This window comes from Marvinbryantia sp. (assembly GCF_047017445.1).
Lineage (GTDB): Bacteria > Bacillota > Clostridia > Lachnospirales > Lachnospiraceae > Marvinbryantia.
In genome coordinates, this window is the sequence record NZ_JBKXTT010000001.1 from 1 (window position 1) to 57671 (window position 57671).

The 57671-nt window shown below is 51.7% G+C and carries 53 protein-coding genes, 1 tRNA gene, 1 pseudogene and 1 riboswitch (1 of these 56 running past the window's edge); of the genes and pseudogenes, 9 read left to right on the forward strand and 46 right to left on the reverse strand.

The window, feature by feature from the left end; genetic code table 11:
- Positions 1-18: 18 nt before the first annotated feature.
- The 18 genes from ispD to secA form a co-directional block, all read right to left on the reverse strand.
- Entirely contained in the window at positions 19-717 is a 699-nt protein-coding gene (gene ispD, locus ACLU9Q_RS00005; protein WP_412624475.1) for a 2-C-methyl-D-erythritol 4-phosphate cytidylyltransferase, read from the reverse strand.
- Position 718: 1 nt separating this feature from the next.
- The gene (gene tsaD / locus ACLU9Q_RS00010) at positions 719-1747 is read right to left on the reverse strand and encodes a tRNA (adenosine(37)-N6)-threonylcarbamoyltransferase complex transferase subunit TsaD (RefSeq protein WP_412624476.1); all 1029 of its coding nucleotides are present in this window, start codon (positions 1745-1747) and stop codon (positions 719-721) included.
- 12 nt (positions 1748-1759) lie between these two features.
- Positions 1760-2671: a ribonuclease Z gene (locus ACLU9Q_RS00015; RefSeq protein ID WP_296838597.1), complete on the reverse strand. Its 912-nt coding sequence runs from the start codon at positions 2669-2671 to the stop codon at positions 1760-1762.
- Positions 2672-2674: 3 nt separating this feature from the next.
- The gene (locus tag ACLU9Q_RS00020) at positions 2675-2899 is read right to left on the reverse strand and encodes a hypothetical protein (protein WP_302592887.1); all 225 of its coding nucleotides are present in this window, start codon (positions 2897-2899) and stop codon (positions 2675-2677) included.
- A gap of 94 nt (positions 2900-2993) precedes the next feature.
- Positions 2994-3428 (reverse strand): ribosomal protein S18-alanine N-acetyltransferase, encoded by a 435-nt coding sequence (rimI, locus tag ACLU9Q_RS00025; protein ID WP_302592886.1) that lies wholly within the window; start codon positions 3426-3428, stop codon positions 2994-2996.
- Positions 3421-4137 (reverse strand): tRNA (adenosine(37)-N6)-threonylcarbamoyltransferase complex dimerization subunit type 1 TsaB, encoded by a 717-nt coding sequence (gene tsaB, locus ACLU9Q_RS00030; RefSeq protein WP_302592885.1) that lies wholly within the window; start codon positions 4135-4137, stop codon positions 3421-3423. Before tsaB ends, rimI begins: the two co-directional genes overlap by 8 nt.
- Complete coding sequence (gene tsaE, locus ACLU9Q_RS00035; protein WP_296838612.1) at positions 4118-4555, reverse strand: tRNA (adenosine(37)-N6)-threonylcarbamoyltransferase complex ATPase subunit type 1 TsaE; 438 nt, start codon at positions 4553-4555, stop codon at positions 4118-4120. Before tsaE ends, tsaB begins: the two co-directional genes overlap by 20 nt.
- A gap of 1 nt (position 4556) precedes the next feature.
- Positions 4557-5057, reverse strand: a complete 501-nt coding sequence (locus ACLU9Q_RS00040; RefSeq protein WP_302592884.1) for a YcxB family protein — start codon at positions 5055-5057, stop codon at positions 4557-4559.
- A 134-nt stretch (positions 5058-5191) separates the two neighbouring features.
- A complete protein-coding gene (locus ACLU9Q_RS00045) occupies positions 5192-5824 on the reverse strand; it encodes an ECF transporter S component (protein WP_302592883.1) in 633 nt (210 codons plus the stop codon).
- Positions 5825-5989: 165 nt separating this feature from the next.
- Positions 5990-6107: riboswitch (FMN riboswitch) on the reverse strand.
- A 117-nt stretch (positions 6108-6224) separates the two neighbouring features.
- The gene (locus ACLU9Q_RS00050; RefSeq protein ID WP_302592882.1) at positions 6225-8375 is read right to left on the reverse strand and encodes a Tex family protein; all 2151 of its coding nucleotides are present in this window, start codon (positions 8373-8375) and stop codon (positions 6225-6227) included.
- 25 nt (positions 8376-8400) lie between these two features.
- Positions 8401-9603 carry a cofactor-independent phosphoglycerate mutase gene (locus ACLU9Q_RS00055; RefSeq protein ID WP_302592881.1) on the reverse strand — a complete coding sequence of 401 codons (1203 nt, stop codon included), beginning with the start codon at positions 9601-9603 and terminating at the stop codon, positions 8401-8403.
- An 80-nt stretch (positions 9604-9683) separates the two neighbouring features.
- Positions 9684-10904 carry a homoserine dehydrogenase gene (locus tag ACLU9Q_RS00060; protein WP_412624479.1) on the reverse strand — a complete coding sequence of 407 codons (1221 nt, stop codon included), beginning with the start codon at positions 10902-10904 and terminating at the stop codon, positions 9684-9686.
- Between the two features lie 23 nt (positions 10905-10927).
- Positions 10928-11368: an ACT domain-containing protein gene (locus ACLU9Q_RS00065; RefSeq protein WP_296838649.1), complete on the reverse strand. Its 441-nt coding sequence runs from the start codon at positions 11366-11368 to the stop codon at positions 10928-10930.
- 33 nt (positions 11369-11401) lie between these two features.
- Positions 11402-12280 (reverse strand): TPM domain-containing protein, encoded by an 879-nt coding sequence (locus ACLU9Q_RS00070; RefSeq protein WP_412624481.1) that lies wholly within the window; start codon positions 12278-12280, stop codon positions 11402-11404.
- Positions 12274-13362 carry a TFIIB-type zinc ribbon-containing protein gene (locus ACLU9Q_RS00075; RefSeq protein ID WP_302592876.1) on the reverse strand — a complete coding sequence of 363 codons (1089 nt, stop codon included), beginning with the start codon at positions 13360-13362 and terminating at the stop codon, positions 12274-12276. The genes ACLU9Q_RS00070 and ACLU9Q_RS00075 overlap by 7 nt, the downstream gene beginning before the upstream one ends.
- 3 nt (positions 13363-13365) lie before the next feature.
- Positions 13366-14541 (reverse strand): SPFH domain-containing protein, encoded by a 1176-nt coding sequence (locus tag ACLU9Q_RS00080; RefSeq protein WP_302592875.1) that lies wholly within the window; start codon positions 14539-14541, stop codon positions 13366-13368.
- A 1-nt stretch (position 14542) separates the two neighbouring features.
- A protein-coding gene (prfB, locus tag ACLU9Q_RS00085; protein WP_296839118.1) for a peptide chain release factor 2 occupies positions 14543-15668 on the reverse strand; the annotation gives its coding sequence in 2 pieces (ribosomal slippage) (positions 14543-15592 and positions 15594-15668; 1125 coding nt in all).
- 129 nt (positions 15669-15797) lie between these two features.
- Positions 15798-18365 (reverse strand): preprotein translocase subunit SecA, encoded by a 2568-nt coding sequence (secA, locus tag ACLU9Q_RS00090; RefSeq protein WP_412624483.1) that lies wholly within the window; start codon positions 18363-18365, stop codon positions 15798-15800.
- A gap of 273 nt (positions 18366-18638) precedes the next feature.
- On the opposite strand from secA, the gene ACLU9Q_RS00095 reads away from it, so the two are divergent.
- Positions 18639-20021, forward strand: coding sequence for an ISNCY family transposase (locus tag ACLU9Q_RS00095; RefSeq protein WP_412624485.1), 1383 nt, complete (start codon positions 18639-18641; stop codon positions 20019-20021).
- A 51-nt stretch (positions 20022-20072) separates the two neighbouring features.
- Entirely contained in the window at positions 20073-20312 is a 240-nt protein-coding gene (locus tag ACLU9Q_RS00100; RefSeq protein WP_412624486.1) for a hypothetical protein, read from the forward strand.
- Positions 20313-20699: 387 nt separating this feature from the next.
- On the opposite strand, the gene hpf is transcribed toward ACLU9Q_RS00100, so the two are convergent.
- From hpf to ACLU9Q_RS00135, 7 genes and pseudogenes are all read right to left on the reverse strand, one after another.
- On the reverse strand, positions 20700-21230 hold the full coding sequence (gene hpf, locus ACLU9Q_RS00105) for a ribosome hibernation-promoting factor, HPF/YfiA family (protein WP_296908230.1): 531 nt from the start codon (positions 21228-21230) through the stop codon (positions 20700-20702).
- 178 nt (positions 21231-21408) lie between these two features.
- On the reverse strand, positions 21409-22191 hold the full coding sequence (hisA, locus tag ACLU9Q_RS00110) for a phosphoribosylformimino-5-aminoimidazole carboxamide ribotide isomerase (RefSeq protein WP_412624488.1): 783 nt from the start codon (positions 22189-22191) through the stop codon (positions 21409-21411).
- Between the two features lie 248 nt (positions 22192-22439).
- A complete protein-coding gene (locus ACLU9Q_RS00115; protein WP_412624489.1) occupies positions 22440-22976 on the reverse strand; it encodes a hypothetical protein in 537 nt (178 codons plus the stop codon).
- Positions 22977-23003: 27 nt separating this feature from the next.
- Positions 23004-23369, reverse strand: coding sequence for a nuclear transport factor 2 family protein (locus ACLU9Q_RS00120; protein WP_412624589.1), 366 nt, complete (start codon positions 23367-23369; stop codon positions 23004-23006).
- Positions 23370-23451: 82 nt separating this feature from the next.
- A pseudogene (locus tag ACLU9Q_RS00125) lies at positions 23452-23931 on the reverse strand (MGMT family protein).
- Positions 23932-24012: 81 nt separating this feature from the next.
- Positions 24013-24219, reverse strand: a complete 207-nt coding sequence (locus ACLU9Q_RS00130) for a helix-turn-helix transcriptional regulator (protein WP_302592510.1) — start codon at positions 24217-24219, stop codon at positions 24013-24015.
- 4 nt (positions 24220-24223) lie between these two features.
- The gene (locus ACLU9Q_RS00135; protein WP_412624490.1) at positions 24224-24529 is read right to left on the reverse strand and encodes a DUF6442 family protein; all 306 of its coding nucleotides are present in this window, start codon (positions 24527-24529) and stop codon (positions 24224-24226) included.
- Positions 24530-24720: 191 nt separating this feature from the next.
- On the opposite strand from ACLU9Q_RS00135, the gene ACLU9Q_RS00140 reads away from it, so the two are divergent.
- Positions 24721-24804, forward strand: a tRNA-Leu gene (locus ACLU9Q_RS00140).
- 110 nt (positions 24805-24914) lie between these two features.
- Here ACLU9Q_RS00140 and ACLU9Q_RS00145 read toward each other — a convergent pair.
- The 10 genes from ACLU9Q_RS00145 to ACLU9Q_RS00190 all read right to left on the reverse strand — a co-directional run bounded on the left by ACLU9Q_RS00145 (position 24915) and on the right by ACLU9Q_RS00190 (position 39543).
- Positions 24915-26006 (reverse strand): beta-galactosidase domain 4-containing protein, encoded by a 1092-nt coding sequence (locus tag ACLU9Q_RS00145; RefSeq protein WP_412624491.1) that lies wholly within the window; start codon positions 26004-26006, stop codon positions 24915-24917.
- Between the two features lie 130 nt (positions 26007-26136).
- Complete coding sequence (rplT, locus tag ACLU9Q_RS00150; RefSeq protein ID WP_296834062.1) at positions 26137-26493, reverse strand: 50S ribosomal protein L20; 357 nt, start codon at positions 26491-26493, stop codon at positions 26137-26139.
- A gap of 25 nt (positions 26494-26518) precedes the next feature.
- A complete protein-coding gene (gene rpmI, locus ACLU9Q_RS00155; protein ID WP_296834059.1) occupies positions 26519-26716 on the reverse strand; it encodes a 50S ribosomal protein L35 in 198 nt (65 codons plus the stop codon).
- A gap of 59 nt (positions 26717-26775) precedes the next feature.
- Positions 26776-27270 (reverse strand): translation initiation factor IF-3, encoded by a 495-nt coding sequence (gene infC / locus ACLU9Q_RS00160; protein WP_296834057.1) that lies wholly within the window; start codon positions 27268-27270, stop codon positions 26776-26778.
- A 274-nt stretch (positions 27271-27544) separates the two neighbouring features.
- Positions 27545-34270, reverse strand: a complete 6726-nt coding sequence (locus tag ACLU9Q_RS00165; protein ID WP_412624492.1) for an Ig-like domain-containing protein — start codon at positions 34268-34270, stop codon at positions 27545-27547.
- A gap of 32 nt (positions 34271-34302) precedes the next feature.
- The gene (locus tag ACLU9Q_RS00170; protein ID WP_412624493.1) at positions 34303-35232 is read right to left on the reverse strand and encodes a serine/threonine protein kinase; all 930 of its coding nucleotides are present in this window, start codon (positions 35230-35232) and stop codon (positions 34303-34305) included.
- Between the two features lie 155 nt (positions 35233-35387).
- On the reverse strand, positions 35388-37307 hold the full coding sequence (locus tag ACLU9Q_RS00175) for a protein kinase domain-containing protein (RefSeq protein ID WP_412624495.1): 1920 nt from the start codon (positions 37305-37307) through the stop codon (positions 35388-35390).
- A gap of 11 nt (positions 37308-37318) precedes the next feature.
- Positions 37319-37747 carry a hypothetical protein gene (locus ACLU9Q_RS00180; protein WP_296834043.1) on the reverse strand — a complete coding sequence of 143 codons (429 nt, stop codon included), beginning with the start codon at positions 37745-37747 and terminating at the stop codon, positions 37319-37321.
- Between the two features lie 224 nt (positions 37748-37971).
- Positions 37972-38289, reverse strand: coding sequence for a DUF1540 domain-containing protein (locus ACLU9Q_RS00185; protein WP_412624497.1), 318 nt, complete (start codon positions 38287-38289; stop codon positions 37972-37974).
- A gap of 84 nt (positions 38290-38373) precedes the next feature.
- Positions 38374-39543 (reverse strand): glycoside hydrolase family 5 protein, encoded by a 1170-nt coding sequence (locus ACLU9Q_RS00190; protein ID WP_412624499.1) that lies wholly within the window; start codon positions 39541-39543, stop codon positions 38374-38376.
- A gap of 153 nt (positions 39544-39696) precedes the next feature.
- Here ACLU9Q_RS00190 and ACLU9Q_RS00195 point away from each other — a divergent pair, with 153 nt between their 5' ends.
- Positions 39697-40905 (forward strand): helix-turn-helix domain-containing protein, encoded by a 1209-nt coding sequence (locus ACLU9Q_RS00195; protein WP_298515327.1) that lies wholly within the window; start codon positions 39697-39699, stop codon positions 40903-40905.
- A 2-nt stretch (positions 40906-40907) separates the two neighbouring features.
- Here ACLU9Q_RS00195 and thrS read toward each other — a convergent pair whose 3' ends face one another.
- From thrS to ACLU9Q_RS00220, 5 genes are all read right to left on the reverse strand, one after another.
- On the reverse strand, positions 40908-42833 hold the full coding sequence (gene thrS, locus ACLU9Q_RS00200; RefSeq protein WP_296834029.1) for a threonine--tRNA ligase: 1926 nt from the start codon (positions 42831-42833) through the stop codon (positions 40908-40910).
- Positions 42834-43476: 643 nt separating this feature from the next.
- Positions 43477-44124, reverse strand: a complete 648-nt coding sequence (locus ACLU9Q_RS00205) for a potassium channel family protein (protein ID WP_296834025.1) — start codon at positions 44122-44124, stop codon at positions 43477-43479.
- A 13-nt stretch (positions 44125-44137) separates the two neighbouring features.
- A complete protein-coding gene (locus ACLU9Q_RS00210) occupies positions 44138-45520 on the reverse strand; it encodes a TrkH family potassium uptake protein (protein ID WP_296834022.1) in 1383 nt (460 codons plus the stop codon).
- A gap of 187 nt (positions 45521-45707) precedes the next feature.
- A complete protein-coding gene (locus tag ACLU9Q_RS00215; protein ID WP_296834018.1) occupies positions 45708-46472 on the reverse strand; it encodes a YdcF family protein in 765 nt (254 codons plus the stop codon).
- Positions 46473-46474: 2 nt separating this feature from the next.
- Complete coding sequence (locus ACLU9Q_RS00220; protein ID WP_296834015.1) at positions 46475-46975, reverse strand: SEC-C metal-binding domain-containing protein; 501 nt, start codon at positions 46973-46975, stop codon at positions 46475-46477.
- A 470-nt stretch (positions 46976-47445) separates the two neighbouring features.
- Here ACLU9Q_RS00220 and ACLU9Q_RS00225 point away from each other — a divergent pair, with 470 nt between their 5' ends.
- Complete coding sequence (locus ACLU9Q_RS00225) at positions 47446-47685, forward strand: hypothetical protein (RefSeq protein WP_296834012.1); 240 nt, start codon at positions 47446-47448, stop codon at positions 47683-47685.
- Between the two features lie 186 nt (positions 47686-47871).
- Here the strand turns inward: ACLU9Q_RS00225 and ACLU9Q_RS00230 are convergent, their stop codons facing one another.
- Positions 47872-48663 carry a DUF134 domain-containing protein gene (locus tag ACLU9Q_RS00230; protein ID WP_296834009.1) on the reverse strand — a complete coding sequence of 264 codons (792 nt, stop codon included), beginning with the start codon at positions 48661-48663 and terminating at the stop codon, positions 47872-47874.
- A 185-nt stretch (positions 48664-48848) separates the two neighbouring features.
- On the opposite strand from ACLU9Q_RS00230, the gene ACLU9Q_RS00235 reads away from it, so the two are divergent.
- Positions 48849-49436, forward strand: a complete 588-nt coding sequence (locus ACLU9Q_RS00235) for a TetR/AcrR family transcriptional regulator (protein ID WP_296834006.1) — start codon at positions 48849-48851, stop codon at positions 49434-49436.
- Positions 49437-49574: 138 nt separating this feature from the next.
- Positions 49575-51536 carry an oleate hydratase gene (locus ACLU9Q_RS00240; RefSeq protein ID WP_296834003.1) on the forward strand — a complete coding sequence of 654 codons (1962 nt, stop codon included), beginning with the start codon at positions 49575-49577 and terminating at the stop codon, positions 51534-51536.
- A gap of 106 nt (positions 51537-51642) precedes the next feature.
- On the opposite strand, the gene pfkB is transcribed toward ACLU9Q_RS00240, so the two are convergent.
- Positions 51643-52629 carry a 1-phosphofructokinase gene (pfkB, locus tag ACLU9Q_RS00245; RefSeq protein ID WP_296834000.1) on the reverse strand — a complete coding sequence of 329 codons (987 nt, stop codon included), beginning with the start codon at positions 52627-52629 and terminating at the stop codon, positions 51643-51645.
- A gap of 309 nt (positions 52630-52938) precedes the next feature.
- Between pfkB and ACLU9Q_RS00250 the strand changes: the two genes are divergently transcribed.
- Positions 52939-54249 carry an IS4 family transposase gene (locus ACLU9Q_RS00250; protein WP_412624502.1) on the forward strand — a complete coding sequence of 437 codons (1311 nt, stop codon included), beginning with the start codon at positions 52939-52941 and terminating at the stop codon, positions 54247-54249.
- A 304-nt stretch (positions 54250-54553) separates the two neighbouring features.
- Positions 54554-55165, forward strand: coding sequence for an SGNH/GDSL hydrolase family protein (locus ACLU9Q_RS00255; protein ID WP_296834794.1), 612 nt, complete (start codon positions 54554-54556; stop codon positions 55163-55165).
- On the opposite strand, the gene ACLU9Q_RS00260 is transcribed toward ACLU9Q_RS00255, so the two are convergent.
- From ACLU9Q_RS00260 to ACLU9Q_RS00275, 4 genes are all read right to left on the reverse strand, one after another.
- Positions 55147-55947, reverse strand: coding sequence for a hypothetical protein (locus ACLU9Q_RS00260; protein ID WP_296834796.1), 801 nt, complete (start codon positions 55945-55947; stop codon positions 55147-55149). The genes ACLU9Q_RS00255 and ACLU9Q_RS00260 overlap by 19 nt on opposite strands.
- A gap of 29 nt (positions 55948-55976) precedes the next feature.
- Positions 55977-56948 carry a dipeptidase gene (locus tag ACLU9Q_RS00265; RefSeq protein ID WP_296834798.1) on the reverse strand — a complete coding sequence of 324 codons (972 nt, stop codon included), beginning with the start codon at positions 56946-56948 and terminating at the stop codon, positions 55977-55979.
- A 79-nt stretch (positions 56949-57027) separates the two neighbouring features.
- Positions 57028-57222 (reverse strand): DUF6472 family protein, encoded by a 195-nt coding sequence (locus tag ACLU9Q_RS00270; RefSeq protein WP_412624503.1) that lies wholly within the window; start codon positions 57220-57222, stop codon positions 57028-57030.
- A 62-nt stretch (positions 57223-57284) separates the two neighbouring features.
- Positions 57285-57671 carry the 3' portion of a YkgJ family cysteine cluster protein gene (locus ACLU9Q_RS00275; RefSeq protein ID WP_296834803.1) on the reverse strand. 279 nt of this gene lie beyond the right edge of the window, so 387 of the gene's 666 nt are visible here — the last part of the coding sequence; the start codon falls outside the window, past its right edge; its stop codon occupies positions 57285-57287.

Here is a 57671-nt window from a genome sequence, read left to right on the forward strand (position 1 = left end):
ACAATAATTTTCATTTTTTTAACAAAAATTTTCTGCAATCACCAGATCCTCCGGCGTGGTGATCTTGATGTTAGAATAAGCCCCTTCCACCAGCTTTACTTTCTGTTCCGTCATGCGTTCCACAACCATTGCGTCATCCGTGATCACCGTTTCAAGCCCATTTTGCAACGCTTCCATAAGATCATCGTATGCCTTGCGGATCAACGGGTAAGCAAATACCTGCGGCGTCTGCACCTGCCAGACGAGCGAGCGGTCCGGCGTCTGCACGCCAAAGCCCTCTTTATCGCTGATCTTGATCGTATCCTTTACCGGCATTCCCACCACGCACGCGTGATATTCGCGGACTGCCTCCCGCGCGCGCAGCAAAATCTCCTGCGTCAGAAACGGCCGCGCCCCGTCGTGAATATAGACGAACGTACAGTCCTCTATCGCATGAAGCCCATTATAAACCGAATGATAGCGTTCCTTCCCGCCTGCAACAATTCTGTTTACTTTCTGAAACCCGTATTTCTCCACAATCTGTTCCCGGCAAAAGGCAATATCCCTTTCCCCGCTAACCAGCACGATCTCGTCAATAAACGGGCACTGTTCAAACGCCTGAAGAGAATACCAGATCACAGGCTTTTCCTTTATCATAAGATACTGCTTCGCCGTTTCGCAGTTCATCCGCTTTCCACGCCCTGCTGAAAGCACGATCGCCACATTCTTTTCCGTCATCTTACCGCTCCCCAAGCTTCAAATTCGGAACCGCGTTCAAATCAAGGCCGCTGCGTGTTCCATTGATATACTCATAATAAGCCGCAGCTCCAATCATAGCTGCATTGTCGGTGCATAAGATCGGCGACGGATAGTAGAATTGGATATGATTCTTCTCACACGCCTGCTGCATCGCCCCGCGCAGAGCGGAATTTGACGCCACTCCGCCCGCGATCGCCAGCTTATCAAAGCCGTATTCTTTTACCGCCATCATCGCATGCTCCACCAGCACCTCTACCACCGCCTTCTGAAAAGAAGCGGCGACATCCGCCTGACAGATTTCCTCCCCGCGCATCCGGCAGCCGTTCAGATAATTCAGCACTGCTGATTTCAGCCCGCTGAAGCTGAAATCATACGGTGCCTCCGCCACATGCGCTTTTGGGAATGCGATCGCGTCTGCATTTCCTTCTTTTGCCAGCTTATCGATCTTCGGTCCGCCCGGATAACCAAGTCCGATCGCGCGCGCCACCTTGTCAAACGCCTCTCCGGCGGCGTCGTCGCGCGTTCTTCCAAGGATACGGTACTTCCCGTAATCCTCCACGATCACAAGATGCGTATGACCGCCGGATACCACAAGACAGGGAAACGGCGGCTCCAATTCCTTATTTTCAATAAAATTAGCGGAGATATGCCCTTCAATATGATGCACACCCACCAGCGGCAGATTTTTTGCATAGCTGATCGCCTTCGCCTCGGCAACTCCCACCAGAAGCGCACCGACAAGCCCCGGTCCGTAGGTCACGCCGATCGCATCGAGATCATCCAGCGTAACGTGCGCGCTCTGGAGTGCCTCCTCAATCACCTGATTAATCTTTTCAATATGTTTGCGGGAGGCAATCTCCGGCACAACGCCCCCGTAAAGCTTATGCAGCTCGATCTGCGACGATATGATATTCGACAGCACCTCCCTGCCGTTCTTCACTACCGCCGCCGCCGTCTCGTCGCAGGAGCTTTCTATCGCAAGTATGAGAATATCCTTTTCCTCTTTCATGAAACCAACCTCTTATTCTTCCTCAAACAACAGCTCAACTGTCTTTCCGTCTTTTCCCGGGTACGTCGCCGGAAATATCTTGCGCGCAGTGTCCAAAAATTCCTCCGGTCTCGCAAGCGACGGGCTGTAGTGTGTAAGCCACATTTCCTTCACCTGTGCTTCCTTTGCAAGATGAGCCGCCTCTTTGAATGTCATATGCTTATACTCGATGGCCTTCTGCTCCTTGCCAGGTTCCCCGTACATCCCCTCGCAGATAAACAGATCGGCACCTGCCGCATGCTCCACAATGGATTTCGTCGGTCTGGTATCCGTACAATATGCGACCTTTAAGCCTTTTCTGTTTTTTCCAAGCACCATATCCGGCGTGAAGGTCCTGCCGTCTTCCGTCAGTGTCTCCCCCTTCTGCAGCCGGTTCCAGAACTTCATCGGGATCTCCTGTGCCTTTGCGCGCTCTACGTCGAATTTACCGGCGCGATCGATCTCCAGGCAGTACCCATAACACAGCACATTATGGTTCACACGGTAAGCCGTTATCCGGCAGCCGTTTATCTCAAAAGCCTCCTCCGGATGCGTTATCTCCTTAAATATAATCGAAAACGGCAGCTCCGGCGCAATGACGCGCAGCGCGTTTACCACCCGCTCCAGCCCCTTCGGGCCAATGAGCGTGAGCGGTTCCGTGCGCTCCGCATTTCCCATGCTGAGCAGAAGTCCCGGCAGCCCGCTGATATGATCGCCGTGATAATGCGTAAAGCAAATGACGTCTATCGGCTTAAAGCTCCAGCCCTTTTCCTTAATCGCAATCTGTGTTCCCTCTCCGCAGTCGATCAACATACTGCTTCCGTTGTACCGCACCATCAGCGAAGTCAGCCAGCGGTATGGCAGCGGCATCATCCCGCCGCATCCAAGCAAGCACACATCCAACATCTTTTACAGCATCTCCTTTAGCTCCGTCTCCGTAACCGGAATCTGAAACCGGCGAAGGAGCGCGTCCCAGCACGCCTCGCACAGATCAAATTCCTGCACTGTTCCATCTTTTTTTGAAAAATATCCCCAGGCTTTCTTCACAGAAGCAAAGTCCTCCATGGGCATGTCCTGTTTCTGTTCTATTTTTTTGCCGCACATATTGCAGCGGATTTCCATTTCGCTTTTCATCTGATATCCTCCTCTGATCTCTGCCGTTCTTTTGCCAGCATCCTTCAAAAGAATTATACCGGACGAGCCGCTTCTTTCCCATAGTGAATTGCTGTCAGCGCTTCCACATAATAACGGCATCCTCCGCCGGTTTTTCATAAAAATTCCTGCGGATTCCGCAATTTACAAAGCCCAGCTTTTCATAGAGTGCGATCGCGCCTGCATTGCTGCGCCGCACCTCCAGCGTAAACGCTGTGACGCCGCGCGCCGCGCCCCTTTTTATAAGCTCCGCCAGCATTGTCTCCGCCACGCCCCGGCGCCGACAGCTCTCCTTCACCGCCACGTTGGTAATATCCGCCTCGTCAAACGACTGCAGAAATCCGCAGTAGCCGGCAATCTTCCCGTCAAGCCGCGCCGTCAGATACAGCGTATCCTTCGACTGCAGGGATGCAGCAAACCCGTTTTCAGACCAGGGCTGCGAAAAAATACTTTTTTCAATCGCGGCGACCTCCGCCAGATCCTCCATCTGCATTCCGGCAATCTCAATCATGCGCTTTCTCCGCCTTCTTTTCCGCGCGCTCCCGCTCCGCCTGCGAGAGCCGCAGGTAATCCGGCTGATGCTCCGCCGCCGTCTGCAGTTTTCCCTGACGCGCATAGATCATTCCAAGAGCCGCCACCGCTCCCGCGCGCTGTTTGTTTAAGTGCGCCGGCGCATAGCTGTGTTTTACCGTCACGCACTGCTCCAGAAGGTCGCGGTACACCGGAACGCCATCGCCAAGGAAGATCACCTCCCGTCCCATCCGGTTCAGCTTCTGCGCAAGCTCCTCCACTCCCACAGCCATCTGTCCCTCCAGTGTCTGCATTTCCTCGCCATAAAACGCATAAATACCAGTGTACACCTGGTTTCTGCGTGCATCCATCAGCGGGCAGATCCGTTTGTCGGTGCCCCAGAGATTGTACGCAAGCGCCTCCACAGTCGGCACGGCAATCAGCGGCGTCCCAAGTGCAAGTCCAAGCCCCTTTGCTGTCGCCGAGCCAATGCGAAGCCCTGTAAACGAACCCGGCCCCGCTGCAACCGCGATCGCATCGATCGTCTTTAAATCAAGCTCCGTCATGCGGACGATCTCGTCCAGCATCGGCAGCAGCGTCTGCGAATGTGTTTTTTTATAGTTTACGGTATATTCCGCCAGAAGCCTGTCGTCCTCCACCACGGCCACGGACGCTACCAGCCCCGAGCTGTCAATTCCCAGAATTCTCATATGTTACCTCAATCCTCCGATAATCAAATCCCTTTTCCAGATCCTTTTCGATACGTATCCAGACCGTATTTTCCGGCATCAGCTCCCCGATCAGATCCGCCCATTCCACCAGGCAGACGCCCTCTCCGAAAAAGCAATCCTCATACCCGATCTCCTCCATCTCCTCGGGATCAGCGATACGGTAGACGTCAAAATGGTACAGTGGAAGCCTTCCCTCCTCATAGATCTGCACGATAGTGAAGGTAGGACTGCTCACCGGCTCTTCTATGCCAAGCCCCGCTGCCATTCCCTTTGTAAAGACCGTTTTTCCCGTTCCGAGATCGCCGAGCAGCGCAAAAATCTGCCCCGGCGCCGCCTGCTCTCCAAGCCGTCTGCCCGCGTCAAAGGTCTCCTGCTCACTCCATGTTTCCAGTATCATTTTACTCTCCAACCTTAATCTTCTCTGCTTTTACATGCTTCCTGATCAATCCAAGCACCACGGTAATCTGACTTCCCATGCTCTCCCGCGGCAGGATAGAGCAATAGCGCTTTCCCGTGTACAATAAGAGACTGTTCTTTGTCTCCTTCACACTTAAAATCTGCTCCCAGGTGATATGCGCCTCGTTCTCCTCCTGTGTGCTGGTGATTCCCTCGTCGCTTACCACGTAAGTAAGCGGCTTTTGAAATACCGGGCTTAGCTTTGCCTGCTTCGCCGCGCGAAAATACAGCATCACCGGCTGCAGCGGAAGCAGATACACCGTAAACAGCAGATAAACCGCCGTCATCGCCCCGGAAACATCCCCGAAGGTGACAATCGCAAGAATCAGCGTCCCGATGCCAAACAGAATACTAAAAATGCCGGAAAAGCTGTGGTACGTGTGGAAAAGCTGAAAATCAAATAAAATTTTCGGCGTCATTTTCACTTCAAATTCTGCACTCATACGCAATACCTCTTTTCAAACGAAAAAAACAGTATGTTATAACACGTAGCATTATAACACACTGTTTTCGCTCTTACAACCTTGATTTGCACAGGGTTTTGTGTCCCCTTGATTTGCACAGGGTTTTGTGTCTTTTACACCGTCTGTCCCTTGAGGATCGGACTGATGTATTTGTATAAAAGCAGCGTAACGACGGATACCGCGATGCCTTTGATGATATTAAACGGCGCCACTGCCAGGATCACAAAGGTACCGAGACCTGTGATCGCCGGATTCACCGCCGTGCCCATTCCCACCAACGCATCGATCGGCATTCCAAATGCCTTGCTGTACGCCGGAAGCAGCACATACGCATTGATAAAGCAGCCCGCGATCGTCATAAACAGGGTGCCCGCCGCCATACCGATGATCGCGTTCTTTTTGCTCTTCTTCCGCTTGTAGATGATTCCTGCCGGGACCACCAGCGCGCAGCCGATAAGATAATTGGCGATATCGCCCACAAATGCTGTATTAGTGCCCTTGATCACAAGCTTCAGCAGGTTTTTCACCAGCTCGATCAGCGCGCCCGCTACCGGTCCAAGCGCAAAGCTGCCGATCATCACCGGCACCTCGCTTAAATCAATCTCGTAGAAGCTCGGCGCAAACCAAAGCGGGAATTCAAACAGCTGCAAAATCATTGCTACTGCCCCCAGCATTGCGATCACGACCATGTTGCGAATGTTGCTCTTTGCGGCAGATGCCGCCACTGTGTTTGTGTTACTGCTCATGTTTCTTCCTCTCCTTTTCTTTTTTGCTTGATCCGGAAAGCTTCGAAAATATTTTCCGCAGAAGCCAAAAAATCCGGCAGAGCGCAGCCTGCTGCGGAATTTTGACTGCAGAAAAAACCCCGGATAAATTAATCCGGGGTAAATTTACGCACAGTAAAAACTATGTTCCATCTTCTCTCATCCAGACTATACTGTCGGTATTGGAATTGCACCAATTCAGCCGCCGAAGCGGGTCGCGGACTATACCGCCGGTAGGGAATCTCACCCTGCCCCGAAGATTTCCTTTTCAATTAGTGGTATTATAAACCCTTGCAGGATATTATGCAAGCATTTTTTCACGCCGCACGAAAAGGTGAAGATTGTAACACGAAAAGGTGTTTGAGGCTGACGTGAACGGTACCTAAAGCTTCATCGTAAGCTGTATCCGCTTTCGCGCAACATCCACGCTCAATACCTTTACCTCCACGATATCGCCGACGCTGACTGCCTCCAGCGGGTGTTTGATGAATTTTTTGTCGGTAATCTGGGAGATATGGACGAGTCCGTCCTGGTGGACGCCGATGTCCACGAACACGCCGAAGTCGATAACATTGCGCACGGTTCCTTTTAGGATCATGCCGGGCTTCAGGTCCTTCATGTCCAGTACGTCGGTGCGCAGGATCGGCTTTGGCATCTCGTCACGCGGGTCGCGTGCCGGCTTTTCCAGCTCCTTTACGATATCGCGCAGAGTGATCTCGCCGACACCAAGCTCCGCAGAAAGCTTTTTGTAGTCGCGCACCTTCTTCGAAAGACCGCCCAGTTTTCTCGCCGCGACGTCCTCCAGTGTATAACCAAGCTTTTCGAGGAGCTGCTGTGCCGCCGGGTATGTCTCCGGGTGCACGCTGGTGCCGTCCAGCGGATTTTTCCCACCGGATATGCGCAGGAAGCCCGCGCACTGCTCAAATGCCTTCGGACCGAGCTTGCCCACCTTTAAAAGCTGCTTCCGATCGGTAAATCTGCCATTTTCCTCACGGTACGCCACAATGTTTTTCGCGATCGTCTTCGTGATACCGGAAACGTATTCCAAAAGCGAGGCGGAGGCGGTATTCAGATCCACGCCCACCTTATTTACGCAATCCTCAACGACGCCCTCCAGCGTCTCGCCGAGCTTTTTCTGATTCATATCGTGCTGGTACTGTCCGACGCCGATGGACTTCGGGTCAATTTTTACCAGCTCCGCCAGCGGGTCCTGGACGCGCCTTGCGATGGACGCGGCGCTGCGCTGCCCGACATCAAAATTCGGAAATTCCTCCGTCGCCAGCTTGCTCGCAGAATAGACGGAGGCGCCCGCCTCGTTCGTGATCACATACTGTACCGGAACCGGTATCTCTTTTAAAAGCTCCACAATGATCTGCTCGGATTCGCGGGACGCCGTGCCGTTTCCAAGAGAGATCAGTGTGACATGATATTTGCTGATCAGACGCTTTAACGTATCCTTCGCCGCACGGATCTTCTGCTCGTTTGTCGGGGCGGTCGGGTAGATCACCGTCGTGTCAAGCACCTTCCCGGTGGCGTCGACTACCGCAAGCTTACAGCCCGTGCGGAACGCCGGGTCCCAGCCGAGCACAACCTGTCCGGCGATCGGCGGCTGCATCAGAAGCTGGGTGAGATTCTTTCCGAATACGGAGATCGCGCCATCCTCCGCCTTCTCCGTAAGCGCGCTGCGAACCTCGCGCTCGATCGCAGGCGCGATCAGACGCTTGTAGCTGTCTGCAACCGTCTCCTTCAAAACCGGCGTCGTCACCGGATTGTCGCGGGTGATGACCTTTTTCTCCAGGAAGCGCAGAATTTTCTCCTCCGGCGCCTCCAGCTTCACATTAAGAATCTTTTCCTTTTCACCGCGATTGATCGCGAGAATGCGGTGTCCGGCAAGCTTTGGCACCGGTTCCGAAAACTGATAATACATCTCGTAAACCGACTCCACGCCTTCTTCCTTCGCGGACGCCGTCAAAAGCCCTTCTTTTTCTGTCATCTCACGGATGCGGATGCGATAATCGGCTTCATCGGAGATGTTTTCAGCGATGATATCCATCGCGCCCTGCACCGCTTCCTCTGCCGTATTTACTTCCTTTTCCGGATCGATAAACGGCTGTGCCTCCTGCTCCAGCGTCTTTGCCGTCCGCTGCAGCAGCAGAATATTCGCAAGTCCTTCCAGTCCCTTTTCCTTCGCAATCGTCGCGCGCGTGCGCCGCTTCGGGCGGTACGGACGGTACAGATCGTCCACCACCACCAGCGTCTCCGCCGCCAGAATCTGCTTTTTCAATTCCTCCGTAAGCTTTCCCTGCTCCTCAATACTGGAGAGCACCTGTTCCTTTTTCTCCTCCAGATTGCGCAGATAGGTGAGGCGTTCAAATAATTTGCGGAGCTGCTCATCGTCCAGCGTGCCGGTCGCCTCTTTCCGGTAACGGGCGATAAAGGGGATCGTGTTTCCCTCATCGATCAGTTTTACCGCCGCCTCTGTCTGCCAGACGGCGACGCCAAGCTCCTCCGCAAGTTTTTTATTGATATCCATGCGTTTCTAAACTCCTGCTGTTTTGTCAGTTGGCACCCAGAAGATACTGCATCATCTCGTGCCCTTTTGCCATATAATTTCCGCTCGCCTTCGCTTCCCGCTCGTTGTATTTCCAGGATTCCCGCCGCGGCGCCGTGCTGTCAAAAAGCAGATACGGAACCGGATCGGAGGTGTGCGTGCGCACACGGATCGGCGTCGGATGATCCGGAAGTACCAGCAGCCGGAACGCCTCCCCGGACGCCATCATCTGCTCGTAAACCGGTTTTACCACCTGCTCATCCAGATACTCGATGGACTGGATCTTACGCTCCACACTTCCCTGGTGCCCCATCTCATCCGGCGCCTCCACATGGATGTAAGCAAAATCATAGCCGTCCTTCAGCACCGCGTCCACCGCCGCCTGTGCTTTGCCCAGATAATTTGTGTGCAGGCCGCCGTTCGCGCCCTCCACGGAAATATTTTTCATACCTGCGCCGACCGCGATACCCTTTAAAAGATCGACTGCGGAGATCATCACGCCTTTTTTATGATATTTTTCTTCAAATGAGGTAAGGGCAGGCTTTGTGCCGGCACCCCAGAACCAGCAGCTGTTTGCCGGGTTCAGCCCCCGTTTTTTGCGTTCCACATTGATCGGATGGTCTGCCAGGATATCATAGCTCTTCTTCTGCATTTCGCGAAGAACCACATCCTGCGGCAGGTATTCCCCGATGCGCTGCGTCAGGATATCGTGCGGCTGTGAAAGCGGGACCACCGCGCCGTTTTCCCAGATCAGACAGTGACGGTAGCTGGTGCCGACATAAAAATGATAGCCGTCCCTCTCCAGCTCCTGCTGCACCGCATGCAGCAGCACCGCCGCGTCCTCCGTAGAAATCTCCCCGGAGCTGTGGTCGATCATGATTTTCTCCTCGTAAGGCTCCTCCTCGGACAGCGTGACGATATTGCAGCGAAGCGCAACATCCGTGTCCTTCATCGGCACCCCGATACTGAGTGCCTCCAGCGGAGAACGCCCGGAATAATAAATCTTCGGGTCATATCCCATCACGGAGAGGTTTGCCGTGTCACTTCCCGGCTTCATTCCCTCCGGGATCGTATGCAGAAGTCCGATCTCCGACTGCACGGCAAGCGCATCCATAGCCGGCGTCTTTGCATATTCCAGCGGTGTCTTTCCCTCCAGGGCGTCGATCGGCTCATCCGCCATGCCGTCACCCAAAACTACGATATATTTCATACGATTCCTCTTCTTTCCTGTATTCTCTTTGACCAGATCCAAAGGATCTTCTTTATATAGCCGTCCGCAGTTTTCCGCGCTTACATGTGGCGGATACGGATGCGGTTGATCACGCTGCCAAGTCGCTCTGCCCTCGCCGCATATTCCGCCTCCGTCATAACACTGGTCGTAAAGCCAAATTCTTCTCTCAGATCCGGAAGCTGTATAAACTGTACGCTTCCGAAAATTTCCTCCACACGTGCGCGCTCCGTCTCCAGTTTTCCTTCCGCGCGCACAAAGAAACGCCGCTGGGAATTGCTGATATCGGTCAGCTCCAGCTTGCGGCTGCTCCAGAACGCCATAATGCTGCGGTGCAGATGCTTTGCCTCGTCGATGACGTCGGAGACAACGGCGCTCGCCGTCGGCAGCTTGCCTGCCCCGCGCCCGTAAAACATTGCGTCGCCAAGAACATTCCCATGCACAAAAATTGCATTAAACACGCCGTTTACGCTGTACAGCGGATCATCGGGATCCACCAGCGCCGGGGCAACCATCGCGTAAAAGCTCTCACCGACCTTTTTGCTGAAGCCCAGCAGCTTGATCGCCTTGCCCATCTCTTTTGCATATCGGAAATCCATCGCCGTGATATTCGTGATTCCCTCGGTATAAATATCTTCAAAATCTACCTGACGTCCAAATGCAAGCGAGGAAAGGATCGCGATTTTGCGGCAGGCATCGTACCCTTCCACATCCGCCGCCGGGTTGCGCTCCGCATAGCCCTTCTCCTGCGCCTCCTTCAGCACATCGGCATACTCGCGCCCCTCAGTCGCCATCTTGGTCAGCATATAGTTTGTCGTTCCGTTTAAGATCCCGGCGATCTCGTCGATCTCATCTGCCGTCAGCGAAGAATTTAAGGGACGGATGATCGGGATGCCGCCTCCGCAGCTCGCCTCAAACAAATAGTTGATATTCCGCTCCTTCGCCATCTCCAGAAGCTCCGCGCCATGCTTCGCCACCAGCTCCTTGTTGGATGTGCAGACGCTCTTGCCGGCAAGCAGCGACTGCTTTGTAAAGGTATATGCCGGCTCCAGACCGCCCATTACCTCCACCACGATTTTGATTTCCGGATCATTCAAAATGATATTAAAGTCGTGTACGATCTTTTCCTGGATCGGGTCGCCCTCAAAGTCGCGCAGATCCAGCACGTACTTGATGTTGATCTCCTCCCCGGCTTTTTTGTTGATACTGCTGTGGTTCGTGTTGATAACCTCCACGACGCCAGAGCCCACGGTGCCGTATCCCAGTACTGCAATGTTGATCATAATGTCCTCCTCCTGATTTTTGTTTATTCCCGGCCGAGAATCTTCAGATAATGGATGCCCGGCAGATTTTCTATTTTCGCAAACATTTCCATGGTGTCCCCCGTGATCGGCAGAATATCAATGCCCAGCGTGAGCGAGGCAATGCCATTGATGGGGATGGTCTGATGGATGGTCAGAACGTTTGCCTTAAAGCCCGCAATAATATTTAAAACCTCCGACAGCAGCCCCGGCTCGTCATCCATCTGAAGAATAAAGGTGATATTCTTCCCCTTGGTGTTTTCGTGAAACGGGAAAATATCGTCCTTGTATTTATAAAACGAGCTGCGGCTGATGCCCACAGCCTCCGCCGCATCCTGCACGGTAGCTGCGCGCTCCGACTCCAGCAGGCGCTTCGCCTCTACCACCTTCAGAAGCACCTCCGGAACCGCCCTTTCCTTTACCACGTAATACTGATGCTGTACCATAACGCCTCCTTTGCCCTTCTTCTGCTGTCCGTCTTAAAAGCTCCTTCCGTGTCCGCCGCCGAAGGTTCCTCCTCCGCCGGAGGTATGTGTGGAGCTGCGCCCGGCGGAAGAGCCGCCCGAACCGCCATCCGGCGGCGGATCTCTCGGGATCCGTCTGTGCGTCACAAACTGGTTGACCAGACGGTCCTCCTTTCCCGTTATGCGGATATCGGCATTCTGCCCGATGGAATACTCATATTGTTCGACCCTGCGGTATCTCCGATACAGAAAGAAGCAGGCAAAGGAAGCGCAAAGCACAGCGATCCCCGCCGCAAGCAGCCAGTCACTTAAGGAAATGCTGCGATGACGCACGATCCGCCCTGTTTCTGTGTCGTATGTATACTGATTATCCGGGATGCCCTTTTTCATATAGGCAGCCGTCTGCTCAAGCATAGCGATCATCGCCTCGCCGTAATCGCCCTCCGACGCATACTCATAGCCAGCGTCATAAATGCGCTCTTCGCGCGCGTCGGTGATATAGAGGATCATCTCCCCGTTCGTCACCAGGTTCAGCTCACGGTTGTCGAGATCAATGAGGAGCACGATCCCGCCTCTTTTTCCGTTGGAATCATACCCGCCGCTCTCATAAAAATATTCCGCCGCATCACGTGAGGAGCGCCCATTCGCATCGTCTAACGTGAGCATCAGAAAATTCATATCGTATGTCTCCTCCAGTTCCTCCGCCAGCTCAGAGAGCCGGTTTGTCTCTGAAGTGGAAAACAGATCCGCAATATCAAAGACATGCTCGGATGCCTGCGCACAAACGGCGCTGCCCGCAAACAGCAGACACACGACGGCAAGCAGGCAGAAACGCTGCAGCGCACGAAGCCTTTCCGTATATTTATCGTATGTAACCGTCCGTCTCTCTACCATAAGAAGTACCCTCCCATCAGCAGAAGCAGAAACAGCGGCAGGAAAATGCCGAGAAACAGCATCGCCATGCGCCCCTTATCAAGCGGAAGCACACCGCAGACCTTTCGCGTCTGTCCGTTCATCGCATAATAATAAAGCTTTCCGTCCGCTCCCTTATAGGTCAGCACCCACACCGGCAAAAGCAGATATTTCCAGCTTTCCTCTCGCATTCTGACGTTTGTGTCGCGCGTCCGCGTCGTCATATAGCCGGACACGCTGGCGCGCATCATCTTTTCCGCATAATCCCGGACCTCTCCTTTGAGTCCCTCCGACAGCTCCGACTTTTCAATATCGCGCTTTTCCGCAAGAAAACCGGACAGATAGCCCATCGAAAACTTCTTCGCCTCTTCTATCCGAAACGGCTGCACCGCCTCCACAAGCTGCCTGTTTTCCTTATTGAGCGCGTCGCGCGTCAGATTTCGGAAATCAAGCTCTGCGGTCCGCTCCACATCAAAAACCTTCGTCTCCGTGTACTCCAGATCGCCCATCCGCCAGACGCGCACCTGATCCCCATTTCCATTCCACTGCCCCTTTGCCGAGCAGGAATAGACCCAGAACGGGAAATAGACGCCGCTGATCTTCTCGATCTGCTCCTTGCAGAAGAAATCCCGCGGGACAAATTTTTTGCTGCGGACATATTTTAAAAAGCTGTCCACTGCCTCCTTTTTGTCCACCGCAAAGGGAATCACAAGATCTGGCTCGTACTCTCCTGAGAGCTTCCCCTGCAGCACGACCGGATTGTGGCAGTAATAGCAGAAGGTCGCCGCCGTCGTGGCGTCCGTGACGATTTCCGCGCCGCAGCTTGGGCAGGCATATACGACTGCTCCCTGCTCCTCGCCGCTGCCCTGCGAAGCCTCCTGCGCACGCTGCCTGGAATGCATATGCGGCGCTTCGTTTTTTTCCCTGGATGCCTGCGGATTTGCCGCCTCTAACTCCTCCTGGGAGAAAAGGGAGATACAGTATTCACATTTATATTTCTGCGACGACGAATCAAAGCGCAGATCGCCGCCGCAGTTTGGACACTTATAACTGATCGCAGACATAGGCTATGCACGCGGCTTTCCGCACTGGCTGCAGAAGTTTCCGTTGTTCACGGCTCCGCAGGAACAGGTCCACGCGCCTGCCTGCGGCGCAGGTCTGCCGCAATTTGAGCAGAATCTGCCGGTATTCGCCGCCCCGCAGGAGCAGGTCCATGCCGCGCCGCCTGGCATCTGCGCATTTTGCTGCATCTGCTGCATATTCGCCTGGGACGCCTGACCGACGAAGCCGCCCGCCGCGTTCATTCCCATGCCCATTCCCATAAACCCGGCAGCGGCGCCGTTCGGGTTGGAACCGGCCGCCTGCATACCGGCGGCGACCGCCGACTGCACATAGCCCTGGCGGATATTGGGATCGCCCATCATCGCGCCCTGATTGCGCATGTTGATGAGCCGCTGGGATTCCTCGTCGTAGGAAATGCTGGCAATGCCGACCGCCTGGATCTGCATTCCGCGCGTTTTGGTCCAGCTTTCATCGAGGACGTCCGCCATATATCTTCCAAGCTCGGAAGCCTTCGAGGAGACATAGGAAATACGGATGCCCTCCGCCGACATCCGGTTGATCGCCGTCTGCAGCGCCTCTAAAAATTCAGCGAGATACTGGGCATTGATATCCTCGATCTGCACCTGACGGGCATTCCTCGGAACCGCCTCCGCATAGAATTTCAGCGGGTCGGTAATTTTTATGGAATAAGTGCCGTGCGCGCGCAGAAACAGCTCGGCATTGTAGAAGCTGTCGAAATAATTGACCGCATTGCGCGTGCCGAATTTGATTCCCTTGATTTCCTGCAGATTAATGTAGTAAACCTTTTGCGCCACCGGCGTCGTGCCGCCGTATTTCAGACGCGCGAAGGATTCCTGCAGGGCATCGTCAAACTGTCCGTTGAACATGGACGGCAGCGAAGAATTATTTACCGTATAATATCCCGGCTCCGCTGTGTAATCGATGATCCTGCCGCCGTCCGTCAGGATCATAAACTGATTATCGTAAACGTGAATCACAGAGCCGTCGGAAATGGTGTCCGGCGTTCCCCGGCGGTTGCTGCCGCGGCGCACCATCACGCCCTGGGTAAGTACGGTGCCTTCCCCCATCTCACCCGGCTCAACGACCTCCAGGAACTGATCGTTCACCGCTGAATTGATGGTGTTTTTTACTGTACCGATCGCCGTTCTGATAATTCCCATATTATACCTCCTCCTGTTTTGTTCCGAGCGCGATCCATTTCAGATACGCATTGATAAACAAATCAATATTTCCATCCATTACGCTGTCCACGTTTCCGGATTCCGCATTGGTGCGGTGATCCTTCACCATCGTGTAGGGCTGCATAACGTAGGAGCGGATCTGGTTGCCCCAGCCGATCTCCTTCACCTCTCCGCGGATGCCGGAAACCTTCTCCGCGTTCTCCTGCTGCTTTAAAAGATAAAGCTTCGCTTTGAGCATCTGCATCGCCTTATCCTTATTCTGAAACTGTGAGCGCTCATTCTGGCACTGCACCACGATATTCGTGGGCAGATGCGTGATACGGATCGCCGAGGATGTCTTGTTGATATGCTGTCCGCCGGCGCCGCTGGAGCGGTAGGTGTCGATGCGCAGATCCTCGTCGCGGATCTCAATGTCAAGATCCTCCTCAATATCCGGCATGACATCGCAGGACACAAACGAGGTCTGCCGCTTACCCGCCGCGTTGAACGGCGAGATCCGTACCAGGCGGTGTACGCCCTTCTCGGATTTCAGGTAACCGTAGGCATTTTCCCCGCGCACCTCGAAGGTGACGGATTTAATGCCAGCCTCCTCCCCGTCCAGATAGTCGAGCACCTCCACGCTGTAGCCCTTTTTGTCCGCCCAGCGCGTGTACATGCGATAGAGCATTCCCGCCCAGTCGCAGGACTCGGTACCGCCCGCGCCCGCGTGAAGCGTCACGATCGCATCGTCCCTGTCGTACTCCCCGGACAGCAGCGTGCGGATACGGATATCGTCAAATGTCGTGATAAAGGAATCCAGCGTCTCCTGGATCTCCGGGATCAGCGAGGCGTCGTTTTCCTCATTCGCCATCTCGATCAGCGTCTCAATCTCCTCATACTGCTCCTGCAGCACGGCGTAGGTCTCCACGTCGTCCTTGAGCGACTTTAATGTTTTCATAGATTCCTGCGAACTTTCCGGATCGTCCCAGAAATCGGGCTCCTCCATCTTCCGCTCTAATTCTTCGATCCTCTTCTCCTTGTTAGCGAGGTCAAAGTGAATCCCTCACTTCCAGCAATGGTTTTTCGTATGTTCCGAGCGTATAGCGGAACTGATCTAATTCGACCACACTGTCACCTTCTTTCTATAAAAGTATGTGCATTCTTTTAAAGCAAGCGCCAGGCTTCCGCTGTACTTCCCATAGCTTTCCGGGGGAATACCTGCGAAGATACCTGGCGTCATATCTTTCTTACCTGTTTTATTTTTTGCGTCCGCAGCACTGTTTATACTTCTTGCCGCTGCCGCACGGACACGGATCGTTCGGGTATACCTTCTCCGCGGCGCGCTTCTGCGGCGCCCTCGCAAGCGTATCGTCCTTGTTCGTTCCGGTCACCTTCGCTACTTCCTCGCGCTCCACCTTTTCCTCTACGCGGACGTGGAACAGCAGACGCAGCGTGTCGAGCTGGATGTTCGCCGTCATCTCGTCAAACATCTCGAAACCGCTCATCTTGTACTCTACCAGCGGGTCCTTCTGACCATAAGCCTGCAGACCGATGCCCTGACGGAGCTGATCCATATCGTCGATGTGATCCATCCACTTGCGGTCAATCACCTTCAGAATGATAACGCGCTCCAGCTCGCGCATCTCCTCCGGAGTCGGGAACATTTTTTCCTTCTCCGCATAGAGCGCAAGCGCCTGTTCGGTCAGGTTTTCCTTCAGCTCCTTCTTATTCATCTTCGCGACGTCCTCAGCCTTCACAGGCGCAAGCGGAATCGTCGGGAGAAGCACGGAATTTAATTCATTCAGATCCCACTCGGAATTATCCTGATGATCGCCGATCACCATATCGACGGTGCGGCCGATGACATCCTTAATCATCTTCGTGATAGCGTCGCGCATGTTTTCACCGTCCAGCACGCGGCGTCTCTCCGCATAGATGATCTCACGCTGCTCGTTGTTTACCTGGTCGTACTCCAGCAGGTTTTTACGGATGCCGTAGTTGTTGCCCTCGATCTTCTCCTGCGCCTTCTCAATGGATGAGGACAGCATCTTGTGCTCGATCTGCTCGTTTTCCGCAACGCCGAGTGAACGGAAAACGCCCATCAGACGCTCGGAGCCGAACAGGCGCATCAGATCGTCCTCCAGTGAGATATAGAATCTGGATTCGCCCGGGTCGCCCTGACGTCCGGAACGTCCGCGGAGCTGATTGTCGATACGGCGCGACTCGTGACGCTCCGTGCCGATGATCTTCAGACCGCCAAGCTCTCTGGATACGTCGTCCAGCTTGATATCGGTACCACGGCCAGCCATGTTAGTAGCGATGGTGACAGCGCCATGCACGCCGGCGTCGGCAACAATCTCCGCCTCCAGCTCATGGAATTTCGCGTTCAGTACCTTGTGCGGGATGCCGCGCTTTTTCAGCATACCGGAAAGCAGCTCGGAAATGTCGATCGTGATGGTGCCGACCAATACCGGCTGTCCCTTTGCGTGCGCTTCCTCGATCGCATTTACGACCGCCGTGTATTTTTCCTTCTTTGTCATGTAAACGGCATCATCCAGATCGACACGCGCTACCGGCTTGTTGGTCGGGATCTCGATAACGTCCATTCCGTAGATATCGCGGAACTCTTTTTCCTCGGTGAGCGCCGTACCGGTCATGCCCGCCTTTTTGTCATATTTATTGAAGAAGTTCTGGAAGGTGATGGTAGCGAGCGTCTTGCTCTCGCGCTTTACCTTCACATGCTCCTTCGCCTCGATTGCCTGATGAAGGCCGTCGGAATAACGGCGTCCCGGCATGATACGTCCGGTAAACTCATCGACAATCATAACCTGATCGTCCTTTACCACGTAATCCTGATCGCGGAACATCAGATAATTTGCGCGCAGCGCCAGATCGACGTTGTGCTGGATCTCCAGGTTTTCCGCGTCGGAGAAGTTTTCAATCTGGAAGAATTTCTCTACCTTTTCCACACCCTGCTGCGTGAGGGTGACGATCTTGTCTTTTTCGTTGACGATGAAATCTCCGGTCTCGGTGATCTCCTCGCCCATGATCGCCGACATCTTTGTGACCTCGCCGCTCGCCTCGCCTCGCTGGAGCTGGCGTGCCAGAATGTCCGCCACCTCGTAGAGCTTCGTGGACTTGCCGCTCTGTCCGGAAATGATCAACGGGGTACGCGCCTCGTCGATCAGAACGGAGTCGACCTCGTCGATGATCGCATAGTGCAGACCTCTCTGCACAAGCTGCTCCTTGTAGATCACCATGTTGTCACGCAGGTAGTCAAAACCAAGCTCGTTGTTGGTAATGTAGGTAATGTCGCAGTTGTACATTTTGCGGCGCTCGTCGTTGTCCATGTCGTTTAAAACACAGCCGACCGTCAGACCAAGGAATTCATGTACCTTGCCCATCCACTCGGCGTCGCGGTGCGCCAGATAGTCGTTGACCGTGACGATGTGGACGCCCTTGCCCTCCAGGGCGTTCAGGTATGCCGGGAGCGTGGATACCAGGGTCTTACCTTCACCGGTGCGCATCTCAGCGATACGTCCCTGGTGCAGGATAATGCCGCCGATGATCTGCACGCGGTACGGCTCCAGACCGATCGCTCGCTTCGCCGCCTCGCGCACTGTCGCAAATGCCTCCGGCAAGAGGTCGTCCAGCGTCTCGCCCTCCGCCAGACGCTTTTTATATTCATCGGTTTTCGCACGAAGCTGCTCATCCGACAGCGCCTGCATCGTCGGACGCAGGGCTTCCACCTTGTCTACCAGCGGTTTGATGCGCTTCAGCTCATGCTCACTGTGGGTTCCAAATAGCTTTGTAAAAACACTCATTCTTAATACTCCTGTATTCTACAGATAAATTGCATCTGTTTATTTTTAAATACACTGGTAACTATTCCATATCTTCCTAGTTACACATACTACCGACTATTCTATCACCTTTGCAGCATTTGCACAATAAAATTTTTTATAAAAATCCCGCGCGTATAAGCCATTTATGATAATGTCCTAGTATACCACATATGAAAATGTCCCGGATGTGGTAAAATATCCTCTATCTATTTTAGATTGGAGGAAATCATTATCAGAAAGGTAATACTTACAATGGATGAACAGAAAAAATACGAAGTGATCAAATCTCTGGCAGATCACCCGGATGGGAATAAGGACAGGGCTGCCCTCACCCTTGGCTGCACCAAACGCCATATCAACCGTATGCTGGCTGGATACCGCAAAGAAGGAAAGGCTTTCTTTATCCATGGCAATAGGGGACGTAAACCGTCCACCAGCATCCCTGACGAGACCCGCAATCGCATCATCGATCTCTACCTTACAAAATATTTTGATGCTAATTTCCAGCATTATTCAGAACTCCTTGAGGCCCATGAACACATCTGCGTCTCACCTTCTTCTGTAGCTAAGATCCTGGAAAGTAAATATATTCTTTCTCCGAAAGTTACAAAGGCCAAGAAAAAGCGTATGGAAAAGGAGCTTCAGGATAAAAAGAAAAGTGCCTGCAGCCTGAAAGAAGCCGCTGTGCTCCAAACCAATCTCGTAGCGGTTGAAGATGCTCATTCAAGACGTCCAAGATGTGCTTATTTTGGGGAACTGCAGCAGATGGACGCAACTCCCTATGAATGGATCCCCGGGCAGGTATGGCACCTCCACCTGGCTATTGACGATGCTACCGGCCGGGTCACCGGAGCCTGGTTTGACACGCAGGAAACCTTAAAGGGCTACTATCACGTATTCCACCAGATCCTGACCACCTACGGCATCCCTTACAGGATCTTCACAGACCGCCGTACGGTATTTACCTATAAAAAGAAAAACTCCCCATCTCTTGATGAGGATACCTATACCCAATTCGCTTATGCCTGCAAGCAGCTTGGTGTTCAGCTGGAATCCAGCAGTGTCCCGCAGGCCAAAGGCCGCGTAGAACGCCTCAACCAGACACTACAGTCGCGCCTGCCAATCGAATTACGATTAGCAGGGATCACGACCATAGATGCTGCCAATGAATTCCTCCACTCATACATAAAAGAATTCAATGAGAAGTTCGCGCTTCCCCTTAATGGTATCAAATCTGTGTTTGAAACGCAACCGGAAAATGAAAAAATCAACCTGGTTCTCGCTGTCCTGACAGAACGGACCGTGGATTGCGGGCATGCGATCCAGTTCCGGCACCGCCATTACCGGATGCTGGACGCCAGAGGGAAACAGGTACATTACCGCAAAGGCACAAAAATAATGGTTATCCAGGCTTTTGACGGAAGCCTTTTCTGCTGTGTCAATGACAAGGATGTCCATGCACTGGAGGAGATCCCCGAACATATGGAAAGATCCCGGGATCTGGATGCAGACTATCAGCCGCCCAAAGCAAAAAGACATTATATTCCGCCAATGAGCCATCCCTGGCGCAGCAAAACTTTCCAGAAATTCGTAAAGACACAGGAGCACCATCTAATGGATGACGTTCCAGCATAAAAAGCAGCAGAAAAAGATGATAGGTATATACCTACCGAAAGGAGAGATCACATGAGGGACTGGATCGACTGCATCGAAGCGCATACAAAAGCACAGAAAAAATATGATAAAGAACATACACAGGGAATTTACTTAAAACTGAACCTCCGCACAGACCTTGATATCATCCGCTGGTTTTGGGAACAGCCGTCAAAACAGGGAGCCGTAAAACGGCTGATCCGTGAGGAGATCGCCCGAAAAAAGGCGGAAGGAACAGGGAGCGGAGGCGTTGTCAGGAGAACCGTGGAATAATGGGGTTGGGGCCCCGTTATGCCGCGAAAGTCTCTTGAGATAAGCCTCACGGAAAACGCTGTTTCTAAGGAGAAAGGATATATGCCCTTTCTCCTGCCCCCTGCGGGGCGGGTTCGGGCAGGGCCCGATTATGGGTCAAGGGACAGGTCCCTTGCGGGTTCTTAGGGCAGAGCCCTAAGCTTCCAGAGGACATCTGCCACGTAGCCATATGAAATCAGCACCGGAAAACCGGTGCTAATGTTTCAGTTTTTTCGGGACATTTTCAAAAATGCTTGACATAAAATTTTTTATAAAAATCCCGCGCGTAAAAATTTTTTATAAAAATCCCGCGCGGCGTCTGCCCGCGCGGGATCATGCTGCATAATATTTAAATGTCCAGGTGATTTATCAAAACTCCGGCTCAATAAGACCGTAGGTATTTCCTTTGCGCTTGTACACCACGTTTACTTCCTCTGTCTCGGCATTGCAGAATACGAAGAAGTTGTGTCCGAGAAGCTCCATCTGGATGCAGGCATCCTCCGGGTACATCGGCTTGATGCCAAAATGTTTAGTGCGGATGATCTTAACCTCCTCCGGCTCGACGCTCTCTTCTTTTTCGATAAATTCACGGCGGAAGTTGCTGCCCTCCTGATGTTTTGCAATCAGTTTATTTTTATATTTGCGGAGCTGCCGTTCAATTACCTCCTCTACCAGATCGATTGACACGTACATATCGCTGCTCACCTGTTCGGAGCGGATAATATTTCCTTTTACCGGAATCGTAACCTCAATTTTCTGTCTTTCTTTCTCCACACTCATGGTAACGATGATCTCTGTGTCAGGAGTAAAATATCTCTCCAGCTTGCCCAGCTTGTCTATAACGGTATTTCTGAGCCCCTCTGTAACCTCGATGTTTTTTCCGCTGATAGTAAATCTCATACGATCACTCCTTTTCCGTCATTTTATCCGAAAGCGGAAACACTGTTAAAATTTACCGCTTTCGTCATACTTCAAGGATACCACAATTTGTCTGATTTTTCAATCGGAATTGCGAAATTTCACAAACTTTTAACCAAAACTCCAAAAGATCGTTTGCGAATAGCGCGGTCAAACGGCATCAATTTCCCGCATTTATAAACTCCAGCACCTCGCGATATTTCATCGTCCCTCCGAACAGATCAAGCGCGCTCCCGATCGTGACATCGATTTTTCCGCGTCCGAGACGCTGAAGCTCTTTTAGATCCCCGAAGCTTCCGACGCCGCCTGCATACGTCACCGGAATCCTGGCCCAGCCGCCAAGCAGCGCAGCAAGCTCCGTCTCGATGCCGTTTGCCTTTCCCTCCGCGTCGACCGCATGGATGAGAAATTCATCACAGTAACCGGCAAGCTCATCGAGCACCTGCTCCGTCAGCGTTACATCCGTGAATTTCTGCCAGCGATCCGTCACGATCCAATATGCGCCTTCTTTTTTCCGGCAGCTTAGATCCAGCACCAGGCGCTCTTTGCCTACCGCGCGCACAAGCTTCTCCAGATTTTCGTAATTCAGTCTGCCGTCCTTAAAGACAAAGCTTGTCACGATCACATGGGAAGCTCCATTATCCAGCCAGAAGGCGGCGTTGTCGTCGCGGACGCCGCCGCCCACCTGCAGCGCGCCGCGCCATGCCCGAAGCGCCAGCAGCGCCTGCTCCTTCGTCGCCTCGTAGTGCGGCGACGTTTCCGGATTCAGCAAAATGATGTGACCGCCCCGCAGATCATCCTTTTTATAAAACTCTGCGTAAAAGGCGGCGTCCGCCTCCGACACAAAATTCTCCCGCGCCGCATCGCCCTCGTCGCGGAGCGAACCGCCGACGATCTGCTTTACCTTTCCGTTATGAATATCAATACATGGTCGAAAACGCATGATTTTTTGCCTTCCTTTCTTGCGACTTACCAGTCGTGGTTCCGCCGATCCTGTTTTCTTTGATATTATCATATTTCACAAAAAAGACACAAGAAAAATGTGAAAACACATTGACAAAACAACTTCTTCTGATAAGATAATATTAAAGGAGAGTCCTGCCAATAAGTGGACGTGCAAAAAGCGTTAGTGTCGCCACGGTGATACTACATTCAAGGACTATGGAAGCTTGCCTCTCATTCTTCGCAAAATCACTCATGACTGGTCACATACTCCAGGAATTCCGGCGTCTGCGACCAGTATTTCTTTCCCCAGTTTTCAAAGCTCCACTCTTCCATATAGGAATTACACTCATAGTCAATATAATACAGAAGCTCGTCCTGCACCACAAAATTCGTCGGAAAATAGTCGATGTTTAAACCCGCCGCCTGTGCCTGCGCCGCCATCTCAAGCACCTGTGAAAAATATTCTTCTTTCATCGCGCCGTCTCTGACAAGCTCATAGATGGTAGGCCCGTCAATGTATTCCTTTACGATCCGCTCCTGCGCGATATCCAGCTCCAACATCCCCGGAATCCGGATGCCCGCTGCCAGCAGCCGCCTATAATCGTTCCGCTCCGCCTCGATTTTATTTTCAAAAGAATAGTAATCGCATGGTTCATGGTGGATCTGCTTCAGCACATATTGCTTTCCTTCTTTTTCCACAAGATAAGAATAACCGCCCTTTCCATGCCCAAGCAGTTTTTTAATAGTATATTCCGTTTGATTAACGCTCATTTTTTCAGACATTGTACGCTCCTTTTCCCACTGAATGCATCAAATAGGCTTTCCAATATGTTTCTCTTTTCTCCACTGCGGCACTTCCCCGTCGTCCGCCCAATATTCATCGACGGATATAATTTTATCACGTTCGATTTTTATAAATGACGTCACATGGAAAGATAGGGATTTATCCTGCGGATACACATGTGTAACCGTGATGATCACATTACCTGCCGTTTCCGTTCTTTCCACCTCGCCAGCCCAGTCGCCGGGATATTCACAATTTGCTCTTATAAATTCCTCTACAGAAAAATGCTCGTTGGTACAATGCCAGTTGACATAAGCATCCTCGTGAAAATATCCTCTGATTTTATCCGCGTCCTGCGCAAGAACATATTTCCAAAATTCACAGATATCCATTTTTCCACTGCCTATTTGTTTCACACTTTTTTCCTCACATAATTTTCTCTTTACCCTCAAAGAATTCCGGCAGATATTTTTTCTATTCCAGTTCAAAAAGAACGCTCTCATAATCCTTCACAAAATACCGAATGTTTTTCCGCCCTTTTGAAATGATTGTATGCCCCTCCGCCTCCAGCTTTTTCCTCTGTGCTTCCGCTCCTCCGGGATATTTTTCATTTAATTCCCCGTTTGCTTTCAGGGTTCTCCAGTAAGGTGTCTCATTCTCCGCGCACTGATAGCTTGCCCACGCCGCAATGGAGACAAATATTCCTGCCGTGATCGGTTCCGTAAAATCCGCTCCACTCAGCTTCGCAAAATGCTCGCGAATTTTTCCAACGGTAATCACTTTGCCGCGCGGAACCCGCCGCATCACCTTGTCATAATCCATCGGCGGTGCAAAATACATTCTGCTTCCCCCGTATTATTCAATGCTTTTTGGATCTGTGATCGTCTGAAATTTCGGCATATCCTTGTTGTCCTGCAGCATCGCGTTAAAATCCTTTTTGTCCTCATTTCCCATATCCGCCACCTCCTGCAAAAAGCATACCTTATTTTGACAGTCTATGCAATGAGACGATTATAAAAAATTTTCGATCCCCGTCTAAAAGTAAAACAGCTCCTCAAATTTTTTATCCAGCGCGATGCACAAGAGCAGCGCCAGCTTTGCCGTCGGGTTAAACTGTCCTGTCTCTATGGAGCTGATGGTGTTTCTCGATACCCCGACCATCTCTGCCAGCGCCGCCTGCGATAGCTTTTTCTCTGCGCGGGCTTCTTTTATATGATTTTTTAATTCCAGTTTTCCATCCATATTCTCAGTGTCCCATCATAAATCTGACTGCTGCGAAAATCGCCACGCAGAGCATGAGCAGCCCGATAAGCAGATATTGCGTCTCTCTGATTTTGACGTATCGGTATATATAATTCGCCGACACCGAAAAGCAGACCGTCGCCGTCAGATCCATCATCGGCAGCCCCTGCTCTGAACGGATGAAGGAAAAAACTGCCGCCGCAATCACCATCGCCACATAGGACCACATCATAGATCTGTCCTTCACCTGACGCTCTCTCTCGTCCTCTTTTTCACTCTGTGCTTTTCTTAAGATCTCTTCTTTATCCATGTTCTTCTCCCTGCCAAGTTTTGTTTGCAAACAGTATAACATTTCCAAGTAAACTTGTCAATATGTTTCGCCAAGTTTTATTGGCAACCGCTGCAGAGCTTCCGTATCGGAAACTTTTCGAAAACTTTTTGAAATTTTTTTAAATTTCCTGTTGACGAATCTATAACCTGGTGCTATAATATTTTTTGCTTGCGGAAGTGCTGGAATTGGCAGACAGGCTAGACTAAGGATCTAGTGATGGCAACGTCGTGTGGGTTCAAGTCCCATCTTCCGCATGACGAAGACCCTGTATTCGAAGTGAATACAGGGTTTTTTGTTGCCCTGCATCCGAAGGGAGCTGCCGGCGGCAGGTCCTTTCGGTTGCCATGCATACACGACTGTAATTTCACCCTGAAAACAGATTGGAAATTACGCTCTCACCCACGGCGATCTCATAGCCGCGCTCTGCCCAGGGCATATCCCTTTTCAGATGCAGCGAGGCACGGTAGAGGTATTCTCCGGCTTCGTGCAGAGCAGCAAACGGCAGCTCGATGTAGCGCCCGCTTCCAGGAGGCACATCCGCATAAAGGCTCCCCGCGCAGATGCTGTTTCCATCACAGGAAAGCGCATAGCGCAGCTCGTACTCTGATACGTTGGCAAAGACGCAGTGATTTTCCAGGAGTACACCCTCCTGTGCGACCTGCAGCTCAAAGTCGGGAACACACACTGACCTGCGACTGTCCGCCAAAGCCTTCCCGTCATAATACAACCCGTATTCCGGGCAAAGCTCCGTAAGCATTTCATGTAACCAGGTATCCCGGGCCGTATCTTCCTGCCGCCCTTCCGCTGATAAAGTCCGCCCGTTCTGCTCATCCTGTTTTTCTGTATTCCACCGTTCAACAGAAAGCGCATTATAATGCCCCCTCCTGACCGCGGCAAGGTACCGGCGCAGCCTCCTCTCATGGCAAACCAGATCAGTTTCCACCCGGCAGCCCGGTATTTTTTTCTCAAAAGTGCCGACGGCGTGTTCCGCCGGACAGCCAGACGCATCCTCCAGCGCCGTCCGCAGTTCTTCCTCCGTACAATGCCATGCGTGCAGCGAAACCTTCCGGCCGTTCAGCCAAAACCCTTCCTGCGTCTGCTTGGCATTTCGGAATGCAAGCTTTTTTACCGTGCATCCAAGCAGGCGCATCCGTTCGTCGCGCAGCTCCAGCACCAGCTCGTACAGGTATGCGCGTTCCATGTCCCACAGACGTACAGACGGCACCTGCATACAGAAATCGATCTCTTCCTCTGTCGGCACCGGAAAAATACGGTCCTCCTCCTGCCCCTCCTGCGAGAGAAGCTGCGCGCACACAAAGCCGCCGTCCTGCCCTTTGCAGTGCATCACGACCTCCAGATTTCCCGTTCCGCCCTCTTTTTCTGCCTGCGCATAGATGTTTATTTCCGTTATCTGCATTTTATCGTTCTCTTTCCTGTATATCCCGTTTTTTATCATGGGATGCCTTCCTGCTTCATTATATTGTATTTTTCCTCAAAACGCAAGAAAGGCAGTGTACATTATCTGTACACCGCCCTGTATCAGTTACTGCTCACTCCGTTCGCAGCAGCCTGTATCACACCTGTGATTATGCAATCTTGCTCTTTGCAAGCTCTGCCAGTGTGGCAAAGCCTTCTGCATCGTTGATCGCCATATCTGCAAGGATCTTTCTGTTGATATCCACGCCTGCAACCTTCAGACCGTGCATCATTTTGCTGTAGGAAAGACCATTCATTCTTGCAGCCGCATTGATACGTGCGATCCAGAGCTGTCTGAACTGACGCTTTTTCTGCTTTCTTCCTGCATAGGAGCTTGCAAGCGCGCGCATTACAGACTGTTTTGCAATCTTATACTGTTTGGAACGGGCGCCTCTGTAGCCTTTTGCCAGTTTCAGGGTTCTGTTATGTTTTTTCTTTGCGTTCATGCCGCCTTTTACTCTTGCCATGTCTTAATTCCTCCTTCAATCCTTCTTATAAATACGGTAAGATCTTCTTCATGTTCTTGAAGTTTGTAGCATCCGTGATGGTTGCTTTTCTGAGATTTCTCTTTCTCTTGGTAGATTTCTTTGTTAAGATATGGCTCTTATAAGCTTTGTTTCTCTTTAATTTTCCTGTACCTGTCATTTTGAAACGTTTTGCAGCTGCTCTGCTGGTCTTCATTTTCGGCATTTTTATGTTTCCTCCTTAAATATAATTTACTGTTTCCCCGAAAAACACTGCTTTTGCAGTCAGCGCTTTTCAGTCAAAATCATTGTAAGGCTGCGGCCTTCCACCTTTGCTGCCTTGTCTACGGTCGCGATATCTTCCAGCTCCTTGGCAAAATCGTCGAGGATATGCTTGCTGCTCTGCATATGAGCCATCTCGCGGCCGCGGAAACGAAGCGTTACCTTCACCTTGTTTCCTTTTTCCAGAAACTTCCTGGCTGCCCCGATCTTCGTATTCAGATCATTCACATCAATATTTGGTGACAAACGAACTTCCTTAACCTCAATGGTTTTCTGTTTTTTTCTGGCTTCTTTTTCTTTTCTCGCCATCTCATAACGGTATTTGCCGTAATCGATAATTTTGCAGACGGGCGGTTTTGCCATCGGCGCAACCTTCACCAGATCCAGTTCTGCCTCCCGCGCCAGCTTCATAGCATCCTTTGCAGACATAATGCCAAGCTGTTCTCCATGTTCCCCGATCAGACGCACTTCCTTGTCTCTGATCTGTTCGTTAATCATTAATTCGCTAATTGTTGTACACCTCCATATTAAATGCGTTTCACCTGATACAAAAAGCGTGGACAGCAAAGCCATCCACGCAAACATACCTTTTGAAATACCGGCGCCGCATCTGCAGCCTTCTGGTATCTTTCAGCATATTAACCGGCAGTCACGCACCTGTGCTGCGGTGAGAGTGGACACTCTGCTTTCTTTTCACACTCTGATATCCTAGCACATACGCGCGTAACTGTCAACAGTTTTTTGTACTAATTTACGGTTACAGTTTTTTGTACTAATTTACGGTTACTTTACAGGTCACTTTCTTTCCGCCGCTCGTCACCGTAATCGTTGCGGTTCCCCTATTCACACCCTTGATCACGCCCTTGGAGGACACGGTCGCCACCTTCGCATTGGAGGTCGTATATTTGATCGCCTCCGTGCTGTCGGACGGTGTGCGCTTCGCCTTCAAGGTCAGTGTTTTGCCCTTCTTTACCGTAGCCTTTGATGGTACTCCGGTAATTTTTGTTGTCTTGACAGTTACCACTACAGTAACCTTCTTCGACTTGCTGCCGGATTTTACGGTAATGGTCGCCTTACCCGGCTTCACTGCCTTAATAACGCCCTTCGAGGATACCGTAACAATCTTCTTGTTCGAAGATTTATACGTAACCTTCTGCTGGCTCGTCACCGGTGCAAGTACCGGCTTCAGCGTGGTCGTCTTTCCCTTTGCCAGCGTAGTGCTCGACGGAAGTCCGCTGATAGAGGTCGTTTTCACCGTACCCTTCTGCACCGTAACCGTAATGGTCTTGGACAGCCCGCTCTTCAGCTTAATCGTAAGCTTAGAGGTGCCCGCCTTTTTCTGTGCAGTCAGCTTAAAGGTGCCCTTTGTCTTATTCAGCCCCGATACCTTCAGAACCTTGGTGTTGCTGGACGTTACGGAAACTACCGAGTCGCCCTTGCCCATAGACGTCACTTTAAATGCCGTTGTGGACTGTTTTACCTTCATCTTCAGGCTGTTTGCCGTCACCTTCAGCACCGGTTTCAGCTTGCTGCCGTACGCCCGTCCGCAAACTGAGCACTTTGCCTGCGCCAGAACGGTTGCAGTTCCGCCCTTGTGCGCAATCTTCGCGATCTTCGTCACCGAAGTCTTCGCGCCGCACCGCGTACAATGTCTGCTCTTGCTTCCCTCTGCCGTACAGGTCGCTTTTTTATCTACGGTATACTTCGTATCATAATTGTGGCCGAGCTTCTTCACCACTTCGGTCTTCGTTCCCTTGCACACCTTACATGTATAGGTCTTTACGCCGTTTGCCGTACAGGTTGCCTTCTTGGTGATCTTTCCTGCATCCCAGCTGTGCGCTGTCGTCTTCGCTATTTTCTCTGTCTTTGTGCTCTTGCACACCTTACAGGTATAGGTCTTTACGCCTTCCTTCGCACAGGTTGCCTGCGTCGTCACCTTGCCGGCATCCCAGCTGTGCGCTGCCAGCGGCAGCTCCTCTGTATACTCTGCGCCGCACTTGGTACAGGTAAACACTTTCACGCCATGCTCTACACAGGTAGATTTCTGCGCGATCACACCTGCATCCCAGGTATGTACGCAAAGCGTCGTCTTCGGCCATCCAAAGAATTCTATTGTTTCTCCGTTCTCATTTACCACCGGATTGCCTTCTGCATCCAGAATATACGCTTTCAGCTTCAGGTACACCGTCTGCGGTTCATCCTCCGCCGTCAGCTCCGGTGCACTTACGGTAACGCTCCTGCCGTCTTCGCTGACAGTCAGTCTCGGATTACCCGACACATCAAAGCGGATCACCGCATTACTGAGCACACTTCCCTCCGGCGTCTCCGTCGAATAATTCTTCAGTACTGCGTTTACATCCTCCAGCGTTACTGTCTGTCCCGGTTCCACGCAGATCTCATCTGCTTCCAGCACATCGTAACCATCCTGTATGTAAATCGAATACCAACCAGTATATGTATAAATACTGCCGTCTGCAAGCTGGATCTCTGCCGTAATGCCAACTCCGGTTTCTCCCTGATTGTCTCTCGCCGTTACTCTTCCGTCTTCAAGCTCGATCATACCATCGTCATACTGATAGCTTATGGTATAGCCATCCTTCAGGAACTCCTGGCACACCTCGCCGTTCTCATCGTAGTAAACGTGGTAAACAACCGGCTGCAGATTCAGAGATGCTCCGGGCAGCAGGCAGAATGTCTGTGTATCCGTCATTGCATCCACACGATACAGATCTTCTGCTGATATTTTTGTGCGCGTATAGGTAACGTCGCCCAGCTCCTCATGAGTCAGATCATAGGTGATCTCCGCCGCGCCGACGCCGACTGCGTTAATCGCCCATTGGCCTTCCTCATTCTTCGTAACCTTCCATACATTCTCATCTGAACTTCTGATGTCCCTGATCGTGTAGGTAAGATCTGTTCCATCCGGATAACGCGCATCCTGCACAAAGCCCCACATACTGTTGTTGTCGTAGAAGAAACTCTCGCCAACCAGCAGATCGTCGGTGCCGTCATCCTCAATTTCGTATGACGGTTCCCAGATACCCACACCGGTGTCTACCTGCCAGATTTCAATTCCATCCACATAGACGATTCCTCTTAAATTGCATCCGGAATTGTCCCCGTTATAAATCTCTGCAAGCTTCGCGCCGTGAAGCACAATGCCAAACACACCGTCGTTCTTGACCGGCTCGTAATATTCGCCGTTCTCATCGTCAATAATATTCTCGAGTCTCTGCGTCTCGTCATTCCAGGTGCCGATCTGCCACTCAACAGAAATCTTTTCCGGATCAACCAGGATATTTTCCATGCACAGGTTCACCGTAAGATCCTCGTTATTGAATACCCAGGTATGATTTCCGCCGCGCATATTGGCGCCGTCAAAGTATACCTCATATCCAAGACTGTCAAACTCCAGATCTCTCCTGCAAACCTCACGCCAGATCTCATTTCCTTTATCATCCAGCTCCGGCGAACCGTCATCATTGCGCGAACGCTGCTCCACATATACTGTGATGCCGGTTCTCCAGTCGCCGGTTCTCTGCAGCACCGGGATCAGATTTTCTTCCGTACCTTCCACGATCCTCCATGCGTTCTCATCCCAGCCGATCTCATTATTTTCGGAACGTCTCAGACTGATACGATAGTCTTCCATATCCTCTTCTGACAGCGGACTTCCCTGCGAATTCCCCTGACCGCATTCATAGATAACAGGCTCAAACGCATTGATATCGATCGTTTCTCCTACCTGCGGCTGGATATCCTCCGGCATATTCTCAAAGCGGAGTACCTGATAGCTGTCCCAGACATTTACCGTGAAATCTCCTCCGGTGAATTCATACTCTTCTCCGCTTTCCTCATCTCTTGCCAGCGCACGCACATGGACGTTCGTCGAACCCTGATTCTCATTCGAAGCCACATGGAGCGTCCTGCCTTCCGGCGTAATCTCCAGCAGGTTCGTGTCATACGTAGGCTCTCCCTCATCCCAGTTCACAGACAGCCGGTAGTCTTCCACCATTTCCTCTCTGTTGCTTCCATCCTCCGCAACATAGCGGCGGCGCACCGTTGTGGTAATATCCATCTGGCTGTTTGGCAGCATAATATCACGGCTATCCGAATAATACCAGTTGAATTCATAAACCACTCCGTCGACAAATACCGGGAAATCATATTCAGCCGGCTTTCCGGTTTCCACATCCGTAAAGGTTATACGCACATGTGCAAAGCCAAAGCCCTCGCCATCCGACTGCAGCCTCCAGCCCTCTTCCGCATTTCCTTCCAGCGAAATGAACCATTCGCTTTCCGGAACGTCATAATTCTGCTCTCCGCCATTCTGATAGGCTTCCTCGTCCCATTCATGACCTTCGCCGAGAATCTCCACACTGCTGTATGGCACATCAAGGTACTCGCTCCACGGATACTCCGCATTTTCCACATTGCAGCCAAAGCCGCTGCCAATATTCAGGTTTTCGTTCGGCAGCATGTGACTCGCTCCGTAGTCGCTCAGCGGATAGTCATAATCATAGCGCGTCTCACGCACCTCCACACCGGTACCGATGCGGCTGACTTCAATTCCATCCACTGTAGTTACATAGGCTTCGATATTTGCCCAGCTATGATCCCCGTTAAACACCTCAGCCAGCTGTGCGCCGTGCAGGGTAATGCTAGAATCCTCATTAACCGTATAGTAACCGCCATTCGGATCCACAAGGTCTACCGTCTCTTCTCTTTCCTCATCCCAGGTACCCACGATCCATTCCACCGTGCAGTTTTTGTCCTGCAGATTATCGGTATTCAGCGGGATCGTCAGATTCTCATCCGTGAATACCCATGTATGGTTTCCGCCGCGCAGACCATCTCTCCAGTCGATATCATAATTCTGAGAGCTGAAGTGCAGATTGATTCTTGTCGCTTCCCCGTAGTTTCCGTTTTCATCCGGAAGATCCACGATCAATGTGGCGTCTGTGTCCCAGTTCTGCAGCTTTTTCACAGTATACGATACTCCGCTTCCGTTATCCGGATTACCGCTCGCCAGCTTGATTTCCAGTGCATTGTTATCATATTCCCAGCGATACTGTCTCGGCATATCCACTGAACCCGGTTCCTGCCCCGTGCTGTAGCTCCAAAGCTTCGGCGTCACGGTAATGCTTTCCCCGCATGCAAGGTTTTCGATTTCTTCCTTGCTCTTGTCAATGGTCAGCTGGTAATATTCTCCTCTTATATGTATCCATTGTTCCGCCGAAACAATTTCGTACGGATTACCGTCTTCGTCATTTGCCATCAGGCGGAATACAATACGGGCATCTTTATCTTCCATAACCTCATTTGCCGTCACATGGAAGAGCATCGGATCCTCTGCATCCTGCTCAACAGCAACTGCATCCGCATTCTCCGTGATCTCATATTCCAGCCAGGTGCCTTCGGTGGAGCCATCGTAATATCCATTCTGCTCATCATAGCATTGACGCGCCTCGTATGCCCGCAGATCAAGGCTTGCTCCCGGCAGAAGGTGGTCGATATCCGTGCTGGACTCCAGCCATAAATCCCAGACGTCGCCGCCCACCCAGATTTCAAAGCTATAGGTTTCCGAAGCTTCCGTACCGCCGGCCGGAATATAGGTAAGCGTCACAACAGCGTGTCCCTGCGTATTCATGTGCAGGTTCCATCCCCTGCCATCCTCCCACGGATCGCACTGTACCGCATCCGGGCTTTCCGCATCGTTCTCAACCTGAATATCTGTAACAGTTATTTCAAAATCCTGCCCATACGGATACTCACCGTTTTCTACGTAGCAGTTAATATATTTATCCACGCCGCGATCCCAGTTCGGAAGCTGCGCCATGTCGCCAACCTGCCACTGGTAATCATAATACGGCTCACGGACGATAAAGCCTGTGCCGTCTCTGTCAACCTCTGTGCCGTTGACCTTCAGAACCACATGAAGATCGATCCCCTCGCGTCCCTGCGCAAGAAGTTCTGCCAGAGCCTGCCCGTGCAGCGTGATGCTGTGATCCTCATTGACGGTATAGTATCCGCCAGCCGGATCCAGCCGGTCCGTTATGTCATTCGCTTCTTCATTCCAGCTTCCGGCGAGCCATTCGATCTCGCAGTTCTCCGGCAGTTCGTCATAGTGAACCGGGATCGTCAGATCCTCATCCGTGTATACCCACGTATGATCTCCGCCGCGCAGATCGTTTCCGTCCAGCCAGATGTCATAGCCCAGCTCACCGAAATTATAATTTCTGCTGCCGCGATCTTCCCAGCACTCGTTTCCGGATTCGTCAAGCTGGATTTCTCCATTCTCATCATAAACCCTGCTCTGCGCGATCAGCGCAAAATTTGTGCCGCTCGTGCTGATTCTTCTCAGCGTCGGGATCAGCTCATCTTCTGTGCCTTCTACGACCTCCCATACGTCAGTCGCATAGCCGTTCTCATCCGCCTCCCTGCTCACCAGGATCACACGGTAATCCGGATCATGCGTAACATCCCTTGCCTCGCCGTCCATGTTGTATTCCATGAGCTGCAGGCCGTCGTTCATGTCGATCGTCTCGCCGATGCCCGGATTATAATCCCGTGCTATCGGGAAGATATTGACGTACTGCCCGCCCATAGCTGCATAGAAATTCTCCTCAGCTACAGCAATGTCGCCGACATATGCCCGGACAGGGATATCAACATTCTCCGGAAACGGATCTTTTTTCAGCGAAGTTACCTCTATCTGATTTCCATCGACAACCTTTACTACCGCATACTCCGTAGTGTATGATTCGGTTTCGTTTCCGTCAATTACCAGTTTCAGCGTATAAGCGTCAACCATTTCTGTCTGGTCCTGGTTGTTTTCATCCCGGAATTCATGACGCAGAGCGCTTCCAACCGTCATGCTTTCTCCATTCAGAAGCCAATTGGAATCGTCCCGATACTGCCACTCAAGATAGTACCGATCCGAGTTTTCCTCTTCGCTTTCCGCCATCAGCGCCATCGTGATCGCCTCTCCGACGTCCTCCGGCAGAGTTTCCTGCTCCAGCCCCTCGTCGCCTATGATGATTTCCTCATCATCTAAAACGGCCGTGTCCGCCGGTTCTTCCTCTGCACCCGCCTCTTCTGACGGTGTTTCCGCCGCCTCGACGGCTCCCGTCTCCTGCGCCGGCAGCGTCTCTTCGGTGCTGTCAGAAACAGTTTCCTGCGCTTCCGCAGGAGCTTCTGCAGGGATCTCTTCCTCCGCAGGGATTTCTTCCTCCGCAGAAGCCTCCGCTTCCGCAGGGATCTCCTCCGGCGTCGATTCTGCGATCTCCGCTATCTCAGCGGGCGCTTCCTCCACTGCCGGGGCTTCCTCCTGTAAAGAAACCTCCGCCGGTTCCGCAGCTGTTTCCTGCACAACTGCTTCCTGTACCGGCACTTCAGCCAGCTCCTCCGCAAGTACCACGAAAGAATTGCTTCCGGTGATCATTGCCACCGTCAGTATCCACGCAGCTATGCGTTTCCATGCATTTTTCTTGCTCATATTGCTCCCTCCTTGTTTTTATTTATAAAGAATCATTCTGATTCATTTATATCACGCTTTCCCGCTCTGTTGGTACGCTCCTGGCAGACACCCGCGAAAAAAAATATTCCGCTTCCAAGCAGCGCCCCCGCCGCTCTTAAGATCGCCTGCCTTTTCTTTCCAACCGCAAAGCATCTGTGCCTGCTCTTTCCGGCACAGACAGCTTTTTTGAGTTCCTCGCAGCTCTGATAGCGGTCGTCCGGATCCATCTTTGTACATTTCCATATGACCGCACACACATGTTCATCCAGCAGCTCCCAGTTTTTCGGGCACTGCACATCCAGGCTTCCCGTAAGCAGAAACAAATATAAAACGCCGAGCGCATAAATATCCGCCCTTCCGTCCGTCTGACGGTAGCCGTACTGCTCCGGCGCCGCCGTCGGCTTTGTGCCCACGAACACCGTATCCTGACGGATATCCTCCTTATATTCCCGCACCGTTCCCATATCGATCAGAAACAGATTTTTCTCTTTTGTGATCACAATATTCTGCGGCTTGATATCCCGGTGGATCATGGAAGGCTTCTGCTGATGGAATTGTCCCACCATATCGCACAGCCTGCACAGGATTTCCCGCGCTTCCCTGGCATTAAACACCCCGCGTTTATTTACCCATTCCCATAAGGTGTCTCCCTCTATATATTCCCGAAGCAGATAACCGGTGTCCGCCGCTTCCACGTAATCCACATATTCCGGCAAAAAAGAAAAAGCGTGCTCCCGCAGCATTGCCGCGTCTTTTTTCAGAAGCTCCCTTTTATTTCCCGTTGCCGTTTTCAGCACGAACCGCCGTTTTTTTATATCCTCCACCAGATACACCCGCTGCATGTCGCTGTATGCCATGCAGGAAACCACTGCAACCCTTTTTGCCAGCGTATCCGGCAGTTTTATTTCCTGAGAATATATTTCCTCAAAACTCTTTCCCACGTCGTTTTCCAAGCCTCAATTTCTGTATAAATATAGATAGATTTAGTATATTTTGTTTTCCTGCCAATTTGGTATGCAGCTTGCAGACTTTTGACAATTTTACCCCGGAATGCACTTTTTTACATAAAAAAACCCGGAAGCCTCTGCCTCCGGGTTCACTGCCCATCCTCTATTTTCGGCACCGTCTCCAGCGTGAACCAGAGACTGTCCGCAATGCGTTCTATCTGCGGGCGCTGCGTCTCGTCACACTGCACCCACTGCAATTCCTTCAATTCATTCAATACGGAAAAATCCGTGATTTCCGTGTTGTCCAGACCAAGCTGCGTGAGCCCATCAAGACCTGTGAGCGGCGCGATATCCGTCACCGCCGTGTTGTTGATCCCCAGGAAATAAAGCTCCGGGAAATTTTCAATTCCCTCCACGCTTTCAAGCCTGCCGCCGTAAAGATTGAGCTCCTCAAGCCCTGTCAGCGCAAGCAGCGGTGCAAGCGTTTCATTCTGATAGCCGTAAATGGTCAGCTTTGTCAGCTCCGTCAGCTCCCCGATCTTCTCCTCCAGCGCCTTCGACCAGCTGTGAAGCTGCAGTTTCTTCAGTGGAAGCTTCTGCAGGATTCCGGCGCTGTCCTCCGTGATCATGATGAGACACAGCTCCTCCAGCGGAAGCTCCGCCACCGGCGTCAGATCCGCAGGCTGCTCATTGCTCAGTCTTAAAATCCGCAGCGCCGTCATGTTCTCCATTTCCGCCAGATCCGTCACCTGCGTTTCTTCTATATATAGCTCTTCCAGAGTCTTTCGTTTGGCAAGCGCGGAAATATCCCGTATCGGATTATCGCACAGGCTCACACTCACCAGCGGCAGTCCCTCAAGCGGCGTGATATCCGTGATCTCCTGCCTGTCCAGGATCAATGTCTGCAGATTCTTCATATAATGAAAATCCGAAAGGTCCGCGATCGTTCCGCTGCCGTAAACCTCCTCGCCGCCGATCCGGTGGATAGCATCGTACTGCCAGTGCTGTTCTCCCTCCGCAAGGATCCGGTCTCCGCAGATGCGCAGGCTCTTAAGCCCGGCAAGCTCGGCTCTTGTGATCGTCTCCCCTTGCGCTTTTCCAAGCTGCCGGCGCACTGCCTGCCCCACCAGCTCCTCGCAAAACTGATAGGGAAGCCTTTCAAAATACAGCTTTCCGCAGATGCCCGCCGCCAGAAGCACTACGGCAAGCGCAGCAGCCAGAAGCAGCCTTCTGAATGCGGACGTCTTCCCCGCGCGCTTCGCCCTGCCGCCGGATGCGGTCGTTTCCCGCACCGCCCTCTGAAGCTGCTCTGCAGACCCATAGCGCTCCTTGGGGTCCATCCGGGTACACCTTTCGATGATATCGCGGCATTCCTTCGGCACACCGGACAGCACTTTTTCATTCTGCAGCTCCATGCTGCCCGTGAGCAGATACAGATAGATCACGCCCAGCGCATAAATATCCGTGCGGCAGTCGGTCTGGCGATAGCCGTACTGCTCCGGCGCCGCCGTCTTTCTGGTTCCCATAAATTCCGTGTCGTAGGGCGCGCCCTCCCGGTACGCGCGCACGGTGCCAAGGTCGATCAGAAACAGGTTTCCCTCCGGCGTCAGCACGATATTCTGCGGCTTGAAATCGCGGTGGATGATCGGCGGATCACTGCGGTGAAGCTGCCCGGCGATCTCGCAGAGACGGCAGAGAAGCTCGCCTGCCCGCGCCGCATCAAAGACCTCTCCCCGCTCCACCAGCTCCCACAGGGTATCGCCCGGAATGTACGCGCGCTGCAGCCACCCGGTATCGTCCTCCTCATTCCACGACAAAAAGGCAGGCAGAAACGAAAAATGAAGCCGCTCCAGAAACTGTGCCTCTCTTTTGAGCGCCTCTTTTCGTTTTCCCTCTGCCCGCTTGATAATCGAGCGCGTTCCCTCCCGATCTTCCAGAAGATATACGCTCTGCTCCTCCCTCCAGGAGAGGCAGGAGACGATATGAAATTGGGCCCGCAGCTTTTCCGGCAGCTCCTGCTCCTGTATGTATGTTTCACGCAGCCGCTCTTCCTGCTCCGTTTTCTTCATATCTCCATCCCTTATAACAGCTTTTTCTCGCCGTGCTCCTCCAGAAACAGATTGGTATATTCCAGTGATTTTTTCGTCTCGATGCAGCAGAGGATCGCCGCATCACGCTTGACCTTCGGATACAGCACGCCCTTTTCCGCCAGCGTCAGTAACCGCTGTGTCTCGTCCACTGTCGCCTTCATAGCCAGACTGATGCGCAGAATCACATCCCGTCCCGGTACGCGTTCGCCCTTCAGCACCTGGTAGATAAACGGCTTGCTCAGGCAGGTGCGGATAATAAGCTGCCCCGCCGTACAGTGGTATTTCTCCATCAGCTGATTCAAATAATCCTCAAAGCGGATTCCCGGTATCGCATCCAGGCGCTTCTCGGAAAACTGTATGGGAGCCTCCTTGATCTGATTGATAATTTCATCCGTGGAGATCTGATTAAAATGCTCCATATCTTCTCCGTTTTTGCTGTCGAATATCAAGCAACCACCCCTCTTTTTCAGAATAATATCATTAGCATACCATTTATTGAGGGAGTTCGCAACGAAAGATTGCCGATATATTACATTTTTTGTCTGCTTTTAGAATACAGAATATTCTGCTCCGCTTATTTTTATGCATTTTTCATAGAAATCCACCGCGGAGCAGAAAACTGCTGTTACATGTTTTTTAAGCCTTATTCTTTATCAAAGGTGCTGCACTCCGTCTGGCGGCACTGACAGGCGGAGGATCCGGCAATTGCGATCTTTTCCGCATGACATTTTTCCTCTCTATTGTAACGGCAATTGCACGCTGTGCAGTCTACCAGGATCTTCCCGGATGGCTCTCCGGCAAAGTTTTTCGCCGTCATCTCCCCGTTGTCCTCACGGAAACTGGAGCAGCACGTCTCGGACGGTTCCTGCGCATGGTTGCCCTCCACCAGGATATCGCCCTTCTGGCAATAGTGGTCGTCATTATAGATACATTTTACCGCTGAACATGATAAAAACGGCATGGTACTACCTCCTTTTTGCAAATATAAGTTTACAGAGGTAGTATCTGCCGTTCTTTTTCTTTTTATGCAATTATTTTGCTTTCGCTAGCCCACAACCGGGAACCAGCCCTCATCCGCGCATTTTCCAAGATCCCAGCTGTCCCAGCCGATCCATTCCGGTTCGTTTACCGTGTCAAGCAGCAGCTTATAGCTCCAGTAAAAATAGCCGGCCCCCTGCTGCCACGCCGTAAGCTGCGCGTCCGCAAGCTGACGGTACAGCTTACGCTTTTCACCTGCATCCAGCGTCTCCTCGTTCTTTGCGTAATCCATTCCATTTAAAACACTCTGTCCGCCCCTGGTATCCCCGCCGGTCGCAAAGCTGTTGAACAGGCACCACTCTCCGCAGATAACGTCCACGTATTCCTGCACTTCAGCGATATCCTTTGCAAACACCTCCCGGATGTATGCAAGATATCCGTCCGGCGTCTGCTCACAGCCCTTCACTTCCGCATTCATCAGATACTGGTGTGTATCCAGCATTGCGTTTTCAAATTTTTCCTCCGCAAAAAACTCCTTCCAGTCCTTCAGGCGGAACGCATCGTGGAAGATCACATATTTATCCTCCGCCAGATGCGGGTGGATACGGCTGTACGCATCCCGGTAAAAGCCGCGCAGAAATTCTATCGTGTTCGGCGCGCTTCCCGCCGCAAGCGCTGCGTCAACCGGCGGATATCGCTTCTGCACATTCAGTTCCGACCACACCGGCTCCGTGATCGGCTCGTTGACCGGCGTAATTCCAAGCAATCCCTTTCTGTGTCCATAGCGCTCGGCAAGCTTTTCCAGCACGTTCAGCACAAATTCCACTTCTTCCGGAAGCTGGCTCCAGCGGCACACGCCGCTCAGACCGCCGTTGTCAAACCCATTCTGGCTCATCGGCACGGTGTGCAGATCGATCAGCACGCCCAGCCCATACTTTTCCGCCCAGGAAAACGCCTTGTCAAGCTCCTCAATACAGCCGATAAACGGCGGGCGGTCTCCAAAAATAAAGTACGGAACCGGAATCCGCACCGCGTTCAGCCCGATCCTTCTGATCGTTGCAAAATCGCGCTCCGTAATATATTCGCTGCGGTGAATCTTAATCCGCGCCTCATACGCCTCCGGCGAAAGCTGCGTCGGCAGGTAATATTCATCCTCCGCCGTCGTCCCCGCAAACAGCGCCGGACTCATCCATTTTTCCAGCACAAGCCAGTTGCCAAGATTTACTCCTTTTATCATTTTCCCGTGTCCTCCTTTGCTTTATGCTGTAAATTTTACACGGTCATCTGCATATTTTATATCATATTTCTCGGCACTATATTATATTTCTCAGAAAATATGTTATAATCATCCTGCACGTATCACACGAATATCAGCGAAAGGAGACTTTCTATGAATCACATTGCTCTGATGGATTACCTGTCTCGCCAGTTTCATACAATTGTGCGTCATTTTGATGAAAATGATAAAGAAACAAACTGCGCAAATGCCAGACCGGATTTTCACGATGCATCACTCTTTGCGGAGGTTTTCGCCTTCTGCCGGGAGCTTCCCGATGCACTGCCGCTGCTTTTTGACGTAAATTCCGCCTTCTGTTACGGCTGGGTGCCGGACTGCGATGGTTCCTATCTCATTGGACCTGTGCGCCTTTCCCCGCCGGTTTCTTTGGCCAGCAGCTTAAAGACGGCTCCCGCAGAGGATGAATTTCACGCCAAAACCGCCGTCTGCGGCTTTCAGGAGCTGCTCTCTGCCGCGCTCCTCGTCTACAATCTGTACCATGCCAAAGAACTGACGCAGGCGGACTTCATCTGCCGCTGCTGCCTGCCCGCGGACGCCGCGTCCCTGCCCATGCAGCTTTATTCTGAAATCGTTTTTGAAAACCAGGAATGCGGACAGAAGCACAATCCATACGACCAGGAGCTGCGCGAGCAGAAAAGCATCGAGCTTGGAGAGCCGGAGCTGCTGAAAAAAAGTCTGGAGGAAGATTATATCGGGCAGCTTGGTACGCTCTCAAAAGATCCTCTGCAAAATGAAAAATATCTCGCCGCCGTCGTTCTCACGCTCGCAAGCCGCTCCGCCATACGCGGAGGACTTATGCCGGAGGTGGCTTTTTCCCTGCAGGATTCCTATATGCAGGAAATCGACGGATGCCGGGACGCGCCCCGGATTTCGCAGCTGATCCGCCATGCGGAATTTACCTTCGCCGACATGGTGCGGGAGCAGAAGAAGCTGTGCACCGGGATCCGGGCAAAAGAAAATCCCTACATCGGGCGATGTAAGGATTATATCTTTTCCCACCTGCATGACCGGCTCACGGTAGCAGACATTGCCGGGAGCCTTGCCCTGAATGCCAACTATCTCTCGGAGCTGTTCCACGCCTGTGAAGGGATTACCTTAAAAAACTACATCCGGCATGAGAAGGTAAAGCTGGCGAAAAACCTGCTCACCTACTCTGGCTACACCTACAGCGAGATTGCCGCATATCTTGGCTTTTCCTCGCAGAGCCACCTCGGAAAGGTTTTCCGACAGACCACCGGCTGCACCCTGAGCCAGTACCGGAAGGAATACGGCTCGCCGCAGTTTATCCGCGATGCGCCGTGAGGCTACTCTTCTACCTCTACCTTGCGCATCTCTCTGGTGCGGATTTCTTCTTTGATCGCCGCGATAAAGCCATCGAGGTCCTTCTGTCCCTCGTCGCCGAGGAAACGGCTTCTCACGGAAACCTTGCCCTCTTCCTCTTCCTTCGCGCCGACTACCAGCATGTACGGTACCTTCGCCAGACGCGCCTCGCGGATCTTGTAGCCGATCTTTTCCGCGCGGGTATCCACGCTGGAGCGGATGCCGTTTTCGGTAAGCGCTGCATTTACTTTATCTGCATAGTCCAGATACTTGTCGGAGATCGGCAGCACACGCACCTGCTCCGGCGACAGCCAGGTCGGGAACGCGCCCGCAAAATGTTCGATCAGAATACCGATAAAACGCTCGATGGAGCCGAACGCCACGCGATGGATCATGATCGGGCGGTGCTTCTCTCCGTCTGCACCGATATATTCGCAGTTAAAGCGGAGCGGGAGCTGGAAATCAAGCTGGATGGTTCCGCACTGCCAGGTTCTTCCGATGGAATCCTCCAGATGGAAGTCGATCTTCGGACCATAGAAGGCGCCGTCACCCTCATTTACCACGTAATCCAGCCCCAGGTCGTCCAGCGCGCTGCGCAGACCGTCGGTCGCCATCTCCCAGTCCTCATCACTGCCCATAGAATCCTCCGGGCGCGTGGAAAGCTCCACATGATATTTAAAACCGAAAAGCTGGTAAACCTCATCGATCAGCTTCACAACGCCCTTGATCTCGTCGCGGATCTGCTCCGGCATCATAAAGATGTGCGCATCGTCCTGATTGAAGCAGCGCACACGCATCAGGCCATGGAGCTGGCCGGATTTCTCGTGACGGTGTACCAGACCGATCTCACCCATGCGCAGCGGCAGGTCACGGTAGGAGCGCGGCTCCGACTGGTAAACAAGAATGCCGCCCGGACAGTTCATCGGCTTGATTGCAAAATCAGTGTCGTCGATGACGGTCGTATACATATTTTCCCGATAGTGATCCCAGTGTCCGGAGGTCTCCCAGAGCTGGCGGTTCAGCATGATCGGCGTGGAAATCTCCACATAACCGGCCTTCGTGTGGATCTCTCTCCAGTAATCGAGCAGGGTATTTTTCAAGATCATGCCCTTCGGAAGGAAGAACGGGAAGCCCGGTCCCTCGTCGCGCATCATAAACAGGCCAAGCTGCTTGCCGAGCTTTCTGTGATCGCGCTTCTTCGCCTCCTCCATGCGGGTAATATATTCGTCAAGATCCGCCTTCTTTGTGAAGGAGGTTCCGTAAATTCTGGTGAGCATCTTGTTTTTCTCGCTGCCTCTCCAGTAAGCGCCCGCCAGACTTGTCAGCTTGAACGCCTTTACCGGCTTCGTGCTCATCAGATGCGGCCCGGCACAGAGATCCACAAACTCACCCTGCTGATAAAAGCTGATCTCGGCGTCCTCCGGCAGATCCTCGATCAGCTCTACCTTGTACGGTTCGTTCTTTTCTTTAAAATATGCGATCGCCTCTTCGCGCGGCTTCGTAAAGCGTGTGATCGGCAGCGCCTCCTTCACGATCTTCTTCATCTCCGCCTCGATCTTTTCCAGATCCTCCGCAGTCATCGGCGTGTCGCTGTCAATATCGTAGTAAAAACCATCCGCGATCGACGGACCGATCGCCAGCTTCACCTCCGGGTACAGACGCTTGATCGCCTGCGCCATAATATGTGATGTTGTATGACGAAAAGCGCCTGCACCCTCCGGGCTGTCAAAGGTAAGAATATTCAGCTCGCAATCCTTATCGATCACGGTGCGCAGATCCTCCACCTCACCGTTCACCTCGCCAGCCGTCGCCACTCGTGCAAGCCCCTCGCTGATATCCGAGGCAATGTCCAGAATCGACATCGGCTGCTGGTACTCTTTTTTCGAACCATCCTTCAATGTGATAATCATAGTCTTTTCTCCTTTTTTAATATTCGCGTGCGCATCCTGCGGCGGATTTCTGCTGTGTGGATCCAGGTGACGGCAGGCTTACCGCAGACACCCACAAAACCTGCTGCCGGAAGCCCCTTTCGAATGCATGACAGATCAAATCCGACGAATCAAAAACCGCCCCCTGCAATTAAACACTAACTGCAAGGGACGGGCAATTTACATTACTCGCGGTTCCACCCTGTTTGCTTCCGCACTCTGTGCGGCAAAACCACTCATTCTGATGATAACGGAATCACCGTGCCGTATTGAGGCCGCTCGGAGGTGGTCTTCAAATGCTTTCCTACAGGATGCTTCCACCTTTTCGCACCCCTCTCTGAGAATTCCGGCATTCTACTCTTCTCGTCTGCGCGTTCGCTTATCTTCTTCTGATATTATCGCACTTTGCCGCTGTTTGTCAACACCTAATTTATGCAGACATGCGGTACCTCCAGAAGAAACTCATTGCGGATACTGTCATAGTCAAAAATATCTATTTTTCTAAGTGTGTCAATTTCTTCCAGCGCTGTTTCCAGCCCCGATATGTCCTTACACCCGTACACAACAAAGTCAATATCACTTGTCGGCAGTGCAGTCCCCGGTCAGTTTTTTCCGGGAAGTATCTTTAAATATGGAAGCACCTCTGGATATCCCGGTTGCTTCCAAGCACCAGCAGCGTCTTGTCCGCGGTCAGCAGCGTGTCCGGCGTGACCGACATATCAAGCTGCCCGTCCCGCTTGATCGCCATGATATTTATGTGATATTTACGGCGCACATCTGCCTCGGCGACCGTCTTTCCAAGCCAGGAGGATGGGATCGCCACCTCAAAAATCGCGTAATCCTTTCCAAGATCAATATAATCCAGAATATGATCGGCGCTGTAGCGGATCGCCGTCCAGCGCGCGAACTGCCGCTCCGGGTACACCGTCTCATCCGCCCCGTTGCGCAGCAGAAACTTTTCATGTACGTCGCTGGAAGCGCGTGCTACCACCTGCTTCGCGCCAAGCTCCTTTAAAAGAGACGTCGTCTCCAGAGAACTCTGGAAATTATCACCGATCGCCACGATACATACGTCAAAATTCCGTACTCCTAATGAGGACATAAACTCCTCATTGGTGCTGTCCCCGATCAGCGCATTTGTGACGTCCGGGAGCACCGCGTTGACGCGCTCTTCACGGATATCCACCGCCATCACCTGATGCTCCAGCTCACTTAATTTTTTTGCGACATGACTGCCGAATCTTCCAAGCCCGATCAATAAAATCTCTTTCATACATACCTTCCTCTCAGCCTACTGTGATGCGGTCCAGCGGCGCTTTTGAAATATCGCTGTGCGTTCCCGACAGCGCTGCAAAGATCAGCGTCAGCCCGCCGACTCTTCCCAGAAACATCAGAAAAATCAAGATCACACGCGACAGCATTCCCAGCGTCGGCGTGATTCCCAGCGTCAGTCCGACCGTACCGACTGCGGACGCCGTCTCAAACAGGCATACCGACATCGGAAGCTGCTCCACTCCGCTGATAATGATAGCCGCCGTCACAAACAGTCCCATATACAGTACCAAGATAGCCACCGCATTGCGCACTGCGGTGTCCGCGATCCGCCGCTTAAAAAAACAGATATCCTCTTTTCTCCGAAACACCGACAGCGCCGTGCCCGTCAGCACTGCAAAGGTCGTCGTCTTCATACCGCCCGCAGTGGAACCCGGCGAACCGCCGATCAGCATCAGAAAGATCATGATCGTAAGCCCGGCGCCGCTCAGCTTTGTGAGGTCAAGCGTGTTAAAGCCCGCCGTGCGCGGCGTCACCGCCTGAAATAACGCTCCCCAGAAACGCTCCCCGAAGGAAAGCCCGCTCCACTGCGGAGCTGCAAATTCAATAAAGAAGTAGTAAAGCGCCGGCACCAGGATCAGCACCGCCGTCACCGCCAGCACTGCCTTGCTCTGCATCCGGTATTTACGGAAATGCAGCCGGTTTGTCCGCACATCCTCCCAGGTGAGAAAGCCGATCCCGCCGAAAATGATCAGCGCCATGATCACCATGTTCACCAGCGGGTGCGTCGGATACGCCGTCAGTGAGGAATACGGCGCGCGCACGCCCATCAGATCAAAGCCCGCGTTGCAGAACGCCGAAACCGCATGGAACACTGCATACCAGATTCCCCTGCCAATGCCGAAATCCCGGCAGAACACCGGCGCAAGCAGCAGCGCCCCAATTCCCTCCGCCAACAGACTCGTCTTTAATATGAAGGAAGTCATGCGGACAATGCCGCCGACATGCGGCGCGGAAATCGCTTCCTGCATCGTGCTGCGCTGCAGAAGCCCGATTCTCCGCTTGGAAATCACGGCAAACGCCACCGAGACAGTGACAACACCCATCCCGCCGATCTGGATGAGCATCAAAATGATAAACTGCCCAAACTCCGACCAGTAGGTTGCCGTGTCATGCACCACCAGCCCCGTCACGCACACGGCGGACGTGGCGGTAAACAGGGCATCCGGAAAGGACGCGCCGCCCGCCCCTCGGGTAGAGACCGGCAGCATCAGCAAAAGGCTCCCCACCAGGATCACGAGCAAAAAACCAAAAATAATGATGCGGGACGTGGAAAAGCTTTTTCTGAATTTTTTCCAGTCACTGAATTTCAGCATCAGTTTTTCAAACCATTTCATGTGTATACTCCTGTCATACCACGTATCATTTCCCGATATCGGGAAATCATTCCTCCCACGGAGGAACTGTTTTTACCCCGACATTGCAAAATCGGGTGTCAATTTTCTCTTTTGACACCCTTAGAAAGCTGCTGCCTGCCGCTCATCTCCACTTCTCATGGAGTCGCCCGCAGCAGATATTACGTTTTCAGATTTTTCCGGTCGCCTTCTCTTTGCAAATCGCAAAAAACTCTCGCACCAGATAATGCACCTGCAGCCGCCAGTCGGAAGCCGCCGGAATGGAATATACGTCCGTATAGCCCATCTTTTCAGCCAAGAGACGTGCTCGGTACACATGGAAGTTGTTGGAGAGAAGTCCTGTTTTCTGCGACATTCCCCCGCTCTTTCCAAAATACTCCGCAATTTTCCGGGCGCTGAACGTCAGATTTTCCGCCGTACTGGTGGACCGATCCTCCAGGATCAGACGCGCCCCGTCAATCCCCCGCCCGGTAAGATAGCGGTACATGCACTCTGCCTCCGTGATCTCCTCTCCTTCTCCCATTCCGCCGGAGAGTACCGCAACGGTATCCGGATTTTCCTGCAGATAGCGCTCTGCCGCTTCCAGACGGCGAAGAAGCGCACGGCTCGGCTCTTTGCCCTTCACCTGCGCGCCCAGGACGATCAGCACGTCCAGCCCCGCCTGCGGCTTCGTAAGCATCTCTCTTAAAATCAGCCCCTCCACCGCAAGAAACAGCGCCAGCGCCAATGCCAGCAGCACGCCTGCCGCCGTAAGAAGCGGCGCCGGGATCCGAAACCCCTGCGGATGATGCAGGCAATACCTTCCATAGCCGCCCGCAGCCAGAAATACCAGACTGACCGGCAGCCAGATGATCGCAAAGTCCACGCCCTTTGCCAGCAGGATCAGCAGATAAAGAAAGCACACTGCGCCAACGCCCATCAGTACATGGTACATGGTTATCTTCCGCAGCACTTCTTATATTTCTTTCCGCTGCCGCACGGACACGGATCGTTTCTGCCGATCTTTGGTCCCTTCACGATCGTGTTTGCACGTTTTGCTTCTTTATAAAGCTCCTTTAATTTATCCTCCGTGAAGATCTCCTTCCACGCCGGAAGATTGTACAGCCAGTCCGCCTTTGCGTCTACCATATTTTTATACAGGCTCTCTTTATCAAACGCAAGGCTCACCTCGGTGTTTTCATCCATCTCCTCAATCGGATTTTTTACCTTCAGACTGTCGTCGATGCCATCCAGAAAGCCCGCCATCGTCAGAACCGGAATATCGTACTTCTCCGCCAGTTCCTTCACCGTGCCTCTTACTTCCTCGTCCGGATTTGCGAGAAGCTGCTCATAGATCCCCTTCTCAACAAGAAAATAATCCGTCCAGAATTTCTGAAGCTGCTGTCTGTCTGTTTCCTGAGAGTATGCGATAGCTCTCCATTCCTGTAATAAACCCATCTTAAAACCATCCTTTATTCTGTGTAAATGTAAAATACCGCAGACTTCCGTCTGTCAACGAGTACAGTATATAACACTTCCCGCTATTTTTCAAATAGTTTTCATGAGAAATAGAGATTTAGAGTCTCAAAAATAAGAGTCTCAAAAAAAGAATAGAAATTTTTCGCAAAGCTGTATAGAAAAAGAAAATCCGTCCATACTAGGAACATACCAAAGATAAATTTTTAATACTTATCCTCCCCTTTATAACCCGGCATTTTTATGATTTCGCATAACTTCATAAAAGTGCCGGGATTGTTAATTTTAAGGGATCCCTGTTCAAGAAATTTTGCTGATATTGTACATACAAAATTTTGGTTAAAATGACTTTTGAAAAAATTTATTAAATTTGATAAAATTATCTTACAACATACAGCACAGCAGCGTAGACCCTGCTGTTACACGCTATTTTAGAATTGGAGGAAATGATCATGAAACGAATTAAAGCGGCATGTATCTGCCAGACACTTCATTTTATGCTGAAAGAGGATGTCGGTCACGATTACGCAGTATCCCTTGTGAAACAAGAGGTTGAGCACTATAAACATACCCTGGAGCGCAATCACACGCAGTATAAGATTCTGGAAGAAACCGACCAGCCGGACGGCTCTGTTATGATGAAGGTCATCAAACAATACAATTCCAGCCCGGTAGGAAATTATCTGGATTAAACACACCAGATCAACATAAAAACCCTCACAGAGTGCCAGACAGGCGGCTCTGCGGGGGCTTTTTTCTCAGCAGCGGCTTCCGTTTTCGGAATTCCCGTACCTCTTCTCTCTCAGCGACTTCCGTTTCCGATGTGCCCTGTACCTTCCCTTAGCGGCTTCCGTTTCCGATGCGTCCTGTACCTTCCCTTAGCGGCTTCCGCTTCCGGAGCAGCCGTGCTTGTCTTCCCCGCAGTGATGCTCTCCGCAGGAATGCCCCTGCTCATGACCGTGGTGGCCGCAGCGCACATCCGGATCGTATGCGAGATTTCCTGCCAGATAAGCGTTCACCGCATCATCTGCACTGCCGGATACGCCGCCGAGAAGCTGAATGCCGGCCTGGGCCAGCGCCATCTGCGCTCCGCCGCCAATACCGCCGCAGATCAGCGTGTCCACCTTCGCGCTCATAAGAAAGCCAGCCAGCGCGCCGTGCCCCTGCCCGTTCGTATCCACAACCTGTTCCTTTACAATTTTTCCGTCCTCGATATCGTAGAGCTTAAACTGCTCCGTATGTCCAAAATGCTGAAAAACCTTTCCATCCTCAAATGTAACTGCAATTCTCATTGTTCCTTCTCCTTTCACTGACACTGCCGTCTGTGCGGCAGCTCCTTTCGCTTTTCTGCAATGCTTCTGACAGAGACAGGCCGGAGAGCCATCACAAAGCCGGTAATGACCGCCCGCGATCAGCAGCGTCTTTCCGTTTACGATGCTGTCGGCAAGCTTTTCCCGCGCGGATTCATAAATTTCCGTGACCGTGGTACGCGATATCCCCATCTGCGCGGCACACTGCCCATGCGTAAATTTCTCCAGATCCACCAGACGGATGACCTCGTACTCATCCACCGTCAAAACCACCTGTTCATCGCAGCTAAATCCACCCGGCATAAAGCTATCGTAAGCTGGTTCTGAACATATCCTTCTGCATTTACTCGGTCTTGCCATGCTTTCACCTCCGCAGTTTCCGTCATATGTCGAAAATATTGTAGCACATACCGCCCACAGATGCAAGCCCTACGTTACTAATTAAAATCTTATATAAGCCACATTACTGGTTAAAGTTCTTATCATGCCCTCTTTTTTGTGGTACAATACTTTGTGATATAACACATAAAATCGGAGGAAATGCCATGTCCAATTTAACCAAACAGGCTCTGGAGGATTCTCTCAAGCGCCTCCTTCTGAAAAAGCCATTAGATAAAATTACGATCAGCGATCTTACCAGCGACTGCGGCATCAGCCGCATGGCATTTTATTATCATTTTAAAGATATCTATGACCTTGTGGAATGGGCATGCCTGGAAGATGCCACAAAAGCATTACAGGACAAAAAAACTTATGATACCTGGCCGGAGGGACTGCTGCAAATCTTTGAGGTCGTCTATGAAAACAAGCCGTTCGTCTTAAATGCCTACCGCAGTATCAGCCGGGAACGGATCGAAAATTATCTCTTTCAGCTCACCTGCTCTCTGATCGCCGGTGTTGTTGAAGAAAAATCCGCAGAGGCAGCCGTCACAGAGGAACAAAAAACATTTATCGCAAATTTTTACAAATACAGCTTCGTCGGAATCATGCTTGACTGGATCAAAAACGGCATGAAAGAGGATTATCCGGACATCGTTGCAAACATCGCGACTGTCCTGCACGGAAATATCACAAATTCTATTCGTAACTATGCTGCCTGCAACGCAGAGAAATCTTCTGCGCCCGGCATTTAACATATACAAAACGGGATGTATGATAAAATTTTTATCATATGACCCGTTTTGTAAATTGTCCGCCTGGAAATTAACGTATACAATGTCCTCATGACAGGAAACAAACAGACAGCTAATTTCAGAAAGGTGGAATCATTTATGTCAAATAAAAAATCATCCCTCGGCAAAGCGGCTCTTTTAGCAGCCGGAGCAGGCGCAGCAGCCTACCTCGCACAGAAAGCGAAAACCGAAGAAAAGAAAGAGACGGCGCAAAGATCAGTAAACAATTATCGCAATACGGAACGCGGCAAGAATGCTAAAAACAGCAAAGGCATCTACTATTCAAACGGAAATTATGAGGCCTTTGCCCGCCCGGAAAAACCGGAGGGCGTGGATGAGAAAAGCGCTTACCTCGTAGGCAGCGGTCTTGCCTCTCTGGCAGCAGCCTGCTTCCTGGTACGCGACGGCCAGATGCCCGGCTCCCATATTCACATCCTGGAGTCTATGGATATCGCCGGCGGCGCCTGCGACGGTATTTTCGATCCCTCCCGCGGCTACGTCATGCGCGGCGGACGCGAGATGGAGAATCATTTCGAATGCCTCTGGGATCTGTTCCGCAGCATTCCGTCCCTGGAGACGCCCGGCGCTTCCGTATTGGACGAATACTACTGGCTCAACAAGCACGACCCGAATTACTCCCTGTGCCGTGCGACCGTAAACCGCGGGAAGGACGCGCACACAGACGGGAAATTCAACCTCAGCCAGAAGGGCTGCATGGAAATCATGAAGCTGTTCATGACAAAGGATGAGGATCTTTATGATAAAACCATCGAGGACGTGTTTGACGATGAGGTGTTTAACTCCACCTTCTGGCTGTACTGGCGCACCATGTTTGCTTTCGAAAACTGGCACAGCGCCCTGGAGATGAAGCTCTACTTCCAGCGCTTCATTCATCATATTGCAGGGCTGCCGGATTTCAGCGCGCTGAAATTCACAAAATATAATCAATATGAGTCATTGATCCTGCCGATGCAGAAATATCTGGAAGCGGCAGGCGTAGACTTCCAGTTCAACACGGAAGTAACCAATGTCATTTTTGAGATCAAAGATGGCAAGAAGGTTGCCACAGCGATAGAATGCCGGATAAACGGTGTGGAAAAAGGCATCCTTCTGACAAAGAATGATCTGGTTTTTGTGACAAACGGAAGCTGCACGGAGGGTACCATCTACGGAGATCATCACCACGCCCCGAACGGAGACGCTGAGGTACGCACGAGCGGCTGCTGGAACCTCTGGAAAAATATTGCCAGGCAGGATCCCTCTTTCGGACATCCGGAGAAATTCTGCTCAGATATCACAAAAACAAATTGGGAGTCCGCAACCGTCACCACGCTGGACGACAAGATCCTCCCGTACATCACAAAAATCTGTAAGCGAGATCCAAAGAGCGGTAAGGTCGTTACCGGAGGCATCGTGAGCTGCCAGGATTCCTCCTGGCTGATGAGCTGGACGATTAACCGTCAGGGACAGTTTAAAGAGCAGGATCCCGACAAGGTATGCGTGTGGGTTTATGGGCTTTTCACCGATGTGCCCGGCGATTTTGTAAAGAAGCCGATGAAGGATTGCACCGGTAAGGAAATCACAGAAGAATGGCTCTACCATCTCGGCGTGCCGACAGAAGAAATTCCGGAGCTTGCCGAGCACAGCGCAGTCTGCGTGCCGACTATGATGCCATACATCACCGCCTTCTTCATGCCGCGCACAAAGGGCGACCGCCCGGATGTCATCCCGGATGGATGTGTGAACTTCGCCTTCCTCGGACAGTTTGCCGATACCCCGCGCGACACCGTATTCACCACGGAATACTCCGTCCGCACCGCTATGGAAGCCGTATACGGACTGCTCGGCGTGGACCGCGGCGTGCCGGAAGTCTGGGGCAGCGTCTACGATATCCGTGAACTGCTCGACAGCACCGTGAAGCTGATGGACGGCAAATCTCCGCTGGAGATCGAGCTGCCGGGACCGTTAAATGCACTGAAAAAACCGCTGATCCATGTAGTAAAAGGCACGGTTGTCGAAAAACTGCTGCGCGATCACGATGTCTTAAAGGATAATATGTAACCTTTTATGCAGCATAAGCTTTCTTTGCAGAGCAAACGCCCGCGATCCTCGCGGGCGTTTCTCCATGCGTCTCCCTTTTTCTGCTGTCTGACAATCCGCTGCCTCTTTATAATTTTTCTATTATCACCTTCTGCGCAAGCTCTTCCACCAGCTCTTTCGCAGGCGGTTTCGTTCCAATTGTTGTCACCGCACCTGCCGATGCCGCCATGCAGAGCTTTACCGTCTCCTGCTCTCCAAGCTTTTCGTCCCACGCACAGGCAAGCGCCGCCACCATCGCATCCCCCGCGCCAACCGTCGAATGCGCTTTCACAGAAAGCGCCGGACATTTTACATGGTAATTTCCCAGCAAAAACAACGCACCATCCGCACCCATGGAAACCACAACCGTACGGATTCCGTCCGCCTGTAATCCGGCGGCAATTTCCCAAAGCTCCGCTTCAGAAGCCTTAACCCCCGCATCTTGCAGCATACCCTCATCCGAAAGATCGTGCAGCATTTTCCCGCAGTGCTCCGGCATTGCATATTCCTCCAGCTCCATGCGGTTTGGCTTAATTATGTCAGGTCCCGCTTCCAGCGCATCCCTGAAAACTTCCCCGTCCGCATCCAGCAGAACCGCGGAACCCTTTTTATGAACCAGGCGGATAATGTCGCCGTAAATATCCTTACCGACACCCGCCGGAACACTTCCCGATAACACAAACAACGTATCTTCTCCGGCATAGCGCACCAGCTTCTGCAGCAGCTCATCCCGCTTTTCTTTCGGAATAAACGGTCCCGGCTCGTTCAGCTCCGTCAGCTTCCCGTTCTTCTCGATCACCTTGGTATTTGTGCGCGTCTCACCGTCCGCCCAGACAAAATCCGTCTCAATTCCGCTTTCTTTCAGAACGCGCTCGATCGTCCTGCCGCTGCCGCCCGCCAGAAATCCGGTCGCAATGCTGCTCCCGCCAAGCTCACGTATTGTTTTGGAGACATTAATACCCTTTCCGCCTGCATCATATTCCACATGTCGGATCCTGTTTAAGCCGCCCTGCTGCAAGACATCAAGATCCACGGTCTTATCAATCGCAGGGTTCATGGTAACTGTAATGATCATTACTCTCACCCTCTGTATAAAAACTGAATTCAAAAGTCTGAAACGGTCCGGTTGATATTACCGCCAGCCTCAAACACCTGCTGCGACGCGAAGTGTTACTGTTCACGTCCAATGTCATTTAGTTAAGGCAATTGAAAAAGATCAATCTGAAGGTCTAACTTAAATTTTTTAATAAATTTAAGAAAAAGGGTTGACACAGAATCCAAAATGTGCGGCCGCTCTCGCTACTGATTATATTTTAAGAAGTAGCGAGAGCGGCCCTTGAAATTGAAGCTAAAATTATCATTTCAATTTCAAGGAGGTACCCGTATGTCATTCCCGCAAAAAGTTAAATCTACCCTCTGGGCAATCGTCAACTCCATGACCAGCAGCATGGACAAATTTGTCAAAAATCCCGAAAAGGATTTTACTCGTGACCGGAAACTGGGCTTTCTACAACTGGTCCGTTTCTTCCTTTGCATGGAAAGTGGATGCATCAGCCATGAGTTGCTGAAATATTTCTATTTTCTGCCCGATGAAGTTCCGACGGCTTCCGCTTTCATCCAGCAGCGCGCAAAGCTCCGCCCTGATACCTTCCTGCACATCCTCAGACAGCTTAACCTCCGCTTTCCTACACAAAAGCTTTGGGGAAAGTATTCCCTTATTGCCGCAGACGGCTGTGAATTTAACATTGCGCGGAATCCGCAGGACCCTTCCACCTTCCATCCCACAAGCGGCAGGTCAAAGAAGGGGTTCAACTCCATCCATACCATTTCCCTGTATGACCTGCTTTCCAAGCGGTATCTGGATGCCATCATACAGCCGGGCAGACGCAAAAACGAATTTGCTGCCCTCTGCCAGCTTATAGACCGCTATATTTATGGCGGCTCCCCTGTCTTCGTTGCAGACAGGGGCTTTGCCAGCTATAACGTCTTCGCACATGCGCTTGAGAAAGGCTGTTTCTTTGCCATCCGCGCCAAGGATGTCAATATAAAGCGTCTCCTTGCGATTGGCAGCCTCCCCAGCCAGATGGACCGGTGGGCAGAGGTGATACTTACCCGGTCAATGGCCAAAAAGAAAAGGCAGCATCCCGAATTGGAAAGCCTTTACCGCTATATATGCAAGACGGTTTCCTTTGACTTTATCACAGAAAGCAGTCCCGAATACCGCATGCGTCTGCGCGTAGTCCGTTTCCAGATAGCGGAAGGGGTTTATGAAAATGTCATCACGAACCTTCCGGAAGATGAATTCTCATCAGAACAGATCAGGCACATTTATCATCTCCGGTGGAACCAGGAAACTTCCTTCCGTGACTTAAAACATACGATCGGAACCGCAAACTTCCACGCCAAATCCCAGGAATACATTGAGTTTGAGATTCTCTGCCGGATGACGCTGTATAATTTTTGTACCATCATAATCATGGATACCGCTATAAAAAAGGAAACGGGGAAATGGGCGTATCAGGTCAATCTGTCTATGGCGATAAAAATATGTTTTGCATTCCTTTCAGACCATATGGGTCCCGGAAATATAAATGACCTGATCAGCCGTTATATACTGCCGATCAGGCCAGACCGAACCTATGCCCGCCAGCTAAGGTTCCAGGTACCGGCCAGTTTCGCTTACCGTTTCGTGTAAAGCGGAACTGCCATTAGCAGTATACCATTTTTAAGGCAGATATGCAATCTGTCTGTTTGCCATACCCAAAAACTTCCCATTGTACTACATATCCGGTTATAGAGCTTCGTACAGCTGGTAAAATCCCCATATCATTCCAATATAGGGCTGTTTTATGGCAGGGATTCTCTAACATGTCTTGTTTAACTAAATGACATTGGTTCACGTCGTTCACAGTAACCGCAAAGTGAACAGTAATCGGTTGATTTTTTCCCGGATTATCACTATACTTATTCTATATGTTACTTTAACGGAGGTTTCCATCATGCCCGTATTTTACTTTTTCGGGGACAGTATCACCGCATCCGGTCGTCTGTGGCAGCAAACAAACGGCGGTCTGGGCGACGGCTATGTCTCCCTTCTCGCCGCACAGCTCAAAAATCATTTTTCAGAAATCTCTTTCTATAATAAAGGATTTGACGGCTTCACAGCCGCTGCGCTGCTCCGCTGCCTGCGGCAGGATACCGTCTGGCAGGCTGCCGACTATATCACCGTACAGATCGGCATTAACAATGTCGGCGTTGCCATGAATACCGGTGTCTCCCTGCAGGCGCAGGATTTTTCCATGCAGTACCGGCACCTTCTGTGCGAGATTGCCAGCCGCACATCCGCCCGCATACTCGCCCTCGGCCCCTTTATTTTCCCGCAGCCACAGGAATATGCCGCCTGGCTTCCGACAGTCCGTGAAGCCGAAGCCATCATGGCAAAGGCTGCTGCAGATCTGAATATTTCCTTTGTGCCGCTGCAGAACATCTTAAACGATGCAGCTCATGAGCTCGGCTATTGTGCCGTCACCACTGACGGCATCCATCTTACCGGAGTAGGTCATCGGATACTCGCAGCTTGTCTGCTGCCATACTATACCTGCGATATGTGATCTTCCCCCACATTTTCCGGTTCGTCCGGCGCATTTTCCTCCACGTTTTCCGGTTCGTCCGACGCATCTTCCTCCATATTTTCCGGTTCGTCCGGAGCATCATTTTCCGCAGTCCCCATCGTCTCCTGCTCTGTCTCCTGCGCATTCTCCGGCTCACGCATCCATGCAGCCGAATCCTGCGGCTTCGGCTCCGCTGCTTTCATCATCGCACGCTCACGCAGGCTCTTTCCGTTTGCCGCAGCCTGCTCCTGGCGCTGCTTCTCCTTCAGTTTTTCTGTCATAACCGCATAGACGCGATCCGGTTCCGCCTTTGCCAGCTTTGTCAGTCTTGTGACACCCCAGAACATAAACAGTGGAAGGGCGATTGCCGTGAACAGCATTCCAAGGCTCAGCGACCGCATAAAGAACAGCACGATCTCCATTAAGACCTCTACTCCCAGCAGAATAAATACCACTTTCTTCATAAGGAAAGCCCTGTCTACGCGGTTTGCAAAACGCACAGCGCTGATGCCGGCAAACATCTCCATAACCGCCGTCAGCATAAAGCAGACACCCATCATAACTGCCATTGTGATCGTCATATCCGACTCCGCCAGCATCTGAACAATTTCCTCTGTCCCCTTCGATGCCTCCATCGCAACAAGAAACATATTAATCCCGTACATCATGGTATTTGTCACCGCAATAAAGATCATCATGATTCCCGATGAGAGCAGGCACATCCTGCCGTTCATCGCCAGACGCATCGCTTTTTGTTTGTCCATTTGTTCTTCTGTTTTCATTTGTTTTCTTCCTTTCTGCCGTTCCTTTATTATGATTTCCACACTTCCCGGAGCACTCGCACGGCATTCCCGTAAAACATTTTTTCCTGCTCCGCTTCTTTCATCCCGCATTTCGTCAGCACCTGTGAAAGCCGCGGCATTTTCGCCGGGCTGTCGATCTCCAGCCGCCCGCTGATACCGTCGAAATCCGTACCAAGAGCAAGTACATCGCTGCCTCCTACATTGCGGATATGCCGGATGTGCTGAAGCATATCACGGATACGGCTGCTTTCTCCCCGCTCACTCAGAAAATGAGGTGCAAAATTCAATCCGATCACACCGCCGCTTTCGGCGATCGCCTTAATCATGGCATCCGTAAGGTTACGCGGATGATCTGTGATCTCCCTGCTGTTAGAATGTGACGCAATAAACGGCTTCTTGCTGATGCGCGCCACATCCCGGAATCCCCCGTCCGACAGATGGGAAACATCGATCACCATGCCAAGCTCATTCATCCGCTCCACCGCCTCAATCCCAAAGGGCTTCAGCCCCTTCTGCATCACCTGCGGCTTTACCGAGTTCGGAAAGCCAAGCGTGTTCTCATGATTCCAGGTAAGCGTCGCGATGCGCACGCCCCGCTGATAGACCGTATCCAGTTTTCGCAGGTCGCTGCCGATTACGCCAAGATCCTCTCCGGTGAAGATTACACCGATTTTCCCGTTCTCCGGATTCTGCATCAGCCGCTCAATATCCGTTCCCGATGTGACCATTGTCAGAGCATCCTCATGAATTTCAAGCAGCCGGTCTTTTTTATCGGCAATATCACAAAACCTTTTCCATGTAAATGCATCCCGGCAGAGATGCGGAAAATAGCCGGTCGGTACAAACGCAGAAAAACACTGTATCCACGTACCGCCCTCCTGCATTTTTGAAATCGACACCATCCGCTCATTGTCCGCAAGATTTTCCTTCGGATAATGAAGCATCGTGATGGTATCGCTGTGCAGATCAAGATATCTCATAATAACCCCTCCGCGATTTTGCCGGGCTGCTTTGCCCCGGCATCGTCTCCACGATCATTTTGCAGCGTCCCGCTCTCCGTCAGCACTGTTTTCTTACCACTGCATACTCATCGCCGTTGCGATAGTACGGGCAGCGATAATGGCTGTCAGACATCAGCCGGACATATTCGTCCTCATCCATATTAATGTCGCAGACATAGCTCTCATAATCGTCGTCATAAGTATAATATGTGCAGTTCTCACATGTTCCGCCCATATGCCATAATTCCTCCATTTTCATCCTATCTGACACAGCCTGCCCGGATACGCTCCGAAGGACCGCCTTTCTTCTGTGCATTACCTTCCAAGAATCTCCATCAGTTTCCTCATATATCGCAGCCTTTCCGCAAACTGCACATAAAAATCCCGTCCGTCATACGGCTTCTGATAAAAGCTTTCCAACAGATAAACATTCAGATCTTTTGTGAGCTGCTCATCATTCTGTGACAGCAAAAGCGCGCCGGCATCCTCAAGAAGCTTGTGCCACTCCAGAACAAATGTCTCATATTGAGTCAATTGTTCCATGTCAAGCCACTTACTGATCTTCACTTTTGTTTTCGGCTGTATCCGGCATTCCTGCTGCTGGACAAAATACCGAAAGCTTCCATTTTCATAGATACGGCCCAGCGGAAACATCCTGCAAAGTCCCGGCCGAAAAGCGTGGATCGCACAGCGTTTTTCCAT

Bases quoted from the DNA above. Each gene is read 5' to 3' on its own strand.
- ispD (WP_412624475.1), bottom strand. From the start codon at position 717: ATGACGGAAAAGAATGTGGCGATCGTGCTTTCAGCAGGGCGTGGAAAG.
- tsaD (WP_412624476.1), bottom strand. From the start codon at position 1,747: ATGAAAGAGGAAAAGGATATTCTCATACTTGCGATAGAAAGCTCCTGC.
- ACLU9Q_RS00015 (WP_296838597.1), bottom strand. From the start codon at position 2,671: ATGTTGGATGTGTGCTTGCTTGGATGCGGCGGGATGATGCCGCTGCCA.
- ACLU9Q_RS00020 (WP_302592887.1), bottom strand. From the start codon at position 2,899: ATGAAAAGCGAAATGGAAATCCGCTGCAATATGTGCGGCAAAAAAATA.
- rimI (WP_302592886.1), bottom strand. From the start codon at position 3,428: ATGATTGAGATTGCCGGAATGCAGATGGAGGATCTGGCGGAGGTCGCC.
- tsaB (WP_302592885.1), bottom strand. From the start codon at position 4,137: ATGAGAATTCTGGGAATTGACAGCTCGGGGCTGGTAGCGTCCGTGGCC.
- tsaE (WP_296838612.1), bottom strand. From the start codon at position 4,555: ATGATACTGGAAACATGGAGTGAGCAGGAGACCTTTGACGCGGGCAGA.
- ACLU9Q_RS00040 (WP_302592884.1), bottom strand. From the start codon at position 5,057: ATGAGTGCAGAATTTGAAGTGAAAATGACGCCGAAAATTTTATTTGAT.
- ACLU9Q_RS00045 (WP_302592883.1), bottom strand. From the start codon at position 5,824: ATGAGCAGTAACACAAACACAGTGGCGGCATCTGCCGCAAAGAGCAAC.
- ACLU9Q_RS00050 (WP_302592882.1), bottom strand. From the start codon at position 8,375: ATGGATATCAATAAAAAACTTGCGGAGGAGCTTGGCGTCGCCGTCTGG.
- ACLU9Q_RS00055 (WP_302592881.1), bottom strand. From the start codon at position 9,603: ATGAAATATATCGTAGTTTTGGGTGACGGCATGGCGGATGAGCCGATC.
- ACLU9Q_RS00060 (WP_412624479.1), bottom strand. From the start codon at position 10,904: ATGATCAACATTGCAGTACTGGGATACGGCACCGTGGGCTCTGGCGTC.
- ACLU9Q_RS00065 (WP_296838649.1), bottom strand. From the start codon at position 11,368: ATGGTACAGCATCAGTATTACGTGGTAAAGGAAAGGGCGGTTCCGGAG.
- ACLU9Q_RS00070 (WP_412624481.1), bottom strand. From the start codon at position 12,280: ATGGTAGAGAGACGGACGGTTACATACGATAAATATACGGAAAGGCTT.
- ACLU9Q_RS00075 (WP_302592876.1), bottom strand. From the start codon at position 13,362: ATGTCTGCGATCAGTTATAAGTGTCCAAACTGCGGCGGCGATCTGCGC.
- ACLU9Q_RS00080 (WP_302592875.1), bottom strand. From the start codon at position 14,541: ATGGGAATTATCAGAACGGCGATCGGTACAGTAAAAAACACCATCAAT.
- secA (WP_412624483.1), bottom strand. From the start codon at position 18,365: ATGAGTGTTTTTACAAAGCTATTTGGAACCCACAGTGAGCATGAGCTG.
- ACLU9Q_RS00095 (WP_412624485.1), top strand. From the start codon at position 18,639: ATGGATGAACAGAAAAAATACGAAGTGATCAAATCTCTGGCAGATCAC.
- ACLU9Q_RS00100 (WP_412624486.1), top strand. From the start codon at position 20,073: ATGAGGGACTGGATCGACTGCATCGAAGCGCATACAAAAGCACAGAAA.
- hpf (WP_296908230.1), bottom strand. From the start codon at position 21,230: ATGAGATTTACTATCAGCGGAAAAAACATCGAGGTTACAGAGGGGCTC.
- hisA (WP_412624488.1), bottom strand. From the start codon at position 22,191: ATGCGTTTTCGACCATGTATTGATATTCATAACGGAAAGGTAAAGCAG.
- ACLU9Q_RS00115 (WP_412624489.1), bottom strand. From the start codon at position 22,976: ATGTCTGAAAAAATGAGCGTTAATCAAACGGAATATACTATTAAAAAA.
- ACLU9Q_RS00120 (WP_412624589.1), bottom strand. From the start codon at position 23,369: ATGGATATCTGTGAATTTTGGAAATATGTTCTTGCGCAGGACGCGGAT.
- ACLU9Q_RS00130 (WP_302592510.1), bottom strand. From the start codon at position 24,219: ATGGATGGAAAACTGGAATTAAAAAATCATATAAAAGAAGCCCGCGCA.
- ACLU9Q_RS00135 (WP_412624490.1), bottom strand. From the start codon at position 24,529: ATGGATAAAGAAGAGATCTTAAGAAAAGCACAGAGTGAAAAAGAGGAC.
- ACLU9Q_RS00145 (WP_412624491.1), bottom strand. From the start codon at position 26,006: ATGATAAAAAACGGGATATACAGGAAAGAGAACGATAAAATGCAGATA.
- rplT (WP_296834062.1), bottom strand. From the start codon at position 26,493: ATGGCAAGAGTAAAAGGCGGCATGAACGCAAAGAAAAAACATAACAGA.
- rpmI (WP_296834059.1), bottom strand. From the start codon at position 26,716: ATGCCGAAAATGAAGACCAGCAGAGCAGCTGCAAAACGTTTCAAAATG.
- infC (WP_296834057.1), bottom strand. From the start codon at position 27,270: ATGATTAACGAACAGATCAGAGACAAGGAAGTGCGTCTGATCGGGGAA.
- ACLU9Q_RS00165 (WP_412624492.1), bottom strand. From the start codon at position 34,270: ATGAGCAAGAAAAATGCATGGAAACGCATAGCTGCGTGGATACTGACG.
- ACLU9Q_RS00175 (WP_412624495.1), bottom strand. From the start codon at position 37,307: ATGAAGAAAACGGAGCAGGAAGAGCGGCTGCGTGAAACATACATACAG.
- ACLU9Q_RS00180 (WP_296834043.1), bottom strand. From the start codon at position 37,747: ATGGAGCATTTTAATCAGATCTCCACGGATGAAATTATCAATCAGATC.
- ACLU9Q_RS00185 (WP_412624497.1), bottom strand. From the start codon at position 38,289: ATGCCGTTTTTATCATGTTCAGCGGTAAAATGTATCTATAATGACGAC.
- ACLU9Q_RS00190 (WP_412624499.1), bottom strand. From the start codon at position 39,543: ATGATAAAAGGAGTAAATCTTGGCAACTGGCTTGTGCTGGAAAAATGG.
- ACLU9Q_RS00195 (WP_298515327.1), top strand. From the start codon at position 39,697: ATGAATCACATTGCTCTGATGGATTACCTGTCTCGCCAGTTTCATACA.
- thrS (WP_296834029.1), bottom strand. From the start codon at position 42,833: ATGATTATCACATTGAAGGATGGTTCGAAAAAAGAGTACCAGCAGCCG.
- ACLU9Q_RS00205 (WP_296834025.1), bottom strand. From the start codon at position 44,124: ATGAAAGAGATTTTATTGATCGGGCTTGGAAGATTCGGCAGTCATGTC.
- ACLU9Q_RS00210 (WP_296834022.1), bottom strand. From the start codon at position 45,520: ATGAAATGGTTTGAAAAACTGATGCTGAAATTCAGTGACTGGAAAAAA.
- ACLU9Q_RS00215 (WP_296834018.1), bottom strand. From the start codon at position 46,472: ATGTACCATGTACTGATGGGCGTTGGCGCAGTGTGCTTTCTTTATCTG.
- ACLU9Q_RS00220 (WP_296834015.1), bottom strand. From the start codon at position 46,975: ATGGGTTTATTACAGGAATGGAGAGCTATCGCATACTCTCAGGAAACA.
- ACLU9Q_RS00225 (WP_296834012.1), top strand. From the start codon at position 47,446: ATGAAACGAATTAAAGCGGCATGTATCTGCCAGACACTTCATTTTATG.
- ACLU9Q_RS00230 (WP_296834009.1), bottom strand. From the start codon at position 48,663: ATGGCAAGACCGAGTAAATGCAGAAGGATATGTTCAGAACCAGCTTAC.
- ACLU9Q_RS00235 (WP_296834006.1), top strand. From the start codon at position 48,849: ATGTCCAATTTAACCAAACAGGCTCTGGAGGATTCTCTCAAGCGCCTC.
- ACLU9Q_RS00240 (WP_296834003.1), top strand. From the start codon at position 49,575: ATGTCAAATAAAAAATCATCCCTCGGCAAAGCGGCTCTTTTAGCAGCC.
- pfkB (WP_296834000.1), bottom strand. From the start codon at position 52,629: ATGATCATTACAGTTACCATGAACCCTGCGATTGATAAGACCGTGGAT.
- ACLU9Q_RS00250 (WP_412624502.1), top strand. From the start codon at position 52,939: ATGTCATTCCCGCAAAAAGTTAAATCTACCCTCTGGGCAATCGTCAAC.
- ACLU9Q_RS00255 (WP_296834794.1), top strand. From the start codon at position 54,554: ATGCCCGTATTTTACTTTTTCGGGGACAGTATCACCGCATCCGGTCGT.
- ACLU9Q_RS00260 (WP_296834796.1), bottom strand. From the start codon at position 55,947: ATGAAAACAGAAGAACAAATGGACAAACAAAAAGCGATGCGTCTGGCG.
- ACLU9Q_RS00265 (WP_296834798.1), bottom strand. From the start codon at position 56,948: ATGAGATATCTTGATCTGCACAGCGATACCATCACGATGCTTCATTAT.
- ACLU9Q_RS00270 (WP_412624503.1), bottom strand. From the start codon at position 57,222: ATGGAGGAATTATGGCATATGGGCGGAACATGTGAGAACTGCACATAT.